The organism is Algoriphagus alkaliphilus (assembly GCF_900103735.1).
GTDB lineage: Bacteria > Bacteroidota > Bacteroidia > Cytophagales > Cyclobacteriaceae > Algoriphagus > Algoriphagus alkaliphilus.
Genome location: NZ_FMXE01000040.1, coordinates 1 through 41653 on the forward strand (window position 1 = coordinate 1; position 41653 = coordinate 41653).

43 protein-coding genes and 1 pseudogene are annotated in these 41653 nt (G+C 42.9%); 27 read left to right on the forward strand and 17 right to left on the reverse strand.

What is annotated here, in order from left to right; all coding sequences use genetic code 11:
* From BLQ81_RS19450 to BLQ81_RS19460, 3 genes are all read left to right on the forward strand, one after another.
* On the forward strand, window positions 1-444 hold a 444-nt coding region (locus tag BLQ81_RS19450), incomplete at its 5' end, for an IS630 transposase-related protein (RefSeq protein WP_092733944.1).
* The gene (locus tag BLQ81_RS19455; protein ID WP_092733948.1) at window positions 441-1379 is read left to right on the forward strand and encodes a DDE-type integrase/transposase/recombinase; all 939 of its coding nucleotides are present in this window, start codon (window positions 441-443) and stop codon (window positions 1377-1379) included. The genes BLQ81_RS19450 and BLQ81_RS19455, both read left to right, overlap by 4 nt.
* A 155-nt stretch (window positions 1380-1534) precedes the next feature.
* Window positions 1535-2380 carry a transglutaminase-like domain-containing protein gene (locus BLQ81_RS19460; protein WP_092733951.1) on the forward strand — a complete coding sequence of 282 codons (846 nt, stop codon included), beginning with the start codon at window positions 1535-1537 and terminating at the stop codon, window positions 2378-2380.
* Here BLQ81_RS19460 and BLQ81_RS19465 read toward each other — a convergent pair.
* Complete coding sequence (locus BLQ81_RS19465; RefSeq protein ID WP_092733954.1) at window positions 2374-2952, reverse strand: redoxin domain-containing protein; 579 nt, start codon at window positions 2950-2952, stop codon at window positions 2374-2376. The two genes, BLQ81_RS19460 and BLQ81_RS19465, sit on opposite strands and share 7 nt — an antisense overlap.
* Before the next feature lie 7 nt (window positions 2953-2959).
* On the reverse strand, window positions 2960-3589 hold the full coding sequence (locus BLQ81_RS19470) for a 4'-phosphopantetheinyl transferase family protein (protein ID WP_092733957.1): 630 nt from the start codon (window positions 3587-3589) through the stop codon (window positions 2960-2962).
* A gap of 36 nt (window positions 3590-3625) precedes the next feature.
* Between BLQ81_RS19470 and BLQ81_RS19475 the strand changes: the two genes are divergently transcribed.
* From BLQ81_RS19475 to BLQ81_RS19490, 4 genes are read left to right on the forward strand one after another with little or no spacing between them, the layout of a single operon-like run.
* Window positions 3626-4546: a WD40 repeat domain-containing protein gene (locus BLQ81_RS19475; RefSeq protein ID WP_092734066.1), complete on the forward strand. Its 921-nt coding sequence runs from the start codon at window positions 3626-3628 to the stop codon at window positions 4544-4546.
* Window positions 4543-5610: a DivIVA domain-containing protein gene (locus BLQ81_RS19480; protein WP_092733960.1), complete on the forward strand. Its 1068-nt coding sequence runs from the start codon at window positions 4543-4545 to the stop codon at window positions 5608-5610. The genes BLQ81_RS19475 and BLQ81_RS19480 overlap by 4 nt, the downstream gene beginning before the upstream one ends.
* Window positions 5610-5975 (forward strand): dihydroneopterin aldolase, encoded by a 366-nt coding sequence (gene folB / locus BLQ81_RS19485; RefSeq protein ID WP_092733963.1) that lies wholly within the window; start codon window positions 5610-5612, stop codon window positions 5973-5975. Before BLQ81_RS19480 ends, folB begins: the two co-directional genes overlap by 1 nt.
* Before the next feature lie 8 nt (window positions 5976-5983).
* A complete protein-coding gene (locus BLQ81_RS19490; RefSeq protein WP_092733966.1) occupies window positions 5984-6439 on the forward strand; it encodes a DUF4268 domain-containing protein in 456 nt (151 codons plus the stop codon).
* Window positions 6440-6510: 71 nt separating this feature from the next.
* Here the strand turns inward: BLQ81_RS19490 and BLQ81_RS19495 are convergent, their stop codons facing one another.
* Window positions 6511-6939, reverse strand: coding sequence for a nuclear transport factor 2 family protein (locus BLQ81_RS19495; RefSeq protein ID WP_092733969.1), 429 nt, complete (start codon window positions 6937-6939; stop codon window positions 6511-6513).
* A 231-nt stretch (window positions 6940-7170) separates the two neighbouring features.
* Between BLQ81_RS19495 and BLQ81_RS19500 the strand changes: the two genes are divergently transcribed.
* Both BLQ81_RS19500 and BLQ81_RS19505 read left to right on the forward strand, forming a co-directional pair.
* Window positions 7171-7983, forward strand: a complete 813-nt coding sequence (locus BLQ81_RS19500; protein ID WP_092733972.1) for a phytanoyl-CoA dioxygenase family protein — start codon at window positions 7171-7173, stop codon at window positions 7981-7983.
* 73 nt (window positions 7984-8056) lie between these two features.
* Window positions 8057-9241: a Gfo/Idh/MocA family protein gene (locus BLQ81_RS19505; RefSeq protein ID WP_092733976.1), complete on the forward strand. Its 1185-nt coding sequence runs from the start codon at window positions 8057-8059 to the stop codon at window positions 9239-9241.
* Window positions 9242-9414: 173 nt separating this feature from the next.
* Here BLQ81_RS19505 and BLQ81_RS19510 read toward each other — a convergent pair whose 3' ends face one another.
* From BLQ81_RS19510 to BLQ81_RS19525, 4 genes are all read right to left on the reverse strand, one after another.
* Window positions 9415-10860, reverse strand: a complete 1446-nt coding sequence (locus BLQ81_RS19510) for a M48 family metalloprotease (RefSeq protein ID WP_092733981.1) — start codon at window positions 10858-10860, stop codon at window positions 9415-9417.
* Between the two features lie 212 nt (window positions 10861-11072).
* A complete protein-coding gene (locus tag BLQ81_RS19515; protein WP_139183683.1) occupies window positions 11073-11438 on the reverse strand; it encodes a hypothetical protein in 366 nt (121 codons plus the stop codon).
* 272 nt (window positions 11439-11710) lie between these two features.
* Window positions 11711-13159: an aldo/keto reductase gene (locus tag BLQ81_RS19520; RefSeq protein WP_092734069.1), complete on the reverse strand. Its 1449-nt coding sequence runs from the start codon at window positions 13157-13159 to the stop codon at window positions 11711-11713.
* A gap of 112 nt (window positions 13160-13271) precedes the next feature.
* The gene (locus BLQ81_RS19525; RefSeq protein ID WP_092733987.1) at window positions 13272-14753 is read right to left on the reverse strand and encodes an APC family permease; all 1482 of its coding nucleotides are present in this window, start codon (window positions 14751-14753) and stop codon (window positions 13272-13274) included.
* A 446-nt stretch (window positions 14754-15199) separates the two neighbouring features.
* On the opposite strand from BLQ81_RS19525, the gene pta reads away from it, so the two are divergent.
* From pta to BLQ81_RS19540, 3 genes are all read left to right on the forward strand, one after another.
* Entirely contained in the window at window positions 15200-17290 is a 2091-nt protein-coding gene (gene pta, locus BLQ81_RS19530) for a phosphate acetyltransferase (RefSeq protein WP_092733990.1), read from the forward strand.
* Window positions 17291-17414: 124 nt separating this feature from the next.
* Window positions 17415-18611, forward strand: coding sequence for an acetate/propionate family kinase (locus BLQ81_RS19535; RefSeq protein WP_092733993.1), 1197 nt, complete (start codon window positions 17415-17417; stop codon window positions 18609-18611).
* Between the two features lie 184 nt (window positions 18612-18795).
* On the forward strand, window positions 18796-19245 hold the full coding sequence (locus BLQ81_RS19540) for a KTSC domain-containing protein (protein ID WP_092733996.1): 450 nt from the start codon (window positions 18796-18798) through the stop codon (window positions 19243-19245).
* Between the two features lie 231 nt (window positions 19246-19476).
* Here BLQ81_RS19540 and BLQ81_RS19545 read toward each other — a convergent pair whose 3' ends face one another.
* Window positions 19477-20343 carry a cation diffusion facilitator family transporter gene (locus BLQ81_RS19545; RefSeq protein ID WP_092733999.1) on the reverse strand — a complete coding sequence of 289 codons (867 nt, stop codon included), beginning with the start codon at window positions 20341-20343 and terminating at the stop codon, window positions 19477-19479.
* Window positions 20344-20702: 359 nt separating this feature from the next.
* On the opposite strand from BLQ81_RS19545, the gene BLQ81_RS19555 reads away from it, so the two are divergent.
* The 5 genes from BLQ81_RS19555 (at window position 20703) to BLQ81_RS19575 (ending at window position 26955) form a co-directional block, all read left to right on the forward strand.
* Window positions 20703-21620, forward strand: a complete 918-nt coding sequence (locus BLQ81_RS19555) for a glycosyltransferase family 2 protein (RefSeq protein WP_092734005.1) — start codon at window positions 20703-20705, stop codon at window positions 21618-21620.
* Between the two features lie 82 nt (window positions 21621-21702).
* Window positions 21703-22386, forward strand: a complete 684-nt coding sequence (locus BLQ81_RS19560; protein WP_092734008.1) for a GNAT family N-acetyltransferase — start codon at window positions 21703-21705, stop codon at window positions 22384-22386.
* 41 nt (window positions 22387-22427) lie between these two features.
* Entirely contained in the window at window positions 22428-23612 is a 1185-nt protein-coding gene (gene rffA / locus BLQ81_RS19565) for a dTDP-4-amino-4,6-dideoxygalactose transaminase (protein ID WP_092734011.1), read from the forward strand.
* A 270-nt stretch (window positions 23613-23882) separates the two neighbouring features.
* Window positions 23883-25385 carry a hypothetical protein gene (locus tag BLQ81_RS19570; RefSeq protein WP_092734014.1) on the forward strand — a complete coding sequence of 501 codons (1503 nt, stop codon included), beginning with the start codon at window positions 23883-23885 and terminating at the stop codon, window positions 25383-25385.
* 16 nt (window positions 25386-25401) lie between these two features.
* Window positions 25402-26955 carry a hypothetical protein gene (locus BLQ81_RS19575; RefSeq protein ID WP_092734017.1) on the forward strand — a complete coding sequence of 518 codons (1554 nt, stop codon included), beginning with the start codon at window positions 25402-25404 and terminating at the stop codon, window positions 26953-26955.
* A gap of 9 nt (window positions 26956-26964) precedes the next feature.
* Here BLQ81_RS19575 and BLQ81_RS19580 read toward each other — a convergent pair whose 3' ends face one another.
* The gene (locus tag BLQ81_RS19580) at window positions 26965-27459 is read right to left on the reverse strand and encodes a DUF6265 family protein (RefSeq protein ID WP_092734020.1); all 495 of its coding nucleotides are present in this window, start codon (window positions 27457-27459) and stop codon (window positions 26965-26967) included.
* A 34-nt stretch (window positions 27460-27493) separates the two neighbouring features.
* Window positions 27494-27808 (reverse strand): HesB/IscA family protein, encoded by a 315-nt coding sequence (locus tag BLQ81_RS19585; RefSeq protein ID WP_092734023.1) that lies wholly within the window; start codon window positions 27806-27808, stop codon window positions 27494-27496.
* Window positions 27809-27921: 113 nt separating this feature from the next.
* Here BLQ81_RS19585 and BLQ81_RS19590 point away from each other — a divergent pair, with 113 nt between their 5' ends.
* The 5 genes from BLQ81_RS19590 to dtd are packed head-to-tail and all read left to right on the forward strand — an operon-like array spanning window position 27922 to window position 30686.
* The gene (locus tag BLQ81_RS19590; RefSeq protein WP_092734072.1) at window positions 27922-28443 is read left to right on the forward strand and encodes a DUF7935 family protein; all 522 of its coding nucleotides are present in this window, start codon (window positions 27922-27924) and stop codon (window positions 28441-28443) included.
* Window positions 28444-28447: 4 nt separating this feature from the next.
* A complete protein-coding gene (locus BLQ81_RS19595; protein WP_092734026.1) occupies window positions 28448-28858 on the forward strand; it encodes a YkvA family protein in 411 nt (136 codons plus the stop codon).
* A 34-nt stretch (window positions 28859-28892) separates the two neighbouring features.
* Window positions 28893-29513 carry a thioredoxin family protein gene (locus BLQ81_RS19600; RefSeq protein ID WP_092734029.1) on the forward strand — a complete coding sequence of 207 codons (621 nt, stop codon included), beginning with the start codon at window positions 28893-28895 and terminating at the stop codon, window positions 29511-29513.
* Window positions 29514-29517: 4 nt separating this feature from the next.
* Window positions 29518-30237, forward strand: coding sequence for a Rossmann-fold NAD(P)-binding domain-containing protein (locus BLQ81_RS19605; protein ID WP_092734032.1), 720 nt, complete (start codon window positions 29518-29520; stop codon window positions 30235-30237).
* Window positions 30234-30686 carry a D-aminoacyl-tRNA deacylase gene (gene dtd / locus BLQ81_RS19610; RefSeq protein WP_092734035.1) on the forward strand — a complete coding sequence of 151 codons (453 nt, stop codon included), beginning with the start codon at window positions 30234-30236 and terminating at the stop codon, window positions 30684-30686. The genes BLQ81_RS19605 and dtd overlap by 4 nt, the downstream gene beginning before the upstream one ends.
* 32 nt (window positions 30687-30718) lie before the next feature.
* Here the strand turns inward: dtd and BLQ81_RS23205 are convergent.
* From BLQ81_RS23205 to mce, 4 genes and pseudogenes are all read right to left on the reverse strand, one after another.
* Window positions 30719-30850: pseudogene (locus BLQ81_RS23205) on the reverse strand (toxin-antitoxin system HicB family antitoxin); the annotation flags it as partial.
* Window positions 30851-30862: 12 nt separating this feature from the next.
* Window positions 30863-31063, reverse strand: coding sequence for a type II toxin-antitoxin system HicB family antitoxin (locus tag BLQ81_RS22535; RefSeq protein ID WP_217636690.1), 201 nt, complete (start codon window positions 31061-31063; stop codon window positions 30863-30865).
* Between the two features lie 394 nt (window positions 31064-31457).
* Window positions 31458-32486: a thiamine-phosphate kinase gene (gene thiL, locus BLQ81_RS19620; protein ID WP_092734038.1), complete on the reverse strand. Its 1029-nt coding sequence runs from the start codon at window positions 32484-32486 to the stop codon at window positions 31458-31460.
* A 325-nt stretch (window positions 32487-32811) separates the two neighbouring features.
* Window positions 32812-33210 carry a methylmalonyl-CoA epimerase gene (gene mce, locus BLQ81_RS19625; RefSeq protein ID WP_092734075.1) on the reverse strand — a complete coding sequence of 133 codons (399 nt, stop codon included), beginning with the start codon at window positions 33208-33210 and terminating at the stop codon, window positions 32812-32814.
* A 93-nt stretch (window positions 33211-33303) separates the two neighbouring features.
* Between mce and BLQ81_RS19630 the strand changes: the two genes are divergently transcribed.
* From BLQ81_RS19630 to BLQ81_RS19640, 3 genes are all read left to right on the forward strand, one after another.
* Window positions 33304-33630, forward strand: coding sequence for a HesB/IscA family protein (locus BLQ81_RS19630; RefSeq protein WP_092734041.1), 327 nt, complete (start codon window positions 33304-33306; stop codon window positions 33628-33630).
* Between the two features lie 214 nt (window positions 33631-33844).
* Window positions 33845-34939, forward strand: coding sequence for a glycine cleavage system aminomethyltransferase GcvT (gcvT, locus tag BLQ81_RS19635; RefSeq protein ID WP_092734044.1), 1095 nt, complete (start codon window positions 33845-33847; stop codon window positions 34937-34939).
* 2 nt (window positions 34940-34941) lie between these two features.
* The gene (locus BLQ81_RS19640) at window positions 34942-35649 is read left to right on the forward strand and encodes a 2-phosphosulfolactate phosphatase (RefSeq protein WP_092734047.1); all 708 of its coding nucleotides are present in this window, start codon (window positions 34942-34944) and stop codon (window positions 35647-35649) included.
* Between the two features lie 1068 nt (window positions 35650-36717).
* Here BLQ81_RS19640 and BLQ81_RS19650 read toward each other — a convergent pair.
* Window positions 36718-37476, reverse strand: coding sequence for an SDR family NAD(P)-dependent oxidoreductase (locus tag BLQ81_RS19650; RefSeq protein WP_092734054.1), 759 nt, complete (start codon window positions 37474-37476; stop codon window positions 36718-36720).
* Window positions 37477-37485: 9 nt separating this feature from the next.
* On the reverse strand, window positions 37486-37830 hold the full coding sequence (locus tag BLQ81_RS19655; RefSeq protein ID WP_175454289.1) for a nucleotide pyrophosphohydrolase: 345 nt from the start codon (window positions 37828-37830) through the stop codon (window positions 37486-37488).
* 161 nt (window positions 37831-37991) lie between these two features.
* On the opposite strand from BLQ81_RS19655, the gene BLQ81_RS19660 reads away from it, so the two are divergent.
* Both BLQ81_RS19660 and BLQ81_RS19665 read left to right on the forward strand, forming a co-directional pair.
* Window positions 37992-39551, forward strand: coding sequence for a M81 family metallopeptidase (locus BLQ81_RS19660; protein ID WP_092734057.1), 1560 nt, complete (start codon window positions 37992-37994; stop codon window positions 39549-39551).
* A gap of 28 nt (window positions 39552-39579) precedes the next feature.
* Window positions 39580-39948 carry an iron chaperone gene (locus BLQ81_RS19665; protein ID WP_092734060.1) on the forward strand — a complete coding sequence of 123 codons (369 nt, stop codon included), beginning with the start codon at window positions 39580-39582 and terminating at the stop codon, window positions 39946-39948.
* Window positions 39949-39950: 2 nt separating this feature from the next.
* Here the strand turns inward: BLQ81_RS19665 and BLQ81_RS19670 are convergent, their stop codons facing one another.
* On the reverse strand, window positions 39951-41219 hold the full coding sequence (locus tag BLQ81_RS19670) for an aminotransferase class V-fold PLP-dependent enzyme (protein WP_092734063.1): 1269 nt from the start codon (window positions 41217-41219) through the stop codon (window positions 39951-39953).
* Window positions 41220-41653: the final 434 nt, after the last annotated feature.

Below are 41653 nucleotides of genomic sequence, written 5' to 3' on the forward strand. Positions count from 1 at the left end.
ACTGATAATGCCTGGATAAAGTTGACACATTTTGTTGGTGTTAAAAACCAAATCAAAATGAAAATGACATTTCATTTAAAACCCCAGCGAATCTTCAGTGAAGATTTACGTAAGCAAATTGTTGGACAGATAGAGCGAGGTGAGTTTACCGTTACCCAAGCCATGCGTGAGTATGGTATCGGAGGTAAACAAACTGTGTATAATTGGCTTTACCGTTATTCTCGTACCTTGAAAAAGGGAACCCGAATGGTTATGGAAAAAGACAGTCAGAGTAAGACGGCTCAAGAGCTTAGAAACCGCATTAAAGAACTGGAAGCGGCCTTGGGGCGCAAATCTTTAGAGGCAGATTTGTATCGGATCATAGTTGAACAGGCCTCCGATGAATACGGTGTTGATCTAAAAAAAAATTTTGGAGAACATGCATCAGAATCGGATCGGAAATGAAACATCAATATTTATTCAGTGTCAAACAGGCCTGTGAATTATTGGGTTTCAGTCGGCAGGCTTATTACAAGGCTTTGGTGGACAAACCAGAGCTAAGTGATCATGTTACTCAACTGGCAAATTCAGAACTTTGCAAAGCACGGACTCGCTGCCCTAGCCTGGGGTGCAGATCGATGTATGAGGATTTTGGTCATTTATTACCCATCGGTCGTGACAAAAGTATCGAGTTGTTTATGGATATGGGCTACCGGGTAAGATATCCCAAACGATATGGAAGGGCTACCCAGTCAGGGACCAGAGAATTCCCGAATCTGCTGGTAGAGAAAAATGTAAACGGCCTCAATCAAGTGTGGGAAGCGGATATGGCACATTATCTCTATGGAGACACCAAGCTTTACACCATTTACATCACCGACGTGTACAGTCAGGAAATCGTTGGTTTTGGAGCTTATTCGACCAATCTAGCCATCAACTATGCTGAAGTGATGGACCAGGCCATACGCGAAGCCAAGTCTAAGGGACTGAGTTTGCAGGGATTGATTCATCATAGTGATGGAGGAAAGCAGTATGAAAGTGTGCTGTATAAAATGCTTTGCAACCGTCATGCTATCAAACAAAGCATGTGCATGTATTCCTATGAAAACCCATACGCAGAAAAGACAAACGACCTGATAAACAACGGCTATCTAAACATCTGGAGGCCCAAATCACTCAAGGAGCTGAGAGCCTGCCAGCTCAAAGCAGTTAAAGATCATAATGAAAGAAGGCCAAAGAAAGCTCTAAAAAAACTATCCCCAGTCCAGTTCAGAAACCAAATCCTGAATGACCGAGGTAATTCCAAAACCTACAACTTAGAGCTAAAACCGCGAATACCAGAACAACCAAGAAAAAGAATTGAAATCAAACCCCTAATTTTAACTGACACAAGACAATAATGTGACAACCAAAATCAGGCAAGCTCAGACCAACTTCTGTCTCCTGTCTTCCGTCTTCTAACCCATCACCCAAAGTAAGGTCATCTAGTGAAATTCAAATTTGCCGATTGTCTTTGACCGTGATTTAAGTAAATTGATATGAGCCAAGAAAAAATATGAGTGAACTGACTCCTGCCCAATTAGATGCTTTGGTTTCTTTACTGGATGATCCGGATCTGGAAGTGAAAAATCTCGTCAGAGACAAAATCACATCCCTTGGTGCTGAAATCATTCCTTTTTTGGAGCAAAAATGGGAGAAAAGTTTCAATCCAGAGATTCAAAAGGAGATCGAAGAATTGGTGCATGACTTACAGTTTTCCCTGGTGAAAACCAGATTTGCGGAATGGAGAGATACCGAAGACCGGGACCTGTTGACTGGTCTTTGGATTCTCAATACGTACCAATACCCGGATTTGGAATACGAAAAGCTGAATGCGGAAATGCATCAGATCTATTTCGAAGTCTGGACCTCATTCAAAAACGATCTTCAGCCTTACGATCAGGTCCGGATTATCAATAATGTCCTTTTCAATACCCTCAGATTTTCAGGAAATACCAAGAATTTTCATTCGCCTGGCAACAGCATGCTGTCCACTGTTTTGGATTCGAAAAAGGGAAATCCCATCACACTTTGTGCAGTGTATTTGCTTGTTGCCAAAAAACTCGGCTTGCCGATTTACGGGGTAAATTTGCCAAATCTTTTTGTTCTGATTTATAAATCAGCAGATATCACCTTTTACATCAATGCCTTTAACAAAGGCTTGACTTTCAGTAAGCAGGATATTTACAATTACCTGGAGCATCTCAAGATCGAACCAAAAGATTACTTCTTTGAGCCTTGTGCACATTTGGACATCGTCCTTCGGTCCCTAAGGAATCTGGGAAACGCTTTTGAAAAGCTAGGCGAAGTAAATAAAGTAGAGGAAGTCAAAGAGATGATCGCAATTCTGGAAAATCAATAAGAGCGGACATTACATCCCACAGCTCTTACCTGAGCCGGAGTGGTACTCTCACCTCTCAATATCTGATTTAGGGCGCGCTCCAAGTGTCTTTCACTAACCGCTGACTCGGACTGAGGATTGTTGTCTATAGCGCCGCGGTAGGCAATTTTCAGGCCGTTTGCTCCTGGGGTAAGGACGATCACCTCGGGGATTTTTGTGATGCCAAACACTTTGGTCCATGCCTGTCCCGCATCTATGAGATAAGACATATTCAATCCGCTTTGGTCGATGTAGCTACGCAGGGGGCTTTGTTCAGCTTCCGAATTACCGACTTCGGGATTAATTAGTGCAAATCCAATCCCCTGGTTTTGGAAAGTTGTTTTGATCTCTTTAATTCGTGATTCATACAATTTCGCAAAAGGGCAGTTTAAACTGTGGAATATCAATACGAATCCTTTGCCACTTGTCATCGAACCGAGGGTCATGGTTTTTCCGGTGACAGCATCGACTGTGGATAGTTCGCTTAGATTTTGGGAACAAGCGTTCCAAATCAAGGCCAGAAAGAGGGTAAGTGTAAAGGCAGATTTTTTCATAATTTTTTTACCAAATCGTGTAAGTAAGAATTACATTTTCCAATCTTCTAACTTCCACGGTGTAATGATGATCTGCAAAGTCCGTTCCCCTTATTTTTCCTTTGATTTTTAAAGCATCAATTTCAAAAGGCTCTAGCAGGATGTTTTCACGAAAAGACACTCCTCTTTTGCCCTGACATTTGAAAATGGATTCCTTGGCGGACCAAGCCATGGTATAATGAGTCGGGTCTTTTTCAAGGAAATCCACTTCTGAGGTATCGAGAAAGCGAAAACCGATTTTCAGAATTTTTTCCCGAATCAAATCCATATCAATCCCTACAGGTTGTTCCCTGTGAAATATTGCTGCAGCATACCCCGGCGTATGGGTTAGGGAAACATAGCCTTGACTATTCATGGATTGAGATTTGCCATGCTCATCTTTGAAAAAGCCGGGATAGGGAACCTTCAAAGCCTTTAATGCATCATAAATCGCAAATCGCGCAGTAGCCCATTCTTTCTTTTTTTCAGGATGGGAGATATTGGCGTAGGATAGTTTTTCGCGGAAACTTAAGAAATCCAGTGTTTGGCTTGTCTGCCCTTCGATAATCTTCACCGCAAGGGCAGATGAAGAATCAATTTTTTCTATTTTTGTTTGCATAGGCCAAAAGGGCTCCGCTGAGTGACTGTCCAATATATGTTAAAAATCCAAGTAAATAAATTGCATACCCTGACCGGACACAACGATTGCGTCTATGCGCTTACCGAGGGGAGCGATCCGAGATTTTTTTATACCGGAGCCGGTGACGGGATGGTGGTAGAATGGGATCTAGACCTACCCAAAGACGGAAAACTTATTGCCAAACTGCCCCATTCCATTTATGCCTTGGAAGTCGATCGTGAGCGGAATTTGCTGATAGTAGGGCATAATTTTGAAGGGATTCATGTGATCGATTTAAATGAAAACAAAGAGATATGGAGCCTCAAGCTTACCGACCAAGCCATATTTGATATCAAAGTTTTTGGAAACGAGATTTTTGTTGGCACAGGAGATGGATTGCTGATTGTGGTGGATATCGAGGAGCGAAGTTTTAAAAAACACATCAAGCTGAGTTCAAAAAGTATCCGGGTGATGTCAATAGCGCCTGTAAAAAGGCAATTGGCTATTGGATTGAGTGACCATTCTATAAAAATCCTGGATTTGGCCAATAATTTCCAGCCAATAGCCAATCTTGTAGGGCACACCAATTCTGTCTTTGCGCTCAGCTATTCACCGGATGAGGAAAATCTAGTCTCAGGAGGAAGAGATGCACACATGAAATTTTGGAATTCGGATAATTATACCCTTTCTGAAAATATCGTGGCACATATGTATGCCATTAATTATTTATCTTTCAAAGAAGACGGAAAGTTTCTGGTGACCTGCTCCATGGATAAATCCATCAAAGTATGGGACGCGGAAAATTATAAACTGATGAAGGTCATTGACAAAGCGCGAAACGCAGGTCATGGTACCTCAATAAACAAAGTGATTTGGAGTACTTATTCTGGTCAGGTCATTTCGATATCTGACGACCGTACCATTTCTATTTGGCAAATTGAAGCTGAAAATCTATGAAGATATCCCCAACTGCCATTCGGCAAAAAGCATTTGAAACGGCCTTCAGAGGCTATGAGAAAAAGGAAGTTTCCTTGTTTCTGGAAGAGATGAGTGTGATCATGGAGCAGATCAATCAGGAAAACCTGGATCTGCGAAGTAAATTACAGCAGGTAGAATCCGAAGCAAAACGACTCAAAGATGTGGAAGATTCACTTTTTCGAACTTTGAAAACGGCCGAAGATACCGGGGCAAGTATCATCACAGAAGCAAATGAAGCTGCTGAATTAATCATTAATGAAGCAAATCAATTTGCCGAACAATCAACCGGTCAGGCGAATCATTACGCTGAAATGACGAAAAAAGAAGCAAATCAATACGTCGAGCGAGTGACTAAGGAAGCGGATCAATACTTCCAAAAAGCGCAAAAGCAGGCAGATGAACAAGCAAGAATTATCACCTCTGCTGCCGAAGCCAAAGCCAAAGAAACGATCAAAGAAATCCGTGATAGCATGCAGAGCTTGGTCAGAAGCTATGAAGGCCTGCTCGATCAGCGCGAAGCTTTGGTAAAGAGCCTAAAACGCCTGTCTCAGGACGCATTGAATCAAATTGATCTTTCGGATGCTCACTTTTTCCGAATTGACGGAAAAGCATATCAACGGGCAGTCGATGAACTGAGTCGTTCCAGTCACTTCAGTGTGGCAAATATAGGGATACTGGCTACTCAAGCCGTTCCTCCTGCCAATGCGGAGTCTGAGGAGCAATTTGAAGAAGATATGTCTACCGCAACCCTCGATGACGATACCCTCGAAACAGTAGAAGCCTTGCAGCATGAACTCGAAGAGCAGGGAGAAATCCCGATGGATGAGCCGATGGAAGATTTGGAGGAGGAGGAAAGTGAATCTGTAGTAGATGAAATACTTCCTGAGGTGGAAGATGGGGTGTCAGAGGATGAAGGGATCGAAGAACAGGAAGAAATTGAAGAAGAGATCCCCATGCCTGAAGCTCCTGAAAATGAAACTGAAGATCCCAAACCGGAGGAACTTAAGAAGTCATCCGGGTCGTTTTTTGATCAATTTGACTGATGGGAAGAGTAGCGCTGGAGGGAATAGAATTTCATGCTTACCATGGTGCCTATCCTGAAGAATCAATTTTAGGCAATCGATTTACGCTTGATTTGGAACTTGAAACCGACTTTCGGGAAGCGATGCTTCACGATAACCTTCGGGATACGGTTGATTATGCCAAGCTGTATCAGCTTATCAAAGCGCGGATGGATGTCAAAGTGAAGCTTCTGGAGCATTTGGGACATCGGATTGTATCAGATATTTTGGTGGCTTATCCCAAAGTGAAATCTGTCCGACTTACCCTGAAAAAACATCATCCCGCACTCGGAGGAATCGTTCAGTATTCTGCGGTGACTGTGTGTTTCCCTGAAGATTTCGCCTAAAATTCAAAATGTATAGTAGATCGGAGTCTTCCAGAATCCGTGCGGAATTCTGGATCACATTTGGCCAATATATGAAGCCCGTCCCTAATGCCCAAGGACGTAGAATCAACTGGCCTAATTACAGAACAGGAGTTAAGGACGTGTACTTCAGAATGAAAGCTGAACAGGAATTCGCCTCAATCGGCATCGAACTCGGGCATAAGGATGAGGAACTTCAGGAGCTGTATTTTGAGCAATTCAAGGAGCTAAAAAGTCTCCTGAAGACCAGCATCGGTGAAGATTGGGAATGGAAACTTCATTCCAAAAATGAAGTAGGTCAAGTTGTCTCGAAGATCGAAAAAGTCATTACCGGAGTCAATGTGATGGAAGAGTACTATTGGCCGGAGATTATCTCCTTTCTCAAACCCCGGATCATCGCCTTGGATGAGTTTTGGGATAATGTAAAACCGGCATTTGAGAACTAGTGATTTTTTAACCCTGATTTACAGGTTAGGATCAAAGTTGCAAATGCATATTTCGGGTTTAACAACCATTTTCAGCTCTGAGGAATCCTAAAAGCCTGTCTTGCAAGTAGTTTCCACTCTCCCTTTTCTTTCACCCAAAGCATCAAAAGCCCCAGATTGAGAGTGTTTACATTTCCATTGGATGCAATTTCACCCAGTACATTGTGTCGGACTATTGCCAATTTTTTGCCCTGAAAAGTGATGGTTTGATCGGAGATATCCCATTTCTGGTAATCCGATTTTTTGGAGGCAAATACGGCTACAAATTCATCCTGAGTCTCAATCACACCGCTGGAGTGGCCGTAGCTGAGATTTTCCGAAGTCAGTTTTTTTAAGGTTTCAGCATCTTCGGCCAGCATGGCAGTTTTCAGCTTTTGCACCGCATCGTTGACTTCTTTTTCGGATTGGGAAAAAGCAAGTTGGGAGCTTAAAAGGAAAATCAGAAGTAAAGAATTCTTCATAATTGGAGCTTTGGATTGTTGAATAGGTCTATTGAAATTCAAAGTACAAAAAAACTCCGTTCAGTTGATTCTAACTGTGGTCAATTTGAATGTTGTATGGAAATCTTTAATTCAATTCAGAATCAATGGAAGTTTGGGATGAGAGACTTTTAAAATGCTGATTTTTTGAGCAAATTAAGGTGTCTAATTCCTCGATTAGAGGATTTTAATTTTCAATCAACCCAAAATGACATGATTTCACCTGCACAAATCGAATCCTATCATCGGGATGGGTTCTTGATCCTGCCGCAACTTTTCTCCAGTGAAGAAATAGCACTGCTCTATTCCGTTGCCACAGATGATAGCGTGACTTCAAATTCTTTTGACCTCAATGACCAGGAAGGGAAAAAGACCAAGTTGACGCTATGGTTCACGGCAGGTGATGATTCCTTCGGGCTGATGTCCCGATGCCAGCGAATGATCGAATCGGTTCAGCAGCTCTTGGGCCCCGGGGAGGTCTGCCATTTTCACTCCAAAATCATGCAAAAACAACCCAAGGTCGGCGGTGCTTGGGAATGGCATCAGGATTACGGCTATTGGTACAAAAACGGATTCCTTTATCCTGAAGCGATGATTTCAGTGATGCTGGCATTGACTGATGCCAATAAGGAGAATGGCTGCCTTCAGGTGCTGAAAGGCACGCATAAAATGCAGCGGTTTGAGCATACATTTATCGGGGAGCAGCAGGGGGCTGATCCGGATTTCGTTCAAGAAGCGGAGAAAATCTCGGAGCTTATCCAGTGTGAACTTAGGGCGGGTGATGTCCTGTTTTTTCATCCGAACATTCTCCATCGCTCTGAAGCAAATCTGTCTGAAAATGCACGCTGGTCGGTGATCTCGGCATATAACCTTTCGCATAATAAGCCCTTTCGGGAAAAGCACAGTTCCTGTATCACTCCGGTTTCGGTAGTGAGGGATGAAGCAATTTTAGCAAGTGGGCAAAAGAAAGTTTCCGGTGCCGATTTTCTGGTCAAAGAGAAGGAAATCACGCTTAACGTAAAATAAATCAAGACCTGTCAGGTTTTCAAAACCTGACAGGTCTAAGAGGTAAAGTTTAATCTAAATAAACCCAACAATCATGGTAAAAATCTGCATCCTCGGAGGAGGATTTATCGGACGTTTTTATGCGGAATCATTGATTGGAAGACGGGGAAAAGATCTCGTTCATGTCATCTATGCCAGAAGAGAAGAGACTGCCCGGAGATTTGCCACTGATTACAGTGTCCCTCATTTTTCCACGGATATGGAAGAAGCAGTGGCTCATCCTGACTCCGAGATTGTCATCATTGCCTTGCCCAATTATGTGCATGAAGCCGCTGTCATGCTATGTGTGAAGCACAAAAAGCCGGTATTGTGTACCAAGCCGTTGGGCAGAACGGCTGAAGAAGCCCTGCGAATGACTTTGGCTTGTGAAGAGGCGGGGGTTTTTGCTGGCTATCTGGAAGATCTCTGTTATACGCCGAAGTTTTTGAAATCCGTAAAAAGTGTCGAATCGGGTGCGATTGGTCGTGTTCTTTGGGCGAAATCCCGGGAAACACATCCCGGTCCGCATTCGGATTGGTTTTGGGATATCGAAAAAGCCGGGGGAGGAGCAATCCTCGATTTGGGCTGTCACTGTGTGGAGATTTCCAGAAATTTTATTGGGAAGGAGGTCTTGCCCCTCGAAGTGATGTGTTGGGCAGACACCCAAGTGAAGCCGATCGATGCAGAGGATCATGCCATTGGCTTGGTCAAATATGAAAATGGAGCCATTGGACAGTTTGAAGTTTCCTGGACTTTCCGTGGAGGAATGGACCTCCGGGATGAGGTCATGGGAACAGAAGGTACGATTTGGATCAATTCTTTTTTGCGAACGGGATTTGAAATGTTTTCCAGTGGAAATGGAGGAGATTATGTGGCAGAAAAGGCCGAAACTTCATCAGGTTGGCTTTTTCCCGTCGGGGATGAAGCCCATGAATTGGGCTATCCCAATATGTTTGTAGACATGTTTGATGCCTTTGAGAAAGGGACTCAACCACGAGAGACATTCTATGACGGGTATGTGGTTAATGCGATTCTGGATGCAGCTTACAAGTCTGCAAAAACCAAACTTTGGGAACCTGTTCAACTTCCGGTCTGGCGGGGAAAAAGAGGGCTTTCAAAACCCTCTGTTTACAAAGATTTCGACGAAAACCATTGGCTAATAAAAGAGGAACTCCTGCCAAATGGGGATCGAAAAACGATCCTGAAAGATAAAAAAACGGGTGAGATCAGGACAACCTAAGCGAGCTGAAAGTTTGGGTCAATGAATACACCGACCGGGGTTCATTGAGAGTTCAAGAAAAAGAGGCTGTCTCAAAAGCCATTTACAGCGAATCTAACAACATTTCCAACTTCGCAACTCTCGTTGCTCAATGTGACAAACAGCAGTTATGAGACAGCCTCTTTTTAGTTTGATTATTTCCCTACCACCTTGATCAGTGTGCCTTTTTCCACCTGATCTGTCAACAGCATTCCATTGAGGATTGCCAATTCCTCAAATCGATCGGATGGCATTTTGAAGTTTTGTAAAGCAGCCTGAAGAGTCATGCGCTGAGGAACCGTTTGGATACGGACTACATCCGGCTTGCGGTTTAGCTTATCCGAGTCTGTCAGAGCTTTGAAATTTCTGGCGGTAGAGAGGAAAACAGGCTGGTATTGCGGGAATTTCGACAGTTCGGTTACCCCCAAAATGCTGTAGGTGTTTCCTCCGTATTCGATCAGAGTAGAGAGAACCCGGATGGTTCCTTTCTCCTGTTTTTGATCTGCGATCATCATAAATGCCGGCAATCCGTTGATGGTTTCCCGTTTGGATTCTACTAATTCCAGTTTGAATTGGGTTAAAATTTTCTGGGAAATCTCTTCCATAGTTCCTGTCCCGCCAAGGGAGAATGAAATTAAAGCATCTCCGGCTTTAGGGCCCATTTGCACCTGCTGTGGCGTGTTTTGAAAATTCCACCCCTGAGGAGTAGGAAACTCAAATTTCAACACCGGATGATAAAAGATGTTATTCTCCACAAAACCCTGTCGCGGATCTTCACCCAAAACAATCCCATCGATTCTTTTCAGATAAGCATCACGTTTTACAATAGGATTCGTCAGCTTAAGTTTAGTTTTCCACTCTTGGGCCAATTTTGCCACGGTCACATTTCGATCGCCCGGAGATGGGTGAGTCGATAGAAATCCTGGAATTTGGTTGCCTCCCTGCTTGGCACTCTGTCTTTCTAGGGTATTAAAAAATCCGGCCATTTCGGTAGCATCATACCCAATCCGGGAAGAATATTCCACGCCCAATTCATCGGATTGACGCTCCGCATCTCTGCCAAAGCTCAGGAGTGCAAGCTGCATTCCCTGGGACAGTGGTTCGGCGAATTGTGCAAGCTCGGGCACAAAGACCATTCCTGCAATCATTCCCAATTGTCCAAGCATTTGATTTCGCTGCTGTACCACCGAATGACGTGCGGTGACGTGGCCGATTTCATGTCCCAAAACTCCGGCAAATTCAGCCTCATTGTTGAAATGGGCCATGATTCCTCTTGTGAAATAAATGTAACCACCCGGAACTGCAAAAGCATTGATAACTGGCGAATCCACCACTTTGAAGTGATAATCCAACTTTGGGCGGTGAGAAACTGCCGCCATTTCAAGCCCTTTTTCAGTGATGAATTTTTGTAAGGCCGGATCATCATACACTCCAAAAAATGCTGAAATCTCAGGATCCGACTGTTGACCCATGCTGATTTCCTGCGCTTCGGACATCAAAACTACCTGCTTTTTCCCTGTTACTGGGTTGACGGCACAACTTGTAGCGAAGGCAATAATAGAGGCAGTTAGCAGATGCATAAAAAGGTTTATTGTTTTCATATTTGGCGATCGATGGGTTGGGTAATCATATTTAAGTTTTAAACGCTCAAAAAATAAGCCTAGAATTATTCTGCTACTTATTGAAGTGAATTAGCGTTTTTCTTAAAGCTCATTTATTGGCCCTCTGGTAAAAGATGAGATTCAATGTGCTGCTGAGTTATCCAAAAACAGTGATTTTTTTCCCCGTTTCCCGTCCTTGGTCTCCCTACTTTTCAAGGTTTTTTCTTCCCCGTGAAGGTCCCTGAGGCCATTTCTGCCAAGTCCACTTTTCCTTCCATGTCGGTAGAAGTGGCTGTTCCGTCATATGTAATCCTATTGCCCTGAATGGAGAATTCAAGGTGGATCACTTTTCCTTTGATAGTCCCTGTCACCTGAGAATCGCCCAATTGCCCGGTATAGGTTCCTGTAATTTTTTCACCGTCCTGTTTCAGAACAAAAGTTGGGGAACCACTTCCCGCATCGGTTTTTACTTCCATCACCCAAGTACCGGTCACATTGACTGAATTTTGTGCTTGTGCGGAAAATCCAATGAAAAGCAGAATAATCATGCTGGAAAAAAGCGATTTCATATTGTTCATGATCTTTAGTTTTAAATATTTTAGCTCTTCAATTTAGAGAATTATTGCCATTCGCAGGCTACACTTTTTATTCATGGGACATCCGACATCCAACATCGGTCATTTTACATCACACATCGGTCACCTGTCCCAGACTCCGAGTATTCTTACTGCAGATCTATCGACACCCAAAACTGCCCACTGCCTAGTGCCCACATCGGTCATCCGACATCCGACATCGGACCTCCCAACCCCCAAACCTGCCTACCTCCAAACTTCCAAACCTCCTTACCTCAAACCACCGCCTCCGCTTCAATTTCCACCAAATATTCCTCCCCAATCAAATCTGCCCTGACCATCGTATTGGCGGGCTGGATTCCGGCAAATCGCTGTCCATGAGTTCGGGAGACCGATTCCCATTGATCAGTATTTCGGATAAAAATCCGGGTTCGAACCACATCTTCCATTCGTCCGCCCAAAGACTGAATTGCTCCTTCGATTTTGTCCAATATAAAATGTGTCTGTGCACCGGGATCATTTCCACCCATTGCCCTGCTTCCATGAGTTGCCGTAGTTCCTGAGACTAAGATTCTATTACCTTTTTTCACTGCTCTGCTAAATCCCGCAATATCTTCCCAGATGGTCCCGCTGAGTGCTTTGGTTAGTCCATCCGAACCTTCCCTGGTCGGATAGGGCGCCGGGAAACTCGCCACATGATGGCTCAGATCGCCTGAAGCGGTGAGAAATGGAGCTTTGCGGTATTCGTCTCCACAATCTCCGGGAATGGCAATCAAACCTGCGAGACTTGACTTCAATAGAGTCTGATCTTCCTGATCCAGTTGAAAAGAAAAGAGCTTTTGATTTTCCTCGATGTGTGCACTTTGGCCCAATCTCGCCCCAATGATCACACCACCGACGGCAGGTTGATTCATAATAAAATGACTCGCCACGGTAGCTATTCCAACCTGATGTTTTTTGGCAATTTGATCCAAAGTTTGAAGCAGATTTTGAAATTGCTTCCAGCCTCCGGCAGCATCGATGAATCGCTTGTATTTCATCTGCGACCAGGTCAAAGAAGCATTGAGGGCAGGTTCGGGTTTACCTAGCCACTTTTCTGAAAGAAATCCTCCTGCTATAGTTCCAAAGGCCAATAACTTCACATGATGCTTCAGACAGAGCTCAGTCATTGCTCCGGCTGCCCGCTGATCCAAAAGTGAAAAACAAACCTGATTGGACACCACTTCTATCCCGGAATTCAGCACAATGCTCAAATGTGCCGTATCAAAATTGGTCAGGCCCAGATGTTTGATTAGTCCTTCTTCCTTCAACTCCTGAAGCCAAAACATGCTATCCACCCAGCTCGGATGGGAATATTGCCAAGCGTGAAACTGCATCAGGTCGATGGCATCGCTATTCATTCTTGTCAAGGCAAGTTCCACCGCTTTTCTAACCTGATCTTTGGTGATCCGATCCGGAGAAGGAACCCACTTGGTGAAAAGCTGAGCGGCATTTTTGCCGTAAGTCTCCCTAAATACTCCAGCTATCTCCTCTGAAGAGCCATAGTGATCCGCCATGTCAAAGGAAGTGAATCCTGCATCCACATAGGATTTCATGGCTTCAGCTGCCTCTTTGGCATTGACTTTTGATCCCTCTCGCTCCATGTCTGCAATCTGCCAAAGTCCGGTGAGTGCTCTGCAAATGCTCAGGCCGGATGCAAGTTCAGTGTATTTTGAATGATTCATTTTTAGGACTTTGTATTTCCGATTTTTAACTGGCAACCGAAATATATTTGTTTGAATTTTTCCTGGATTTGCAGTGGACAGTTGAGGATCCTCTGTTGACGTTTTTTTTAAATTATTCGGAAGGAAGAGTTGAAAATTGGGCTTTGGTGTCCACGCCCGATGCCTTGAGCTTTTTCCATTGGAAAAAGAAAATAACCGAGGCACTACTCATCACGATCAGCCAAACAGGAGTGGAGTGAAAATACCAGGCGGAGGCAGTTGAATTCAGATCCTTGACAGTATGGATGACCAAAAATGAAAGAATCAAAATTGTCCCGCCAATGCCGATAATCAGCTGTAATTTTCTTGACCTGAAGATACCGATTCTGGAAGCCAAAACCGGATTTTGGATTGGGAAAAGAATCACCGAAATGCACATCAATAGGAAATTGACAAGCATGGAGGTGACCATGATGTCTATCCCAAGGAAGAAGTCTCCCGCAAAGTGGCTTCCCAATATTCCGATCGAGGCGATACATCCACTCAGCATTATCGCAAAATGAGGCGTATGATGTTTTGGGTGGATTTGGGCTAAGGTTCTGGGGAAAATCCCGTCTTTTGCCCAAGAATAGACCAGTCTCGAAACGGACAAAATCATCGCCGGAAGGTCATTCAGCAAGGCAATAGCTGCTCCGAGTAAAATCAAAACTCCCAAACCCGAGGGAAGCAGATAACTGAGAATCCCTGCCGCAGTGATGTCTTTTTGCATCGCTTCCAGAGCTACAAATTGCCATGGAACGGCATGATAAACTGCGTATGTGAAGCAGATGTAAAACAGCCCAACACTCAAAATAGCCAAACCAATGGCCTTGGGAAGGTTTTTTGTTGGATTTTTAGCTTCTCCTCCAGCCTGTGCGATTGAGTCAAAACCGATAAAACTGGAGAAAAGCAAAGCTGCTGCAGATAGGAATGTCGGCCAATGAAAAGTCGTGGGCTTGAGTTCTAGCATTCTCCCTTCTTTTTCTGCCAAAGCAGCCAGAAAATCCGAATGGTCAAAGCTCAACCCCGACACAATCACAATTCCTCCCAAGGCAAACATCAAAATCATCAAAGGAATCAGGGTTCGTTCATAGAATTTTGCCCCGAGAATATTGACATACACAAAAACCCACAGAAAGGTAAGCGCAAGGCAAACCCGAATCCAGGGCTTTTCCAAATACTCAGCTAAATCCAGCCAATCCAATGCCACAGCCACGTCCCGAAAGAATGGAACCACCACGTATGCAATCACTCCTATTACGATCGACAGCCCAAACCATTGGGAAAAACTGGCCACAAAGCCCAAATACGGATGAATTGCCCGGCTTGCATAGAGATAGGATCCTCCCGCTCTCGGCATAGCCGAGGCTAGAATAATGTAGGCCAAAGCTGCGAAGATTGCCGGGATTGCAGCAACCAAAAAAGCAGGCAGTACATAGGGGCCGATGCCGGGCACATTGCGCTGAATCATAAACGGCACAATATAAATCGATGCCCCGATCATGGAGCAAATACCCGTAGCGGTCAATCCTAGAAGTCCGAGTTGCCGGTTGAGGTGTGGGGTTTGGAGACTCATTCGATACGAAAGTTGGAAGATAGAAAAAATACTAAACTCATTAAAAAACGCTGTTAAACTTGTTACTGGCTTGAACTCAAATAATTTTAAATATGTATGTCCGCTTTCTTGCCAGAAGCAAAATAATATAAGGTTTGAAGTTCCAAAAAACGAGCTGTGGACTGTTGACAGTCGTCTGTGGACGATTATCCGCAACTTTATATAGCCTAATCTTTCTTACTGGCAGGATTGCGGATAATCAAAATTTTAAATAAGGATTAACGTGCTGAGGCGTATTCTTTCAACAAAATTTCAAAATCAGTATAGAGAAACATTGGACTCTCCAAAAACCCCATACCCCCACAAAAAACATTATCCGAACTGATCTTTATCATAAAAATCCCGAGATTATCACTTCAATTTTGCAGGGAATTAGATTCTCAACATCCGATGTTTTTCTCAGTACCATGACCAACGCCATTTACCTCACAACCACAGAGCCGTTTTCCGGAAAATCCATCTATGCGCTAGGTCTGGTGAACCTTCTTGCAGGCAAAACAGACAAAATTTCTTATTTCAAACCGATCATCACGGTAGGAAAAAAAGAGAAAGACCGACGCTTGACTCTGATCAAAGAGCACTTCAAACTTGCCCAGCCTTACGAGGATATGTTTTCTTTTACGATCCAAAAGGCCTTCAAGGAAATAAACCGGAAAAATGAAGCGTTTTTGATAGATGCCATTATTGAAAAGTTTCAAAGGCTCCAGGAGAACTCGGATTTTGTGGTGGTCGAGGGGACAGACTTTGCGGGAATCAGCACCAATGTGGAGTTTAACGGTAATGTGTCTATCGCAAAAAACCTGGGTATTCCAGCTGCAATTATCCTGACCTGTGATCATAAAACTGATTCGGAAATTGTTGAGCAAGCGATTTCCACTACCAATGCCTTTCTTTCCAATGGGGTTCAAGTCCTCACGCTCGTAGCCAACAAAGTGCAGCAGGGAAAGGAAGCTGAGCTTCGCCGAAAGTTAACAATGGCTTTGCCAAAGGAGATTCTAATCTCTGCGATTCCTGTGCATTTAGAATTGAGCAATCCGACCATGGAGGAAATCCGTGATGCGATGGGGGCTAAGGTGTTTTTTGGAGAAAACCTCCTGACCAATCGGGTGGATCACGTCATCGTAGGAGCGATGCAGTTGCGAAATTTCCTCCAGCGATTAAAGAACAACACACTCGTAATAACCCCAGGAGATCGGGGAGACATCATCATTGGAGCCTTGCAGGCTAATATTTCCAAGAATTTCGGAAAAATCGCAGGAATGGTTCTGTCAGGCGGTATGCTTCCGGAAGATTCCATCGTGCAGTTGGTGGAGGGATTGGAAACGGTAGTGCCCATCCTGCAGGTCGAGGAAGCGACATTTGAAGTGGTGACCAAAATCAATGACATCAAAGCCCGGATTTCAGCGGATGACAAAGAGAAAATAGCCATTGGAATTCGACTTTTTGAGCAGGCAGTAGACGAAAAGGCGTTGACAGACAAGATTGTTGCATTTCATTCCGATGTGCTCACGCCGCGGATGTTCCAATATCAATTGGTCAAACGCGCAAAATCAAACAAGAAGCATATCGTGCTGCCGGAAGGCGAAGATGACCGAATCCTGCAGGCAGTAGATCAGCTTGTAAAGCAGGATGTGGTTGCATTGACACTTTTGGGTAATAAAGAGACTATTGAACTGACTATTAAGCGGCTTAATCTTTCGCTTGACTTGATGTCTGTCAATGTAATAGCCCCTGTTAGTTCCGTCCGGTTTGAAGAATATGCACAGGCACTTTATGAGCTGCGCAAAAACAAAGGATTGACCATCCAAATGGCGCGGGACCTGATGCTCGATGTGTCGTACTTTGGGACTATGATGGTCTATAAAGGTCATGCAGATGGCATGGTCAGCGGCGCGGTACATACGACCCAACACACCATTCGTCCCGCATTGCAATTTGTCAAAACCAAGCCCGGAGTTGCGACTGTCTCCTCTGTGTTTTTTATGTGTCTACCCAATCGGGTTTCCGTCTTTGGAGATTGCGCAGTAGTGCCAAATCCCTCTTCGGAACAATTGGCGGATATTGCGATTTCCTCGGCAGAATCAGCCAAAATGCTGGGCATCGAACCCAAAATCGCCATGCTATCCTATTCTTCTGGTTCCTCCGGAGAAGGCGAAGAAGTGGAGAAAGTCCGAAAAGCCACCGAACTGATTAGGTTGCGAAGACCCGATCTCAAAGTTGAAGGCCCGATCCAATACGATGCAGCTGTTGATCCTGAAGTTGGGAAAAAGAAACTGCCAAACTCCGAAGTTGCAGGTCAGGCAAGTGTGTTGATTTTCCCTGACTTGAACACTGGAAACAACACCTACAAAGCCGTGCAGCGGGAAACCGGGGCGATCGCCATCGGCCCGATGCTGCAAGGATTGAATAAACCAGTCAACGACCTGAGCAGGGGTTGCACCATGGTAGATGTATTTAATACGGTGGTAATCACGGCTATTCAAGCGCAAGAAAGTTAAATTCAATCACCAATGCTCAATGATCAATTTTCAATTACCAAGAAAAGGAAGTCCTTGATAATTGAGTTTGATGATTGACCATTGAACATTTCTCAATAACTCAGTAACTTTTTATTACCTCCAAATGAACATCTTCGTCATTAACTCCGGCAGCAGCTCGATCAAGTATCAACTCATTTCCATGCCTGAGGCAAAAGTGATCTGTACAGGAATGGTAGATCGGATAGGATTGGAAGGCGCAAAATTGGAATACCGGGCTTTTTTGGATTCTGGAGAAGTGCGAAAAGTGTTGGAATTGCTCATTCCCGATCATGCTGCCGGGCTGAGGGAGGTGGCAAAGTTGTTGACAGATCCGGCTGTGGGTGTGATTTCCGACCCCGACCAAGTGCATGTTGTGGGACATCGCGTGGTGCATGGCGGAGAGCGATTTTCCAAAACCCAACTGATCACCGAGGAAGCCAAAGCCAAAATACTGGAGCTATTTCCTTTAGCACCGCTTCACAATCCTGCAAATTACCTGGGGATCGAAGTTGCGGAGCGGATATTCACCCAAGCCAAACAGGTCGCTGTTTTTGACACTGCTTTTCATCAGACTATGCCTGAGGTGGCCTTCCGAATGGCCATTCCAAATGAATTCTATACAAAGCATGGGATTCGGGCTTATGGCTTTCATGGCACAAGCCATAAGTACGTTTCCGAGCAGGCAATGGAGTTTTTTGGTAAAAGGACTTCCAAAATCATTACCATTCACTTAGGTAACGGTTGCAGTATGGCTGCGGTACGGGATGGGAAATGTATCGATTCCAGCATGGGTTTGGGCCCGATGAACGGCTTGATTATGGGGACTCGTACAGGAGATATTGATCAGTCCGTGATTTTCCATCTGGTGAATCAACTTGGTTATTCTCTCGACGAAGTCAATACGATCCTGAACAAGAAAAGTGGAATGCTCGGCCTCACGGGGTTCAGCGATATGCGGGACATCCGCAAGCTGTATGATCAGAAAGAAAAAGCAGCAATCCTCGCCTACGACATGTATGCCTATCACATCAAAAAATTCATTGGATCCTTCGCTGCAGTACTGAATGGACTCGATGCGATTGTCTTCACCGCCGGAGTAGGAGAGAATGATGCGCTGACGCGCAAACTCGTCTGTCAAAATATGGATTTCCTCGGAATCAGACTCGATGAAGCCAAAAATGAAACCCGTCAAAAAGGCCTACATGAGATCAATACCTCCGAATCTCCGGTAAAAATTCTGGTCATCCCCACCAATGAAGAATTGGAGATTGCCAGACAGTGTTTTGGGTTGGTGGGCTGAGCTTTGTGTTTTCTCGAGAATGAGTTTATCAGAATAATCATCCGATTATATATTGAAAAACAAATTATTATTTCTAAAATAAATGAAATAGGGTTTTAATTAATCTGAGGACTGTTCTATTTTAAGATTTTTTATCTGCCAAATTATATATCCGTAGCTTTGTAACAGTTTTAAAAAAGCAGCAATGAAGCGGATAAACGAATACAAGAAACTTTTTAATGTAGAAGGTTCTATAGACCTGAAGAAACTGAAGACCACCTATCGGACTTTGGTGAAAGAATGGCATCCTGACAAATTCCTGGATGGGGATGAAAAGGCGAAAGAAGCCGAAGAAAAAAGCACCAAAATCATTGACGGGTATCACTTTCTGGTAAGTATTGCGCCGGAAACCATCGCTGCAAATCTTGAGGAGTACACCAAAACCGCTACCGAATCCGGAATCGCTGACTTTCACTACAAAAATCAGGTGCTTGAAATCACTTTTTTGGATGGAAACACCTATGAGTATTTTGGCGTGTCAAAAAACACCTACACCAAGTTTATCAATTCAGACAACACCTACCGCTTTGCCAGAAGGAATATTTTGAGTGCGCATACTTATAGGAAATCCAAGAAGACTTTGGAGACGGCTTAAGGCCTGGCTTTAAGCGGTTTATTATTTTTAACCATTCAGAGAATTAAGGGCATTAAGCTTTTGGAATCTTTACCCTGTTAAGGGTCTCCGCTTATCGAAAGCAGTGATACTATGAAAGGCCAAATCCTAAGTAACGAATCAAGTGAAAGGAACACTCATTTGGGCGGGATTTGATTTGCCTAAGTGAAGATTGAAACTCGATTTGCTTGCGCTAAATTTTTGAATAATTTTTTAAGTCGGCTCAATATGGATCAGCACATGACCAAGTTGTGGGATTTCTCTGCGCAGCGTGTCCTTAAGCTTATGGGCGATCTCGTGCCCCTCTGTCACGGTCAAGTCCCCTCTGACATGTGCGTGTAAATCCACGTGATAGGTCATGCCTGCTTTGCGGATAAAACACTTTTCGGTTCCCTCAATTCCCTCAACTTTCAGCGAAATTTTCCGAATCTCCTTTGTGAGTTCAGTGAAGTTATTTTCATCCATCACTTCACCCAAAGCAGGCCTGAAAATCCCGTAGCAATTGTACAGGATAAATCCACAAGCCAACAAAGCCGCGTAATCGTCTGCTACCTCGAATCCTTCTCCTCCGAAAATAGCGATCGAAATACCGATAAATGCGGCGATTGAAGTGATGGCGTCTGCTCGGTGATGCCAAGCCTCAGCTTTTAGTGAGGAACTTTTGAGTTTTTTGCTCCGGTTAATGACCACCTGATAGGAAATTTCCTTCCATATAATGATCCCTCCGAGGACAATCAAAGTCCAAGGTGAAGGTAATTCGTGTGGAGTCTGTATGTTTTTGATGGACTGCCAAGCGATCGTAAATGCTGAGATGATCAGAAATGCGACGACTAAGAAAGTGATCAAAGGTTCTGCTTTACCGTGTCCATAGGGATGGTTTTCGTCTGCAGGCCGCTCAGCATATTTCAAACCCAGTAAAACGAGGAAAGAGGAAAAAATATCTACCGTAGATTCGATGCCATCGGCGATCAGCGCAAATGAATTCCCAAAAATCCCGGAAAGAAACTTGACACCTGCTAAAACAGCATTTCCCAAAATGCTGAAAATGACCGTTCGTATAGCAAGATTGGACTTAGACATGTTCGAAAGTACAATCTACAAGGTTAAAATCAGGCATTTTTAGGCAGTTCCGGATAAATTTCTTGTTTGGTCTTCCAAACTATTGGTACGACGACCTTCCGACATCTGCCATTTAAAGGCAGTACTTTGACATCTCGTTTTTCCGTACTTACTTCCGGAAATTCACAATAAATTACTCCTGTTAGGAAAGGTTTGGCTTTTATTAACTCCTTTCCAATCACAGCTTTTTCGCCAAAATTCCCAATTTTCAGGTGTTTTGGCAGTATTTGAATTTGAAACTATTATTTTGCCACTGAAAGCGAGTGGTGGAAGAACTTCCCAAGCTAGAGTGAACAAACTATAACCACTTACCTGTCCAAATGCACCTGTCAATCATTTCACCCGTCTACAATGGAGAATTAATACTTCATGAGCTTATTGAACGCATCCACCTTGCTGTTGAACCGCTCAATCATGACTTTGAAATAATTTTGGTGGACGATTTTTCCCCGGACCGGTCTTGGGAGAGTATCGAAAATTTGGTTGGAAAATTCCCTAAAGTCAGGGGAATCAAATTAAGTCGGAATTTCGGGCAACATTATGCCATCACTGCCGGACTGGATAATGCCAAAGGAGAATGGGTTGTGGTGATGGACTGTGATCTTCAGGATCTGCCCGAAGAGATTCCAAACCTTTACTCCAAAGCCCAAGAAGGTAATGATGTCGTCTTGGCAAGAAGAATTATCAGAAAGGACGGTTTTTTTAAAAAACTTTCGTCCAAACTATTCTATCGAACCCTCGCATGGCTCACTGGTTCCCAACAGGATGAGTCTATCGCTAATTTTGGAATCTATCATAAAAAAGTCATTGTCGAAATTGTGAAGATGCGCGAAAGTATTCGCTATTTTCCGACTATGGTGCGCTGGGTTGGCTTTAAGCAAACTTCTATCTCAGTAAATCACGGGGCAAACGAAGACCGTAAGAGTAGTTATAACTTTAAGCGTTTGTTCAATTTGGCATTGGATATCATATTGGCTTACAGTGATAAACCACTCAGGTTGACAGTAAAACTTGGCTTTGTAGTCTCCTTCTCAGGGTTTCTTTTTGCCTTGTTTACCTTTATCAAATACCTGAATGGAGATATTATCGTCAAGGGATACGCCAGTCTAATTATTTCGCTCTGGCTGCTTGCAGGATTCATCCTGATGACTTTAGGAATCGTTGGACTTTATGTAGGCAAGACCTTTGAAGGAGTAAAAAACAGACCAATATATATCGTTGAAAAAACGACTGAGTAGGGGATAAGTGTTATATATTGACTTTGTGGAACACTCACAGGACAGTGGTCCAACCATTCGATGATAAGGAAGAATTACCCCAATGATTATCCAAACACTAGCTTTTGATTCCCAATTATTTGGATATCCGGTGGGTAAATTCCAAGCGGACAAAGAAACTAATTGGGATAGTTTTTTGGAAAAGGCTAAGCCTTATCAATTGATTTATGTTTTTTCGGATTCTGAAATCCCCAATCCCCCCGATTTCCTCCGTTTTGTGAACTCCAAGTATGTATTTGGAAAAAAATTAACTGAAGTAAGAAAGGAGAAAAAGGCAGAATTAACCATAGAACCTTATTCCGGAGCCCTTTCTGATAAGCTTTTGGATTTAGCTTTGCAAAGCGGAGAATATTCGAGATTTAAAACTGATCCAAGATTGAGCTCCGGTGAGTATGAAAAACTCTATCGACTTTGGATCGAAAAGGCACTTCTGGAAGACATGGTACTGGTGGATTCGAGCCATTCAGGCCTCGTTACCCTTTCTGTCTCCGACCATATTGCATCAATCGGATTGATAGCAGTGGATGTTAAAGGTAGAGGACTTGGAATTGGAAAAGCTCTATTGAGAGCAGCAGAGGAAAAAGCGATAACGCTGGGAGCTATCGATATGAAGATATCCACCCAAGGGGAAAATCGAGCTGCTGTCCAATTTTACAAGGTCAATGACTATCAACTAATGGAGAGTAGCATGAATTATCATTTTTTTAATGTCAATAAGTTACCTTAAAATCTCAAAAAACAGTTTTAAAAGCCAAAATCCAAAGCTGCATGATAATTCCATTCAATAAACCTTTTTTAACCGGGAATGAAATTGAATACATTCAGCAGGCTGTAGCATCAGGTAAAATCTCCGGAAACGGCGACTTTACTCGGCTTTGTCAGGATTATTTCAAGCAACGCTTCGGGTTTCATAAGTGCCTCCTGACGACCTCATGTACAGATGCGCTGGAAATGGCCTCCATTCTGCTAGAAATCGGACCCGGCGATGAAGTGATCATGCCCTGTTACACCTTTGTCTCCACAGCAAATGCGTTTGTACTCCGGGGTGCAAAAATAGTTTTGGTTGACAGCCTACCTGATCATCCCAATATGGATGTGACACAAGTTGAGGGATTGATCACAGAAAAAACCAAAGCTATAATAGTCGTTCATTATGCGGGATATGCCGTAGATATCGATCTGATCATGGAACTGTCTGAAAAGTATGGGATCAAAGTAGTAGAAGATGCCGCCCAAGCGATAGATAGTTTTTACAAGGAAAAGCCTTTGGGGGGAATTGGTCATTTAGGAACGTTTAGTTTCCATGAAACCAAGAACATTCAAAGTGGTGAGGGAGGTATGCTGGTGATTAATGACCCAAGCCTGGCAAAAAGAGCTGAGGTTATTTGGGAAAAAGGGACAGATAGAGCTGCGTTTTTCAGAGGCGAAATTGACAAATATGGCTGGGTAGATGTGGGAAGTAGCTTCCTGCCTTCTGAAATTACAGCGGCTTTTTTATGGGCCCAGCTTGAGCAATTGGATGTTATTCAGGCGCAACGAAAAATTGTTTGGGAAGATTACTTTCAGGCTTTCAGTAAATTCGAAATCAAGTCTAAACTCCTGTCAAAGAATTATCTTGAGCTATTGAAAAAGGAGGCGGAGCTATTCTCCTTCACTTTCCCTGCACCCTCAAAAATGGCCAATGCGCATATTTTTTTCCTTGTTTTTGAGAACATCCATTCCAGGACAGCTTACATATCTTATCTCAAATCAAAAGGGATCTTGGGTGTGTTTCACTACCAATCCCTGCATCAATCGCCTTTTTTCAAAAAACGGTTTCCTGAATCCAATTCCTTGGCCGCTAACTTCCCTAATTCAGATCGGTTTTCAGACTGCTTGCTCAGACTTCCTCTTTTTCACGAGCTTCCGAGATTGTCTTTTGAGTTTTTTCCAACCGGGGATTCAAGGGAATAGAGGGATCCGCAGGCTATCGGAGGAGATAAATGGGATGAGACATGAGATCCGGAAAGTTGATTTTCGGTAAAAAACGAGTTTTTGTGAAGTGTTAAGCCTGTTTATTCAAAGAATTTCAAATCAGTCAATTTTTTTCTGCTTTCTCATTTTAGCATTTTGATTATCAATACTTGACCAATTTAGCAATTAGACCATTCCTCTTTCTACTCGACGCAAACTGGCAGAATTAATAAAATCACCTAAATTGACAAGTCTATTCCTAACTCGATTTTGGCGGATTCTACCAATAAATTCTTATTTCTGGCAGTCCTTTCAGTCCTTATTTTGGTTGGTCTAGCCCTGCCCAAAGGATTTGATATCTCCGACGAGGGATTGTATGTACTACTGGCGCACCCCCTTCAGGAAAACAATGCAGGAATATTCAATTACGATCTGTTTTTCAAGGGATTTTACCAATGTACAGGAATCCACTTTGGAATTATCGGCCTCAGAATATTGCGATTGATTTCTTATGTGGTAGCAGCTTTGGCGTTCTCCTTTTTTTGGAAAAACATAGTCGAAGAGAAGGGCCTCTCATTCAAAATCGCGATGATATCCTTTCTTGGGATTTCTGCCGGATATGGATTTCTGCCTTCCAGTCTTTCCTATAATTCCTTATCGGTGTGCCTAACTGGGCTGTGGTTAGCTTGTGTTTCTTTTAAAACAAAATCTCCCCTTTTGAAGGTACTGGTATTGGGGCTAATTCTGGGTCTTTTGGTCTATGTTAAAGTGACGACTGCTCTACTATTAGGCTTAATATCTGTTTCGATCCTTATTTATGAAGATAAAAAATCAATCAGTAGTCTAATCCTGTTGTTTGTACCCTTTGTTGTATTGGAATTGGCATTTTTCTTATTCTTGGATACTTTTTCAACACTCCGAATGATTCAAGGCCTTGAATTCACTGTTTCGAGGCCTGATTATGGATTTTTGATTCTAGTCAAACATACTTTTTTTGGGTTTTTTTGGTGCTTTTTAGTTTTTCTGTCAACTCTTATTTTGAAAAAAATCAGCCCCAATCCCCGGATTAATTTGGGAATTACGGTTTTTATTTTAGTTCTGATCTTCATCCAAACGCGCATCACTGAGGAATGGAATCATATTTTCTTATTGATAATGCCTCTGATTTTCGGGGTCTTGGTTCATTCGAAATTGACTGCTTTGACCCTTTCTTCCAGAAAGTATTGGGTGCTTTTATTGCTCTTTTTACCATTCATCCTTCACTTTGGAAGCAATGTTTATTGGCTTCGCCTGGGGATTCATTATTGGATCTTTTGGTGCCTTGCTGCCATGATCTGGCTCGACGAGGTTTATCCATTTGCGGAGAAATACTTGGTGTATTTTATTTCCTTTTCTTCACTGATTCTGGTGTTAAATGGACTTTGGTTGAGTCCTTTTGCCCAGAAAAGTAGTTGGAAGGCCACTGAAAAATGGGAATACCTTCCGGGAAAAAGCATATTTCTTACCCCTCAACAAGTCTTTCAGCTAAAGGCTATAAAAAATCAAATGCCGGATGAAAGTCCTTCGACTGTCCTTGCGGCCTACCGGATACCGGGTATTCCTTACCTTTTGGGCAAAACTATTCCGATCAGCCCCGGATTTTGGGACAAAACGCAACTGGAGAACTATTTTCCGAAGGGAATTCAGGAAAGTGTTTTGCTTTACTACCCATTGGATGAATTGCCTGCCGGTGAATACGGGAAGATTATTTTAATTCCCGATTTTGATGAATAATCTTATGGCTGCTTAGATGATTAAGGACTCAATACGTACCCACATTCCGCTTGTAATTGGCCTACTTGCCATTGCCTCGGTGTGGCTTTTGCCTTGGAGGTTTCAAGTCAATGATGATGTGGTGATGATGTGGTTGGTGTCCGGAGCTTATACCGGAATTCCCGAATCTTATGCTGTTTTCATTCATCCTTTGCTGAGTTGGTTTTTTTCCCTGTTGTATTGGTCTTTTCCACTGGCCAATTGGTACGCGGGAACTTGGTTTTGGACGATAGGGATTTCTTTCTTTTTGATTTTTAAAAAACTGGAATTCAGCAGTAATCCTGTTGTCTTTAAGAGATTTCTCCTGGTGGTGATCCTTGCACTGTGCCTTCATTTTTGCTATTTCCTACAGTTTACACAAGTAGCAGGATTGGCATGCTTGGCTTCATTGGTTCATCTTTTCGGGATAGGAGGTAATAAAAACCGGATCTTGTCAGGGATAGCCTTGGGTCTTTTTGTTCTCGCTTTATTGATTCGCTGGGAAGCAGTTGTATTGGTAGGTATTGGGTTTTTAGCATGGAAAGTGAGCCGTTTTGGGTCTCAATTTTTTCAGAATAATTTAAAAAATCTTGTATTTATAGTGGTTTCATTTGGTGTGGTGTTGGTTGGAAAGCTGTTCTGGGAAAGCCAATCAGAATTTGTGGATTTTCTGGAATTCAATAAGGCGAGAGCTTCGGTGATTGACCATCCTGTTTTCAGACAGGATGTGGTTAAAGATGAAATTGACCGAAATTCTGATTGGTATTTTTTTGCAAACTGGTATTTTGAAGAAGGGTTTCCGACTATAGATCAGCTCCATGCAAAAAAAACAGAACTAGACGCGCGTTTGCTTAGTGTAGCGGAGGTCTCCAATTCCCTGAAAAGACTCTTTCAAATTCAAAAAACTGAGGCTTTTAAGTCTTTGTTGATCCTGGTTTTTGTGGGTTCATTTTGGCTGATCTATTTTGATACTAGGCGTGCAATCATTTTTGCCTTGGCGTGGTTGGTGTTTTTCTTTTTGTTTAATCACTTTTTCCTCATTCAAGGAAGAGTCATTGTCGTGTTTTTTCTCCCCTTTTTGATTCCAATTCTGGAATTTCAAGGGGATTTGAAAGGGAATATGAAATGGAAAATTGGATCGCTAATCCTTTTTACAGCTTTGATAGTGCACACAATTAATTTTCTAAAGGAGGCAGAAGGCAGGAAACAGATGGATAAAGAATTCATTCAGCTGAGTGAGGGGATAAGAGCAGGTGATCCGATTTTTGTAGAAGGATACCACTCTCATAACTCCACATTGATGTATTCTTTGGCTCATCCTGCTCCAATGATTGTTACAGGATGGATTGCCAGGAGCCCTTTTCAGCAAAGAGCTCTCAGAAGGTTTGGGCTCAATCGGTTTGGAGAGATGGAGCACTACGCTCTATTTTCGGTCGTCGGTCAAACTGAGATAGTTTTCCCCAGATATGCTAACCACGCTTTTGGTACATTCGAACTGGAAAAGGTCAGCTCAAGTAAAAACTTCGTGCTTCAGGAGTTTATTAAAAAATGAATTTTTGGTTCAAAGCCCCTTTCGTACAAATTTGAACTCCTCGATTTTTCTTTCTCCGTTTTGAGTTAAAGCCAATTGGTAGATCATTTCGTTGCCAATCCGCTCGATGGTCAATCCATGAAACCATACTTTGTTTTCACCTAATTCAATCAGCCGAAATGTTGTCCATTCTTCTCGATCTTCCCATCCCGATAGATCAGGGCCGAAATGCTTGAGTTTCATAGATACGCTTTCACCTTCCTGTACCAAATTCATAAATTCGGAAAAAACCAATTTTCCACCTTCCCAAAATCGAAACGTGCCGATCATGTGTCCGTCCACGGCAGGCATCCAGACTTCTTCACAATCCCCACCCAATCCCGGGCCGGTCCAATAGCCCACCATCCAATTGAGGCCTTCGACATTTCCTTTGCCGGGAGCTTGATCAGCCTCAAGTTGTCTGACTTGAGCAACTAAGAAATGACTAAATGTCAGAAAAAGGGTGAGCGTGAAAAGTGCCTTCATCGTCTGGTTTTTGGTTGGCTGAAGTTACAAAAAATCAGCTATCGTGCCGTTTGGGGATATCGGGATTGACGAAAGTAAAGCCACGGGCTTCATCTCCTTCAAAAAAGTCAATCTGCATTCCCATCAGAAACATGTAATGCTTTTTCTCGATCAAAACAGGAATTCCGTCAATCTCAAACTGCTGATCCTCAGCTTTTGGCTTATCAAATCCCAATGCATAAGCCATACCGCCACAGCCTCCGCCTTTGACACCCACTCGCAAATAATAGTCTGTGGGGATATTCTTGGTAGCCATGATGTGTTTGATTTCAGCCTCGGCTTTTTCAGTGATAGAAATGGGAATCAGCATGCCGTCAAAATCAAAGTTTTAGGAATTTGGTTCGTGTTTAGGCTCAAATTTACAGATTCGGCCGATTTTTTGACTGATTAGAAATGCTGATATTCGAATACAAAAAAATCACAATGGATTATTTACTGGATTTATTAAAAATCATTTTGCCGGCAGGTATTGTCTTGTATGGCATGTACCTCGTGGTCGTTTCTTTTCTTTCCAAAGAGCGGGAGAAATTGTTGATTGACCTCAAAACTCAAAACACTCAAGTCGTACTTCCGATCCGACTCCAGGCGGCCGAGCGGCTTTGCCTGCTATTGGAGCGAATCACGCCCAATAATTTGGTGAGAAGGTCTAATCCCAGTCAATTTTCTGCGGCAGAGCTTCATCCTCAGCTTTTGGCCGAGGTTCGAGAGGAATTCAATCATAACCTCAGTCAGCAGGTTTATTTTTCAGAAGAAACTTGGGAAGCTGTAAGACGCGCTGTGGAGGATGTAACCACCTTATTGAATTTAAGCCGTCAATCGCTACATGCCGAAGCAAGTGGAATGGATCTGGCAAAAGCTATTTTCGCACAATCACTTGAGCAAAAAAACGATGCTATATCCTATGCGCTTCGACAAGTGAAATCTGAAATCCAACTTCATTTCTAAGCCAATGACAACCTTCACTTCTAAGACCTCCGAAATTGTTGAAAAAGCGAAAATGCTTTTTGGAAAACAGGTAGACGTAATTATCCGACAGGAGCAGAAAGTGGTAGAACTTGTCCAAAATGTGGGAAAAAGGTTGTTAAAATTGGCTCATAACCCGAAAGTTCAAAAGCTGACAGCACCTATTCAGGTTTTTATTCGAATGATCAAAGCACATTTTGGAGGACAACATAAAATGGCATTGAGTTCACTTGGAATGATTGTATTGGCCATGGTTTATTTCGTTTCGCCCATTGATTTGATTCCCGATTTTCTTGGGATTTTCGGATTTGCGGACGATCTATCGGTGATTTTGGCTGTCTATGCCAAATTGAAGGATGAAGTTGATCAATTTTTAGAGTGGGAGCGAACTCAGTAACAAACTCTTCTGTTCTCCCACAAATCTTTAATAAATGGAATTTTTAAGTCACCCGGTTACTCAAAAGGTAATCGATCAAGGTTTTTCCTACTCTAAATTTGTTGAGTTTACAGAGCAATTGGTTAGGGAAAATCGAACTACCGGATCAAATCAAAGCGAAGCGTACCTTGAGTATACCAAGATGTGTCTTCAGCGGATGAGACGTTGGGACAAAACAGCCAAAGTATCCCCTAAAATTAAAAAACTCGTGCAATCCATTCAGGAAGCTCAAGTTTGGTTGCTGATTACGGAAGCTTGGTGCGGAGACGGTTCCCAATCTATTCCTTATCTGGCTAAATTGGCAGAGCTCAACCCGAAAATCGAGCTTAGGATTATTATGCGGGATGAATTCCCCGAAATCATGGACGCCTATCTTACCCATGGTGCTAGATCAATTCCTAAGTTAGTGGCTTTTACCCGGGACTTGAAGGTTGAGCTTTTCACTTGGGGACCAAAGCCAAATTACCTTTTAACTAGACACAAGGAATACAAACACGATTCTAAGGGAAAGTCCTACAAAGAATTTTTGGAAGAAATTCACCTTTGGTACGCAAGAAATAAAAATCAGGACTTAGAGTCAGAGCTTTTACCTTTGATCCAATCTACGCTACTTTGATCCCATGAAAATCGCATTAATATCCGGTACTTCCGGTCTTGTTGGTATGCAGTTGCTTCATCAGCTATTACAGGGAAAAGAATATGATTATGTCCTGAGCGTCGGCAGAAGGAAGCTGGCGCTAAAACACGAAAAACTGGTTCAAATCGACGGAGATCTCTCCAAAATCAACAGTTGGGACTGGCAGGAAAAAGTGAATGCTCAATCACTAGGTGGTGCATACCATGGATTAATAGAAACCATTTCCACTAAAACAGCTGAAATCCACGCCTTTTCAAGTCTTGGAACGACGATCAAAGTAGCCGGTTCGAAGGAACAGTTCTATGCCATTGACCATGATTTGGTGATTGAATTTGCCCGATGGGCAAAAAAGATAGGAGCATCAAAATTCCTGTATGTTTCCGCTTTAGGTGCAGATTCCAAGTCTTCAGTTTTTTATAATAAGGTAAAAGGTGAAACGGAAAATGATCTCAAATCCATTCAATTTGGATATTTAGGTTTGTTCCGACCTTCACTTTTGCTTGGAAATAGAAGTGAATTCCGCTTTGGAGAGCTGGTCGCGACGATTTTCATGAAACCTTTGGTTTGGCTCAAACTGGCAAAAAATATCCGGCCGATCTATGATTATCAGGTGGCCAAAGCATTGGTAAAAAAAGCCCTTGCCACTAATTCAAGTGCAGTGGAAGTGGTGCTCTCCGGACAAATGCAAGATTTAAGCAAATGATCGCAGTCATTCAGCGTGTTACCGAATCTGCCGTTAAAATTGACGGAAAAATAAAGTCCGAGATCGGCCTAGGTTTAATGATTCTATTGGGAATAGAGGATGCCGACAATCAGGAAGACATCGAGTGGCTTTCCAAAAAGATCGTAAATCTCAGGATTTTTCCAGACGAAAACGGGGTGATGAACCGAAGTGTCATGGAAGTTGGAGGAGAGATTTTATTGATCTCTCAGTTTACACTTCATGCAAGTACAAAAAAGGGAAATCGTCCGTCCTACATCAAGGCGGCCAAACCAGACATCGCTGTCCCGATGTATGAAAAGATGATTGCAACGCTTGAAACTGAACTGGGAAAATCAATCGGAACCGGCGAGTTTGGGGCCGATATGAAAGTCAGTCTGATCAATGATGGTCCGGTGACTATTGTGATGGATTCGAAAAACCGGGTGTAGGAAAAGAAACTAACCTGAATTTTTCAATAATTTTAATCCGGTTCATTGACCATGAAGTCTTCCAAAGCTTTTTCAACAAATTGATTCAGAGAGTAGCCTTTGATCATTGCTTTTCGGGCAGCTTTTTGATGAAGTTCAGGTTTGATTCTGACATTGAACGTACCCTTGTAGGACTTTTAAGGTTTTTTCCCAATCTCAGTGCAGGTTTCGATATAATCTTCAACAGCCTCAGCGAAAGCTGTTTTCAAATCGGCTACAGTGGCTCCTTCAAAGGTTACCAAATCATCAATTCCTTCTATTTTTCCATGAAAAACTTTGTCCTCTGCCGAATAGGACACCGATCCGATGAAGTTTTTGTATTCAAGCGTATTTTTCATAGAAGTTCCTCTTTTTTAAATATGATTATCCGCAATTCTACCAGTTTGCTAAAATTGAAATTGCAAAAAGCGGATAATCGTCGACAGACGACCGTCCACAGTCCACAGCTCGTCTCATCGGACTTCTATCCTTATTTCCTATGGCTACTGGTAAGAAAGCGGATATACAGATTTTTAAAATATTGATCAATTCCAAAATCACGTAAGTTTTCAAAATCGATGAAGGATGAGGTTTATGAAGCCGAATAAAAATTTGTCTTAACTATAGTAAATACCTTTCTGAATATTATGCGTGTAATTTTCCCCACAGATTTTCGCAGAAAAATACACAGATTGACACAGATTTTTTTGCTGCAAATCTTGATACTTAAGTCTTGATACTAACGTCTTTTTTCTAGAAATGCTTCCAGCCCTGTGCCTTCAATTGTACAGCAGTTCCGCTTTTGGTCACCAAGAATTTTCCCTCTTCTGGTTTTGTGATATGACCGATAAAGTGGATGTCTGAGTGTTTTTCCAACTTGGCGAAATCTTTCTGATCGATCGTGAAAAGCAACTCATAATCTTCACCACCATTCAAGACACAGGTGATTGGGTCTAAATTTAGCTCTACTGCAGTGTCAAAGGTCTGCTTATCTATCGGGAGTTTGTCTTCATAGATTGTAGCCCCAACGCCTGATGCCTTGCAGATATGGAAAATCTCCGAAGCTAATCCGTCTGAAATATCCATCATGCTGGTAGGGACAATACCTAATTCCCGCATTTCATGGATGATATCCATTCTTGCATCCGGTCGGAGTTGACGTCCGGTCACTACGGTGTATTTTTCCAGGTCAGGACGCATGTCAGGATTAGCGAGGAAGACTTGCTTTTCCCGCTCCAGAATTTGCAATCCAACCAAAGCCGATCCCAAATCCCCGGTTACACAAAGAATATCATTGACTTTGGCGCCGGATCTGTAAGTGATTTGCTCTTTTTGTGCTTCACCGATAGCAGTAACTGAGATCACTAATCCACCTCTGGAGGCTGTTGTGTCTCCACCGACCAAATCCACTCCATAATGCTCACAAGCGGCGTTGATGCCTTCATAGAGTGCATCTACTGCTTCCACGGAAAAGCGATTGGAGAGCGCAATGCTTACGGTGATTTGCTTTGGAATTGCATTCATCGCTGCCACATCGGAGATATTCACTGCCACAGCTTTGAAACCCACATGAGTCAGAGGAGCGTAAGAAAGATCGAAGTGAACTCTTTCTAGCAAAAGATCAGTAGTCACTACTTTGACATGATCTCCCGCCTCGATTACCGCCGCATCATCTCCGATGCCTTTGACAGTTCCTGGGTTTTTGATTACTACTGTTGAATTCAGGTGATCAATCAGGCCAAACTCACCCAATTCACTGATTTCTGTTCTCTTTTCAGACATTTTGATTTACGATTTATTATTTAATCGGTATTTATTTCCCGCAGATTAACACAGAAAAAGACACAGATTTTCGCAGATTTAATTTTCTCCCTTATTTAGGCTATCTGCCCAAATCTGTGACTGAAAACTTTTAACTGATCACTACCGATTTTTAAGACTTCTGTCATCTGACTTTCTCTCCTGCCAACTGAATCCTGCGACTGCCTACTGTTTTCAGCCTACCTCCGGAAGGTAAACTTTCTGACTTCAGCTTTCTGAATTTTGCACTTGCCTACTGCGACTGACGACTGCAAACTGGCATTGCCTACTGATCACTGAAAACTGCCTACTGATTCTGACATAGCTCCACCAACACACCATTTGTGCTGCGAGGATGCAAAAATACCACAATTTTATTGTCAGCTCCTTGTTTTGGGGTTTCATTCAGGATTTCAAAACCTGCTTCTTTCAACCGCTTGATTTCTGCGTGAATATCTTCCACATCAAATGAGATATGATGGACGCCCTCTGATTTTTTCTCCAAATATTTCGCAATAGGACTATCAGGTCGGCTCGCTTGAAGCAACTCAACCTTGGTGTCGCCCACTTGGAAAAAACTGGTTTCCACCCCTTCACCTTCCACGGACTCCGTCTTGTAATTCTCTTTTCCCAAAAGTCGAGTGAAGAGCTCATTGGATTTATCCAAATCTGCGACAGCTATTCCTATATGTTCGATTTTCCTCATCATCTATTTTGTATCTTTGTTGCGAATCTTTTTTTTAATGGATGTGTTAACGATACATTCTGAAAGTAGTATCAAAAGTAAAAGTATAAAAATATGATCATCGTTTCTGACAAAGCCAAAGAGCGGATTCTCGAACTCCGAAAAGAGGAAGGCCGAACTGAGAATGAAAATATACGCGTTTCTGTCAAAGGAGGAGGTTGTTCCGGTTTGATGTATGACTTGGGTTTTGATGCCACTGTGGTGGATTCAGACCATGTTTTTGAGGACAAAGGAGTTAAAATTCTGGTCGACAGAAAAAGTCTGCTTTACCTCGCAGGAACAGTTCTTGAATTCTCAGACGGATTAAACGGCAAGGGATTTCAGTTTGTCAATCCAAACGCCAGTCGAACCTGCGGATGTGGAGAGAGTTTCTCTGTTTAAATTAGCGATTAAATTCAATGACAATGAAAGCAGCCAGAATGGTTGCTTTTTTTTAAAGTTCCCACAGATTAACACAGATAAAACCCACAGATTTTCGCGGATTTTTTTCCAATAACCCTATGATAGGTTTGTTAGTTGACTAAATAACCACTTTTCTCCTTACCTAAATTGCATCCAATCCTTACCTTTGCCCACGATAAAAAACACCCAAATAATGGAAGAGCAAATCAAATATGTCCCTCTCAATGACCTGCACATTGCCCTTGGTGGCAAAATGGTGCCTTTTGCCGGTTTCAATATGCCTGTGCGATACAGTACCGATACCGAAGAGCACCTTTGCGTACGAAATGGAGTAGGGGTTTTTGATGTATCCCACATGGGTGAATTCATGGTGGAAGGACCTGAAGCACTCAATTTGATCCAAAAAGTCACTTCAAACGACGCTTCCAAACTGGTGATCGGACAGGCACAATATTCCTGCTTTCCCAATGAAACAGGAGGAATCGTGGATGATTTGATCGTTTACAAGTTTGCTGAGGAAAAATACATGTTGGTAGTCAATGCCTCCAATATTGAAAAGGATTGGGCTTGGATCAACAAGTTCAATACGATGGGAGCGAAGCTGAGTAACGTTTCAGATGCTTATTCACTTTTTGCAGTACAAGGTCCCAAAGCAATCGAAGCGGTACAGTCCCTGACTCCAGTCAATCTTTCTGAGGTGAAATTTTACCATTTCACAGTAGGTGAATTTGCAGGAGTACAGGATGTGATCATTTCCGGCACAGGCTACACTGGCGCCGGTGGATTTGAGATTTATGTGAAAAATGCAGATGCCGAGCATGTTTGGAAGGCTATTTTTGAAGCAGGAAAAGATTTCGACATTAAGCCGATTGGTTTGGGAGCAAGAGATACATTAAGACTGGAAATGGGTTATTGCCTGTATGGAAATGACATTACAGACACCACTTCACCTATCGAAGCCGGGCTGAGTTGGATCACCAAATTCACCAAAGAATTCACCAATTCCGAGGCGCTGAAAAAGCAGAAAGAGGCAGGAGTTACCCGCAAACTGATTGGTTTCATTATGCAGGAAAGAGGAATTCCAAGAGGGCATTATCCAATCGTGGATGCTGCGGGCGAGGTAATCGGCGAAGTGACATCCGGTACGCATTCCCCAAGCATGGGTGTCGGGATCGGAATGGGCTATGTGAAAACCGAATTCAGCCAGCCCGAAACCGAGATTTATATCCAAATCCGAAATAAAAACCTGAAAGCAAAAGTTGAGAAACTTCCCCTGCTGAAAGCTTAAGCATGAGAAAAGTTGAAGTTTGCTTTAGTCCTGAGTTAATTCATTTATTCGATCTTGAAGACAAAATCGTGGTAGTGGTCGATATTTTTCGCGCCACTTCCACCATGGTGGCTGCTTTGGCCAATGGTATCGAATCAATCCTTTCTTTTGCAGATTTGGAGGCTTGCCGCCTGATGAAGGAAAAGGGATTCCTGATCGGTGGGGAACGGAACGGGCTGACAGCACCTGGCTTTGAGATGGGAAATTCTCCTGTAGCTTACCTTTCTGGCGAGTATTCAGGTCGCAAACTTGCCATGACCACCACCAACGGAACACAGGCGATAGAGAAATCCAAAGGAGCATTTGAAATTCTGATCGGTGCTTTTCCTAATCTCCAAGCCACGGTATCCTATATTCAGGATCAAAATAAGGATGTCCTTATTCACTGTGCTGGTTGGAAGGGGCACTTCAACTTAGAGGATTCGCTTTATGCAGGAGCATTGGTGAAGTCATTGGAATCAACGCATGAATCAAGCGAGGATGGGGCCATGGCAATGAGCCTGCTTTTCGAAAAAGTTGGACATAACCTCAAAGGGTTTTTATCCCAAGCCTCTCATGCTAAGCGACTACAGAATCATGGAATTGAGGAGGATATTGACTTTTGCCTGACGCTGGATCTATATGAGATTGTGGTGAAATTGGATGAGAGAGGGTTTTTGGTGAAAGTTTAGTGGTCTCTTTGTTCTAAACCTTTTCCCTACACCTTTCTGACTTTTATCTATAAGGCTTCGAAGACTGTCACCCTGAGTTGGAAATATTCGGGAAACATACAAAAATGGAATGACAGGGTTTAGCATGCCAAAGGCCGATAAAATGGAAATTTAGGTTTAAATGTTGCCTGCCTAGACAAAACATTGATCGGAAGGGCGCGGTGGGAGGATTTGCCAGCGAGCCAGCGTTCGGCCTAGTGCGGTGGGAGCATTGGCAAATCTTGACCTTTTGGTTCTTTTGGGTCAAGCCAAAAGAACGAAGAAAAAAAATACTTAACCTAAATCCAGAACCATAATTAAATGATCAATGTCTAACGATTTAAAGACTCCAAATCGGAATAAAATTCTATAATATTCTTTTTTACAAAATTAAATACAAGCTGTCATCGGTAGCGGAGTCGAAGTGTCAGCCTAACAAAACTGCCAACTGCGACTGCCTATTTCGCTATTTCAACTTCAATCTTTTGATTTAAGATTTCAAACATCATCCATCTGACTTTCAAAAAGCCTCCCCAAACGTAAAATAAAACTGCATACCTTCATTTGGAGAATGAGCCAAATCCAGTCGTAGATTCAGTTTTTTGGCTTTTGAAAGCCGAAATCTTCCCCCAGCACCATAGGCTATTTTAGTCCCATGAGCTATGGAATTGATGTCTGAGAATACATTTCCAATCCCCGCAAATCCCACATTTCCCCAACGATTGCCCAGACCACACTTTGATAGAATCCTGTTGCGCTATAACAGGATGAATAATTTTCCCAAAAATCAAAAAAAGAAAGAGTGAACACTTAGCAACTTGAAGCATACTCCAATGTATGATTCAGCAACTCTTTTTCTCGATTAAGAACTGGAGCTATTATTTGGTTTTGCGGCAGGCTTTTTAATTTCTTCAATTGTGGGGTAGGAGCTCCGGTTCATCCCGTCTGAAAAAAAATCTCGGCACCAACAATTAGAAAAGTGATAAGGATTTTCCTCATGTAAAAGTATTTAGCAAAGAAGCTGTCCTTTACTAGTATTACTTCCATAATTTATCTGGTTAAAATACCTCCATCTATCGTAAAGGCTGATCCTGTGATCCATGAAGCTTCTTCTGAAACCAGAAATAAAGCCAATGAAGCAATATCCTCAGGTTTTCCAAGTCGTTTCATGAGTGTGTTATTTGCAGTTTGCTGCACGATGGTATTCGGGTCCTGAAAGGCCTTGGCAGAATCCCAAATCATAGGCGTATCGACAGGTCCGGGACAGATGGTGTTGACTCGAATTTCCGGGCCATAGTCCAATGCCATTTCTTTGACCAAAGCAACCAGGGCTGCTTTGCTTGCGCAATAGGCTGCATGATTTGGAAAAGACTTAAAGGCCGCAATGGAACTGTTGACAAGAATCACTCCTTTTCCCGTTTTTTTCATTTCAGGAATCGCAAAGCGACTAAGATAAAATACAGAATTCAAATTTGTCGCCAGTGTATAATCCCATTCTTCCAAGGAAATATCAGTCACCGAACCGATTCCCAAGTTTCCTGAATTGGTGACAATGATATCCAGTTTGCCAAAGTTTCGGATTGCCTCCTTTACCAATTGCTCATTGGCTTGGGGTTTGGAGATGTCACCTGCGACAAAAACAGTTTTTTTTCCAGATAAATTGAGTTCTTTTTCAAGAGCAAGACCTCTTTCTGGATCCCTACCACTTAGAATTACACTCGCTCCTTCACGTACAAAAGCCTCCGCCATGGCCATTCCCATTCCACTTGTCGCTCCGGTGACGATGATGGATTTATCTTCTAACTTCATTTGCTTGATTTATTTTAGTTTTTCATTATCCCGATGACGATTGATATCTCGGATGTTTTTCTTTTCGAAGTTCTTCTTCATAGCTTCAGTCAAATCCACCCCGGTTTGGTTGGCAAGGCAGATTAATACCCAAAGCACATCTGCCATCTCGTCTCCCAAGTCTTTGCCTTTGTCAGATTCTTTGAAGGATTGCTCTCCGTAGGTTCTGGACATGATTCGCGCTAATTCTCCGACTTCTTCCATCAAAATGGTCATGTTGGTGAGTTCGTTGAAGTATCTCACGCCGACAGTTTTGATCCATTGGTCAACTTGGGCTTGAGCTTCGGAGAGGGTGATTTCTGTGGTACTTTCCATCTTTCAGTAATTTGATCTGGAAATTAGAGATTGAGGAAAGGGATTCCAAACAGCCTGATTTTTTATACTGGAATTCACTCCTGTATTTAAGCTTGAAATTCCCCCATTGAATTTGGTTCAAGCTATTTTCTGAGTTAATTCACAATCCAAAACCTTCTTTCATGAAAAAGCTATTACTCCTTGTTTTACTCTCTGCTTTATTTTTTCGCTGTGCGGAAAAAGAATCTGAAAACAAACTTCCCAGAATTGCGATTGCGGGCCTTGCGATCGAGTCCAGTACCTTCTCGCCAGCTTTAACTCATGAAGAAGCATTCAAGGCAAGAGTAGATGAAGACGTGTTTACGTTTTATCCCTTTTTGGCTCAGGATTCTATACATAGAAAGCGTGCAGAGTGGATACCAACCCTGAGAGCGCATGCTTTGCCTGGTGGAATCGTCACTCGCGAAGCTTACGAATCGCTCGTGAATCAGACGTTGGATCGACTCAAAGCCGATCTTCCGTACGACGGACTATTCTTGGACATTCATGGAGCAATGAGTGTGGTGGGATTGGATGATCCGGAGGGCGATTTCATAAGACGCGTTAGGGAAGTGATAGGATATGAAACAGTTATTTCCACGTCAATGGACTTGCATGGAAATGTGTCCAAAGTCTTGGCGGAAAACTCTGATTTGATCACTTGCTACCGAATGGCACCACACGAGGATGCGTTGGAATCCAAAAAACGAGCAGTTGAAAATCTGCTGGATCGCCTGGAAAGCGGAAAAGGAAAACCAGCATTCAAAGCTTGGATTCCTATTCCGATTTTGCTTCCCGGAGAAAAAACGAGCACTCGGATCGAACCCGGAAAGGGTCTTTATGCTAAAGTAGATCCTGAAACCAAAAAAGAAGGAGTGATTGATGCGGCAATTTGGATTGGGTATGCCTGGGCCGACGAACCCCGAAACCATGCCGTAGTGATGGTGACTGGAGACGATGAAAAGCAAGTGAAGGAAAGTGCGGAATATTTGGCGAAAAGTTTTTGGGATGTAAGAGCTGAATTTGAGTTTGTGGCTCAGGTGGCAACATTAGAGGAAAGTTTGAATATGGCTTTGGCAAGTGAGAAACGTCCTTTTATGATCTCGGACATGGGGGACAATCCCACAGCCGGAGGAGCGGGTGACGTCACTTGGACCTTGCATGAGCTATTGAAGCGTCGTGAATTCAAATCTGAAACAGGTCCTGAATTGATCTATGCTTCTATTCCCGGCCCGGAGTTGGTAGAAATGGCATTGGCTGTAGGCATAGGTGGAAAAGTGGAAGCTGAGGTAGGAGCGGCAGTGGATAGTCGTTTTGCTCCTCCTGTGAAGCTTTCCGGCACAGTGGAGGCAATTAAAGAAGGAGACAAAGATGCAGGTGTGGAAGTGGTCGTAAAAGTGGGTGCCATTAAAGTAATTGTTACTAAGAAGCGTAAGCCATATCATCTTGAAAAAGACTTTACGGACCTTGGGTTGAATCCTCGAAAAGCAGCAATTGTGGTAGTGAAAATCGGCTATCTAGTTCCTGAGTTATATGATATGCGGGGAGACTGGATTATGGCTCAGACTCCTGGTGGGGTAGATCAGGATTTGGATCGATTGGGTCATAAGCGGATCATTCGCCCGATGTATCCATTGGATAGGGATATGGCCGATCCTGATTTGAGTGTGAGATTTATACCCACTTCAGGGGGGAGTAAGTAATTGACCTAAGCTTAAAAAAAGAGAAATGATGAATCCCAAACCTGAGTCCGTGGATCAGTACTTGAGTTGGTTTTCCGGAGAAATTCGGGAAAGGCTTGAACTCATGCGGGAGACCTTAAAAAATGCATTACCAGATGCTAAAGAGGTCATCAGCTACCACATGCCGGCATTTCGGACCACCGAGGTATTGGTGTATTATGCAGCTGCAAAAAATCACATCGGCTTTTATCCAACTAATTCAGGGGTCGCCGAATTCAAGAAAGAATTGGAGCCGTACAATACCAGCAAAGGAGCCATCCAATTTCCGTTCAGCCAAGCCTTGCCCTTGGGTTTGATTGCTGACATCGCGACTTTTCGATTTATTGAAGTGCAATCAAAGCCCGTAAAAAAGAAATAAAATTAGAGGAGAATCGAAGGAAGGGCTTTTAACAAAAGATCAATATCTTCCTTTGAATTGTAAATGTGAGTGGAAATACGAATTGCGTTGACACCAGCTTCGGGGACTTGGCGAAGTCTGAATCCTGATTTATTAAGCGCATTTCCGACTTCTTGGTAGCTGTGGTGTTTTGGGCGAAAGGAAACCATTGAAATCCTCGATTGGGATTCTACTGAGGAAAGTAATTCGATTTGATTTCCAAATTGAGCTAACCCATTGAATAAATGTTCATTCAATTCCCGTACTCTGAATTCGATTTTTTTCTTTCCGATTTCCTCGTGAAAAGATAATGCTGCCGAAACCCCCTTCATTAGCGATGTGCTCTGTGTTCCATAATCAAACCGATGTGCAGAATCAACATAACCTGTTAAAGTCGGAGGATCGCCAAACAAATTCCATCCTGTGTCACTTCCACCGCCGATGTGATAGGGCTGAAGCTGATCAAGCTTTTCCTCATTGACATAGAGGAAACCTGTCCCACTTGGTCCCAACAACCACTTGTGACAACATCCGGCATAAAAGTCACAGTTTAGATCTTTCAGATCCAAATCAAAGGACCCAGCTCCATGCGCTCCGTCTATTGCCGTAAAGATCCCGCGACTTCGGGCAAATTCCGAGATTTCTCTGATTGGAAAAACAAGTCCTGTTGTGCATGTAACATGAGGAATTGCAATGACTCGGGTATTGCGGTTAACGAGTTCTTTGATCAGATCGAGGTTTTCTGACTGGGTGTTGGCCGGAGTAAAAATTTTAAGGTTTATCCCATGAAGTTTTGCTCGGTTAAGCCAAGGCAAGGCATTTCCTACGTGATCGTGATTAGTGATGATCACTTCGTCTCCTTTGGCTAAAGGGATTCCCCAAGCCATGATATTGATACCTTCTGTGGTATTGTGGGTCAAGCTCAATTCGGAGGTTTTGACTCCTATGAAAGCCGCCAGTTTTTCTCTTTCGATCTCAGTATTTCCATATTCTCCTGAAGAATTAATATGCGTCAACGATTCTTCCATGGCTTTTTGAACTGGAAATGGAGCAGGTCCAAAAGTGCCATTGTTGAAGTATATTCTGGTTTTGTTCAGTGGAAATTGAGATCTGATCTGATTCCAGAATTGTTCTCCTTCCAAAGACTGATTAATCTTAAACGGCTGAAATGCAAAAGCGGAATTCATTCCAACCACACCGGGAATGGCCAAGCCCGCAAAAATTTCTTGAATAAAAGTGCGCCTGCTTTTCATCTGGTTATAATTTGATTTTATTGGTCAGATAGCCTGTCCCGATCTTTCATCGGGAGAATGCCCTGCCCCGATAGCTTGGGGCATCCCCCTGTGTGATCCCGTACCTACGGGATCATGGGCATTTCATGTGTTTATAATTTGGTTTTTAATTGCCACATGGAATACCCCCAGATAATCATGCTCCTGTGTGTCGCTCTTTCGAAATGGGTATTTCATGTGTTTATAATTTGGTTTTTAATTGCCACATGGAATACCCCCAGATAATCATGCTCCTGTGTGTCGCTCTTTCGACATGGGTATTTCATCTGTTTATATTTTGTTTTTTAATGGTCAGATGGGATGCCCTGGATAATCATTCCCCTGTGTGAGAAGACTTTCTCATGGGCATTTCATGTGTATGTAAATTCTTTTTAAAGGTCAAACCTGACTGTTTG

What these genes read in the sequence shown, in the direction of transcription:
- BLQ81_RS19455 (WP_092733948.1), top strand. Translation starts at nt 441, where the DNA reads ATGAAACATCAATATTTATTCAGTGTCAAACAGGCCTGTGAATTATTG.
- BLQ81_RS19460 (WP_092733951.1), top strand. Translation starts at nt 1,535, where the DNA reads ATGAGTGAACTGACTCCTGCCCAATTAGATGCTTTGGTTTCTTTACTG.
- BLQ81_RS19465 (WP_092733954.1), bottom strand. Translation starts at nt 2,952, where the DNA reads ATGAAAAAATCTGCCTTTACACTTACCCTCTTTCTGGCCTTGATTTGG.
- BLQ81_RS19470 (WP_092733957.1), bottom strand. Translation starts at nt 3,589, where the DNA reads ATGCAAACAAAAATAGAAAAAATTGATTCTTCATCTGCCCTTGCGGTG.
- BLQ81_RS19475 (WP_092734066.1), top strand. Translation starts at nt 3,626, where the DNA reads ATGTTAAAAATCCAAGTAAATAAATTGCATACCCTGACCGGACACAAC.
- BLQ81_RS19480 (WP_092733960.1), top strand. Translation starts at nt 4,543, where the DNA reads ATGAAGATATCCCCAACTGCCATTCGGCAAAAAGCATTTGAAACGGCC.
- folB (WP_092733963.1), top strand. Translation starts at nt 5,610, where the DNA reads ATGGGAAGAGTAGCGCTGGAGGGAATAGAATTTCATGCTTACCATGGT.
- BLQ81_RS19490 (WP_092733966.1), top strand. Translation starts at nt 5,984, where the DNA reads ATGTATAGTAGATCGGAGTCTTCCAGAATCCGTGCGGAATTCTGGATC.
- BLQ81_RS19495 (WP_092733969.1), bottom strand. Translation starts at nt 6,939, where the DNA reads ATGAAGAATTCTTTACTTCTGATTTTCCTTTTAAGCTCCCAACTTGCT.
- BLQ81_RS19500 (WP_092733972.1), top strand. Translation starts at nt 7,171, where the DNA reads ATGATTTCACCTGCACAAATCGAATCCTATCATCGGGATGGGTTCTTG.
- BLQ81_RS19505 (WP_092733976.1), top strand. Translation starts at nt 8,057, where the DNA reads ATGGTAAAAATCTGCATCCTCGGAGGAGGATTTATCGGACGTTTTTAT.
- BLQ81_RS19510 (WP_092733981.1), bottom strand. Translation starts at nt 10,860, where the DNA reads ATGAAAACAATAAACCTTTTTATGCATCTGCTAACTGCCTCTATTATT.
- BLQ81_RS19515 (WP_139183683.1), bottom strand. Translation starts at nt 11,438, where the DNA reads ATGAACAATATGAAATCGCTTTTTTCCAGCATGATTATTCTGCTTTTC.
- BLQ81_RS19520 (WP_092734069.1), bottom strand. Translation starts at nt 13,159, where the DNA reads ATGAATCATTCAAAATACACTGAACTTGCATCCGGCCTGAGCATTTGC.
- BLQ81_RS19525 (WP_092733987.1), bottom strand. Translation starts at nt 14,753, where the DNA reads ATGAGTCTCCAAACCCCACACCTCAACCGGCAACTCGGACTTCTAGGA.
- pta (WP_092733990.1), top strand. Translation starts at nt 15,200, where the DNA reads ATGACCAACGCCATTTACCTCACAACCACAGAGCCGTTTTCCGGAAAA.
- BLQ81_RS19535 (WP_092733993.1), top strand. Translation starts at nt 17,415, where the DNA reads ATGAACATCTTCGTCATTAACTCCGGCAGCAGCTCGATCAAGTATCAA.
- BLQ81_RS19540 (WP_092733996.1), top strand. Translation starts at nt 18,796, where the DNA reads ATGAAGCGGATAAACGAATACAAGAAACTTTTTAATGTAGAAGGTTCT.
- BLQ81_RS19545 (WP_092733999.1), bottom strand. Translation starts at nt 20,343, where the DNA reads ATGTCTAAGTCCAATCTTGCTATACGAACGGTCATTTTCAGCATTTTG.
- BLQ81_RS19555 (WP_092734005.1), top strand. Translation starts at nt 20,703, where the DNA reads ATGCACCTGTCAATCATTTCACCCGTCTACAATGGAGAATTAATACTT.
- BLQ81_RS19560 (WP_092734008.1), top strand. Translation starts at nt 21,703, where the DNA reads ATGATTATCCAAACACTAGCTTTTGATTCCCAATTATTTGGATATCCG.
- rffA (WP_092734011.1), top strand. Translation starts at nt 22,428, where the DNA reads ATGATAATTCCATTCAATAAACCTTTTTTAACCGGGAATGAAATTGAA.
- BLQ81_RS19575 (WP_092734017.1), top strand. Translation starts at nt 25,402, where the DNA reads ATGATTAAGGACTCAATACGTACCCACATTCCGCTTGTAATTGGCCTA.
- BLQ81_RS19580 (WP_092734020.1), bottom strand. Translation starts at nt 27,459, where the DNA reads ATGAAGGCACTTTTCACGCTCACCCTTTTTCTGACATTTAGTCATTTC.
- BLQ81_RS19585 (WP_092734023.1), bottom strand. Translation starts at nt 27,808, where the DNA reads ATGCTGATTCCCATTTCTATCACTGAAAAAGCCGAGGCTGAAATCAAA.
- BLQ81_RS19590 (WP_092734072.1), top strand. Translation starts at nt 27,922, where the DNA reads ATGGATTATTTACTGGATTTATTAAAAATCATTTTGCCGGCAGGTATT.
- BLQ81_RS19595 (WP_092734026.1), top strand. Translation starts at nt 28,448, where the DNA reads ATGACAACCTTCACTTCTAAGACCTCCGAAATTGTTGAAAAAGCGAAA.
- BLQ81_RS19600 (WP_092734029.1), top strand. Translation starts at nt 28,893, where the DNA reads ATGGAATTTTTAAGTCACCCGGTTACTCAAAAGGTAATCGATCAAGGT.
- BLQ81_RS19605 (WP_092734032.1), top strand. Translation starts at nt 29,518, where the DNA reads ATGAAAATCGCATTAATATCCGGTACTTCCGGTCTTGTTGGTATGCAG.
- dtd (WP_092734035.1), top strand. Translation starts at nt 30,234, where the DNA reads ATGATCGCAGTCATTCAGCGTGTTACCGAATCTGCCGTTAAAATTGAC.
- BLQ81_RS22535 (WP_217636690.1), bottom strand. Translation starts at nt 31,063, where the DNA reads ATGAAAAATACGCTTGAATACAAAAACTTCATCGGATCGGTGTCCTAT.
- thiL (WP_092734038.1), bottom strand. Translation starts at nt 32,486, where the DNA reads ATGTCTGAAAAGAGAACAGAAATCAGTGAATTGGGTGAGTTTGGCCTG.
- mce (WP_092734075.1), bottom strand. Translation starts at nt 33,210, where the DNA reads ATGAGGAAAATCGAACATATAGGAATAGCTGTCGCAGATTTGGATAAA.
- BLQ81_RS19630 (WP_092734041.1), top strand. Translation starts at nt 33,304, where the DNA reads ATGATCATCGTTTCTGACAAAGCCAAAGAGCGGATTCTCGAACTCCGA.
- gcvT (WP_092734044.1), top strand. Translation starts at nt 33,845, where the DNA reads ATGGAAGAGCAAATCAAATATGTCCCTCTCAATGACCTGCACATTGCC.
- BLQ81_RS19640 (WP_092734047.1), top strand. Translation starts at nt 34,942, where the DNA reads ATGAGAAAAGTTGAAGTTTGCTTTAGTCCTGAGTTAATTCATTTATTC.
- BLQ81_RS19650 (WP_092734054.1), bottom strand. Translation starts at nt 37,476, where the DNA reads ATGAAGTTAGAAGATAAATCCATCATCGTCACCGGAGCGACAAGTGGA.
- BLQ81_RS19655 (WP_175454289.1), bottom strand. Translation starts at nt 37,830, where the DNA reads ATGGAAAGTACCACAGAAATCACCCTCTCCGAAGCTCAAGCCCAAGTT.
- BLQ81_RS19660 (WP_092734057.1), top strand. Translation starts at nt 37,992, where the DNA reads ATGAAAAAGCTATTACTCCTTGTTTTACTCTCTGCTTTATTTTTTCGC.
- BLQ81_RS19665 (WP_092734060.1), top strand. Translation starts at nt 39,580, where the DNA reads ATGAATCCCAAACCTGAGTCCGTGGATCAGTACTTGAGTTGGTTTTCC.
- BLQ81_RS19670 (WP_092734063.1), bottom strand. Translation starts at nt 41,219, where the DNA reads ATGAAAAGCAGGCGCACTTTTATTCAAGAAATTTTTGCGGGCTTGGCC.